49 protein-coding genes (2 of these 49 cut by a window edge) are annotated in these 57671 nt (G+C 45.8%); 7 read left to right on the forward strand and 42 right to left on the reverse strand.

The features are described from left to right. Positions 1-90, forward strand: the 3' end of a protein-coding gene (locus OB236_RS04650; protein WP_262682979.1) for a TetR/AcrR family transcriptional regulator. 492 nt of this gene lie to the left of the window's left edge; 90 of the gene's 582 nt are visible here — the last part of the coding sequence; the start codon falls outside the window, past its left edge; the stop codon is at positions 88-90. 60 nt (positions 91-150) lie between these two features. Here the strand turns inward: OB236_RS04650 and OB236_RS04655 are convergent, their stop codons facing one another. Beyond that, complete coding sequence (locus tag OB236_RS04655; RefSeq protein ID WP_262682980.1) at positions 151-1596, reverse strand: discoidin domain-containing protein; 1446 nt, start codon at positions 1594-1596, stop codon at positions 151-153. A 50-nt stretch (positions 1597-1646) separates the two neighbouring features. Further along, positions 1647-1994: a response regulator transcription factor gene (locus tag OB236_RS04660; protein WP_262682981.1), complete on the reverse strand. Its 348-nt coding sequence runs from the start codon at positions 1992-1994 to the stop codon at positions 1647-1649. Between the two features lie 470 nt (positions 1995-2464). Between OB236_RS04660 and OB236_RS04665 the strand changes: the two genes are divergently transcribed. The 3 genes from OB236_RS04665 (at position 2465) to OB236_RS04675 (ending at position 5501) form a co-directional block, all read left to right on the forward strand. Beyond that, positions 2465-3637 (forward strand): sensor histidine kinase, encoded by a 1173-nt coding sequence (locus OB236_RS04665; protein WP_262682982.1) that lies wholly within the window; start codon positions 2465-2467, stop codon positions 3635-3637. After that, the gene (locus OB236_RS04670) at positions 3630-4319 is read left to right on the forward strand and encodes a response regulator transcription factor (RefSeq protein WP_262682983.1); all 690 of its coding nucleotides are present in this window, start codon (positions 3630-3632) and stop codon (positions 4317-4319) included. Before OB236_RS04665 ends, OB236_RS04670 begins: the two co-directional genes overlap by 8 nt. Before the next feature lie 180 nt (positions 4320-4499). Continuing rightward, positions 4500-5501 carry an ABC transporter substrate-binding protein gene (locus OB236_RS04675; protein ID WP_262682984.1) on the forward strand — a complete coding sequence of 334 codons (1002 nt, stop codon included), beginning with the start codon at positions 4500-4502 and terminating at the stop codon, positions 5499-5501. Between the two features lie 85 nt (positions 5502-5586). Here OB236_RS04675 and OB236_RS04680 read toward each other — a convergent pair whose 3' ends face one another. The 24 genes from OB236_RS04680 to OB236_RS04795 all read right to left on the reverse strand — a co-directional run bounded on the left by OB236_RS04680 (position 5587) and on the right by OB236_RS04795 (position 36674). Continuing rightward, complete coding sequence (locus OB236_RS04680) at positions 5587-6672, reverse strand: Gfo/Idh/MocA family protein (RefSeq protein ID WP_262682985.1); 1086 nt, start codon at positions 6670-6672, stop codon at positions 5587-5589. Positions 6673-6709: 37 nt separating this feature from the next. After that, positions 6710-7837 carry a rhamnogalacturonan acetylesterase gene (locus OB236_RS04685; protein ID WP_262682986.1) on the reverse strand — a complete coding sequence of 376 codons (1128 nt, stop codon included), beginning with the start codon at positions 7835-7837 and terminating at the stop codon, positions 6710-6712. Positions 7838-7843: 6 nt separating this feature from the next. Next, positions 7844-8218, reverse strand: a complete 375-nt coding sequence (locus OB236_RS04690; protein ID WP_076231817.1) for a hypothetical protein — start codon at positions 8216-8218, stop codon at positions 7844-7846. Between the two features lie 2 nt (positions 8219-8220). Next, on the reverse strand, positions 8221-8427 hold the full coding sequence (locus OB236_RS04695) for a sigmaY antisigma factor component (RefSeq protein ID WP_076231815.1): 207 nt from the start codon (positions 8425-8427) through the stop codon (positions 8221-8223). After that, entirely contained in the window at positions 8424-8792 is a 369-nt protein-coding gene (locus tag OB236_RS04700) for a YxlC family protein (RefSeq protein WP_262682987.1), read from the reverse strand. The genes OB236_RS04695 and OB236_RS04700 overlap by 4 nt, the downstream gene beginning before the upstream one ends. Further along, positions 8773-9318, reverse strand: a complete 546-nt coding sequence (sigY, locus tag OB236_RS04705; RefSeq protein WP_076231810.1) for an RNA polymerase sigma factor SigY — start codon at positions 9316-9318, stop codon at positions 8773-8775. The genes OB236_RS04700 and sigY overlap by 20 nt, the downstream gene beginning before the upstream one ends. 605 nt (positions 9319-9923) lie before the next feature. Continuing rightward, complete coding sequence (locus OB236_RS04710; protein WP_076231808.1) at positions 9924-10766, reverse strand: carbohydrate ABC transporter permease; 843 nt, start codon at positions 10764-10766, stop codon at positions 9924-9926. Between the two features lies 1 nt (position 10767). Continuing rightward, on the reverse strand, positions 10768-11667 hold the full coding sequence (locus OB236_RS04715) for a carbohydrate ABC transporter permease (RefSeq protein WP_262682988.1): 900 nt from the start codon (positions 11665-11667) through the stop codon (positions 10768-10770). A gap of 156 nt (positions 11668-11823) precedes the next feature. Then, a complete protein-coding gene (locus OB236_RS04720) occupies positions 11824-12864 on the reverse strand; it encodes a S66 family peptidase (RefSeq protein ID WP_262682989.1) in 1041 nt (346 codons plus the stop codon). A gap of 165 nt (positions 12865-13029) precedes the next feature. Next, positions 13030-14556, reverse strand: a complete 1527-nt coding sequence (locus OB236_RS04725; RefSeq protein ID WP_262682990.1) for a response regulator transcription factor — start codon at positions 14554-14556, stop codon at positions 13030-13032. Then, entirely contained in the window at positions 14553-16286 is a 1734-nt protein-coding gene (locus tag OB236_RS04730) for a cache domain-containing sensor histidine kinase (RefSeq protein ID WP_262682991.1), read from the reverse strand. Before OB236_RS04730 ends, OB236_RS04725 begins: the two co-directional genes overlap by 4 nt. An 81-nt stretch (positions 16287-16367) precedes the next feature. Continuing rightward, positions 16368-17183: a carbohydrate ABC transporter permease gene (locus OB236_RS04735; protein ID WP_076231801.1), complete on the reverse strand. Its 816-nt coding sequence runs from the start codon at positions 17181-17183 to the stop codon at positions 16368-16370. After that, entirely contained in the window at positions 17180-18019 is an 840-nt protein-coding gene (locus OB236_RS04740) for a carbohydrate ABC transporter permease (RefSeq protein ID WP_256711337.1), read from the reverse strand. The genes OB236_RS04735 and OB236_RS04740 overlap by 4 nt, the downstream gene beginning before the upstream one ends. Positions 18020-18209: 190 nt before the next feature. Beyond that, positions 18210-19532, reverse strand: coding sequence for an ABC transporter substrate-binding protein (locus OB236_RS04745; RefSeq protein ID WP_262682992.1), 1323 nt, complete (start codon positions 19530-19532; stop codon positions 18210-18212). Positions 19533-19723: 191 nt separating this feature from the next. Beyond that, positions 19724-21070: an ABC transporter substrate-binding protein gene (locus OB236_RS04750; protein ID WP_076231796.1), complete on the reverse strand. Its 1347-nt coding sequence runs from the start codon at positions 21068-21070 to the stop codon at positions 19724-19726. 246 nt (positions 21071-21316) lie between these two features. Further along, positions 21317-22645: an ABC transporter substrate-binding protein gene (locus OB236_RS04755; RefSeq protein ID WP_262682993.1), complete on the reverse strand. Its 1329-nt coding sequence runs from the start codon at positions 22643-22645 to the stop codon at positions 21317-21319. 109 nt (positions 22646-22754) lie between these two features. Next, the gene (locus tag OB236_RS04760) at positions 22755-24305 is read right to left on the reverse strand and encodes a response regulator transcription factor (RefSeq protein WP_262682994.1); all 1551 of its coding nucleotides are present in this window, start codon (positions 24303-24305) and stop codon (positions 22755-22757) included. Further along, complete coding sequence (locus OB236_RS04765; protein WP_262682995.1) at positions 24298-26085, reverse strand: sensor histidine kinase; 1788 nt, start codon at positions 26083-26085, stop codon at positions 24298-24300. The genes OB236_RS04760 and OB236_RS04765 overlap by 8 nt, the downstream gene beginning before the upstream one ends. Positions 26086-26253: 168 nt before the next feature. Beyond that, positions 26254-27819, reverse strand: coding sequence for an extracellular solute-binding protein (locus tag OB236_RS04770; protein WP_262682996.1), 1566 nt, complete (start codon positions 27817-27819; stop codon positions 26254-26256). Between the two features lie 159 nt (positions 27820-27978). Further along, positions 27979-30321 carry an AraC family transcriptional regulator gene (locus tag OB236_RS04775; RefSeq protein WP_262682997.1) on the reverse strand — a complete coding sequence of 781 codons (2343 nt, stop codon included), beginning with the start codon at positions 30319-30321 and terminating at the stop codon, positions 27979-27981. Between the two features lie 121 nt (positions 30322-30442). After that, the gene (locus OB236_RS04780; RefSeq protein ID WP_076231789.1) at positions 30443-31309 is read right to left on the reverse strand and encodes a carbohydrate ABC transporter permease; all 867 of its coding nucleotides are present in this window, start codon (positions 31307-31309) and stop codon (positions 30443-30445) included. Positions 31310-31407: 98 nt separating this feature from the next. Beyond that, the gene (locus tag OB236_RS04785) at positions 31408-32322 is read right to left on the reverse strand and encodes an ABC transporter permease (protein WP_076231927.1); all 915 of its coding nucleotides are present in this window, start codon (positions 32320-32322) and stop codon (positions 31408-31410) included. Between the two features lie 70 nt (positions 32323-32392). Then, positions 32393-35749: a glycosyl hydrolase gene (locus OB236_RS04790; RefSeq protein WP_262682998.1), complete on the reverse strand. Its 3357-nt coding sequence runs from the start codon at positions 35747-35749 to the stop codon at positions 32393-32395. Positions 35750-35936: 187 nt separating this feature from the next. After that, positions 35937-36674, reverse strand: coding sequence for a DUF429 domain-containing protein (locus OB236_RS04795; protein ID WP_262682999.1), 738 nt, complete (start codon positions 36672-36674; stop codon positions 35937-35939). A 122-nt stretch (positions 36675-36796) separates the two neighbouring features. Between OB236_RS04795 and OB236_RS04800 the strand changes: the two genes are divergently transcribed. Then, positions 36797-37030 carry a hypothetical protein gene (locus tag OB236_RS04800; protein ID WP_262683000.1) on the forward strand — a complete coding sequence of 78 codons (234 nt, stop codon included), beginning with the start codon at positions 36797-36799 and terminating at the stop codon, positions 37028-37030. 45 nt (positions 37031-37075) lie between these two features. Here the strand turns inward: OB236_RS04800 and OB236_RS04805 are convergent, their stop codons facing one another. Next, on the reverse strand, positions 37076-37744 hold the full coding sequence (locus tag OB236_RS04805; RefSeq protein WP_262683001.1) for an HD domain-containing protein: 669 nt from the start codon (positions 37742-37744) through the stop codon (positions 37076-37078). 135 nt (positions 37745-37879) lie between these two features. On the opposite strand from OB236_RS04805, the gene OB236_RS04810 reads away from it, so the two are divergent. Further along, the gene (locus tag OB236_RS04810) at positions 37880-38542 is read left to right on the forward strand and encodes a hypothetical protein (RefSeq protein ID WP_262683002.1); all 663 of its coding nucleotides are present in this window, start codon (positions 37880-37882) and stop codon (positions 38540-38542) included. An 81-nt stretch (positions 38543-38623) separates the two neighbouring features. Here OB236_RS04810 and OB236_RS04815 read toward each other — a convergent pair whose 3' ends face one another. After that, on the reverse strand, positions 38624-39307 hold the full coding sequence (locus OB236_RS04815; RefSeq protein ID WP_262683003.1) for a DUF2238 domain-containing protein: 684 nt from the start codon (positions 39305-39307) through the stop codon (positions 38624-38626). Positions 39308-39444: 137 nt separating this feature from the next. Between OB236_RS04815 and OB236_RS04820 the strand changes: the two genes are divergently transcribed. After that, a complete protein-coding gene (locus OB236_RS04820; RefSeq protein WP_262683004.1) occupies positions 39445-39966 on the forward strand; it encodes an NUDIX hydrolase in 522 nt (173 codons plus the stop codon). 71 nt (positions 39967-40037) lie between these two features. Here the strand turns inward: OB236_RS04820 and OB236_RS04825 are convergent, their stop codons facing one another. The 14 genes from OB236_RS04825 to pdhA form a co-directional block, all read right to left on the reverse strand. After that, entirely contained in the window at positions 40038-41852 is a 1815-nt protein-coding gene (locus OB236_RS04825; protein ID WP_262683005.1) for a hypothetical protein, read from the reverse strand. Continuing rightward, positions 41849-43003: an ABC transporter permease gene (locus tag OB236_RS04830; RefSeq protein ID WP_262683006.1), complete on the reverse strand. Its 1155-nt coding sequence runs from the start codon at positions 43001-43003 to the stop codon at positions 41849-41851. The genes OB236_RS04825 and OB236_RS04830 overlap by 4 nt, the downstream gene beginning before the upstream one ends. Beyond that, a complete protein-coding gene (locus tag OB236_RS04835; RefSeq protein WP_262683007.1) occupies positions 42984-44189 on the reverse strand; it encodes an HlyD family secretion protein in 1206 nt (401 codons plus the stop codon). Before OB236_RS04835 ends, OB236_RS04830 begins: the two co-directional genes overlap by 20 nt. 25 nt (positions 44190-44214) lie before the next feature. Further along, positions 44215-44808, reverse strand: a complete 594-nt coding sequence (locus tag OB236_RS04840) for a TetR/AcrR family transcriptional regulator (protein ID WP_240414267.1) — start codon at positions 44806-44808, stop codon at positions 44215-44217. A gap of 167 nt (positions 44809-44975) precedes the next feature. Beyond that, a complete protein-coding gene (locus OB236_RS39925; RefSeq protein ID WP_332843720.1) occupies positions 44976-45131 on the reverse strand; it encodes a response regulator in 156 nt (51 codons plus the stop codon). Between the two features lie 5 nt (positions 45132-45136). Continuing rightward, the gene (locus tag OB236_RS04845) at positions 45137-46834 is read right to left on the reverse strand and encodes an ATP-binding response regulator (RefSeq protein WP_262683008.1); all 1698 of its coding nucleotides are present in this window, start codon (positions 46832-46834) and stop codon (positions 45137-45139) included. After that, positions 46827-47384, reverse strand: a complete 558-nt coding sequence (locus OB236_RS04850; protein WP_262683009.1) for a heme NO-binding domain-containing protein — start codon at positions 47382-47384, stop codon at positions 46827-46829. The genes OB236_RS04845 and OB236_RS04850 overlap by 8 nt, the downstream gene beginning before the upstream one ends. Beyond that, positions 47385-48446, reverse strand: coding sequence for an HD domain-containing phosphohydrolase (locus tag OB236_RS04855; RefSeq protein ID WP_262683010.1), 1062 nt, complete (start codon positions 48444-48446; stop codon positions 47385-47387). It abuts the gene before it with no gap. Continuing rightward, the gene (locus tag OB236_RS04860) at positions 48440-50911 is read right to left on the reverse strand and encodes a bifunctional diguanylate cyclase/phosphodiesterase (protein WP_262683011.1); all 2472 of its coding nucleotides are present in this window, start codon (positions 50909-50911) and stop codon (positions 48440-48442) included. Before OB236_RS04860 ends, OB236_RS04855 begins: the two co-directional genes overlap by 7 nt. Positions 50912-51056: 145 nt before the next feature. After that, positions 51057-53246, reverse strand: coding sequence for an alpha-galactosidase (locus OB236_RS04865; RefSeq protein WP_262683012.1), 2190 nt, complete (start codon positions 53244-53246; stop codon positions 51057-51059). A gap of 159 nt (positions 53247-53405) precedes the next feature. Further along, positions 53406-54824: a dihydrolipoyl dehydrogenase gene (gene lpdA, locus OB236_RS04870; RefSeq protein ID WP_262683013.1), complete on the reverse strand. Its 1419-nt coding sequence runs from the start codon at positions 54822-54824 to the stop codon at positions 53406-53408. A 3-nt stretch (positions 54825-54827) separates the two neighbouring features. Further along, positions 54828-56243, reverse strand: a complete 1416-nt coding sequence (locus tag OB236_RS04875; protein WP_262683014.1) for a dihydrolipoamide acetyltransferase family protein — start codon at positions 56241-56243, stop codon at positions 54828-54830. 87 nt (positions 56244-56330) lie between these two features. After that, positions 56331-57311 (reverse strand): alpha-ketoacid dehydrogenase subunit beta, encoded by a 981-nt coding sequence (locus OB236_RS04880; protein WP_076231752.1) that lies wholly within the window; start codon positions 57309-57311, stop codon positions 56331-56333. Between the two features lie 19 nt (positions 57312-57330). Next, positions 57331-57671, reverse strand: the final stretch of a protein-coding gene (gene pdhA / locus OB236_RS04885; RefSeq protein WP_076231750.1) for a pyruvate dehydrogenase (acetyl-transferring) E1 component subunit alpha. 733 nt of this gene lie beyond the right edge of the window; the window shows 341 of its 1074 coding nt (coding positions 734-1074); its start codon lies beyond the right edge, outside the window — the gene reads right to left on this strand; its stop codon occupies positions 57331-57333.

The following is a 57671-nucleotide window of genomic DNA, read 5'->3' on the forward strand; positions in this document are numbered from 1 at the left end:
TTAATCGGACTTACTGTGCTCATGAAATCACGTCCCAATCGTTCCTTTATTGACAATTCTGTGGAGTCCATCCTTACTTTGCTCCATTAACCTGTTATAATTGCACAAAACAAAAAACCTCCCAATGGAGGTTTGATGAACTGACTAAAGTTAACGCACCGAAATCTGACTCAATAACATGAATAGATCCTCTCGATTAAAAATCCCATCCTGATTGACGTCGATTTGCATAGCAGGACTGCTCATCATGCGAACGATATCGTCCACACCAATTTGATTATCCAATGTCAGATCAAATGCTTTGAATGTAATGACGGGTCTGGAAGGGATCGCATTATTGAATTCATTATTGCTCGTTTTGAACGCTCCGCTATGTGATGAAAAAGTAACCAAGGTTTCATTCAATAATACAGGCGAGGAAAATGTTAATTGGATTGTTTGATGACTGGGATCTGTCGAATCATAGACGGCATGAGTTACTGGAATTGGAGCTGCATTGACGATAACTTGAAATTTGTCCGCCTGCATGCTGTACGTCACATCCAGGACCGAAGATAATTTTAACTTTATCGTATTTCCCTCTGCGTTGCCAAAAGCAGATAGTACGCCCACGTTCTTCACGCCCGGAATTAAGGCCGTTTCTAACGTTACAATAGCTGCTTCCGCCGCTGTTAATTTACTCAGATTCGTGACCAGATTTTTTTGGCTCACAGTGAGATTAGTATAGGCGGTACGAGCCGCGATGATAGCTGGCTTGTCCGTTAATACAACAGCTCCCTGAATCGGCAATTGTTCAATTTGCGCTATCATTGCAAAGGCTGCAATCTGATCTGCCACGGCTGCTTCCAGTGCGGCTATGGCTGCTTCCGCCGCTGTTAATTTACTCAGATTCGTGACCAGATTTTTTTGGTTTACTGTGAGATTATCGAAGGCGGTACGAGTGGCGACGATAGCCGGTTTGTCCGTTAATAAGACAGCTCCCTGGATCGGCAATTGTTCAATTTGCGCTATCATTGCAGAAGCTGCAATCTGATCGGCGGATTGATGTAAGAATACTTCAAGCTCAACAAGCCCGGTAGCATAACCGCTTGTGTTGGTAAATACAATTCTTAATTTAGTCGATGTCACTGTATCAAAATTCACTATATTTAAAGTGTTCTCCGGTGTTGCCACGTTATCTACAGCGGCGGTAGGTGTTTCTGGGGTCTTTATTTGATTTGCCGCTTCTACCCAACTATTACCATTCCAATATTGGACAAGATAGCTCGCTGGAGGAATCACCCCACCTCCGTCATTATAAAAGTATAATTTAGCCTGATTAAACGTTGTAGGTGACCCAAAATCAATAGCCAACCAATCCGTTTCACTCCCGGTATAATAGCTGGTCCATCTGTCACGCGGTTCATTACCTTTGAAGTAAAAAGTGCCATTAACGGCACTCCATACATTGTCACAGCCACAGGTGTAGGATGCTGTAGCCTCGGGGTAACCTGTCTGACTCGGATTTAAAGCAAGATTTGGTTCACTTGCTGCATTAACGAGGTTTGATGCAAACACAACGGACAGCAAAATGGCCATTATTAAAAATGCAATCATTACTCCTTTATTCACAGCTGAAATATAAATACCTCCATCCATAGGTTTGATCATAATATAGTCGCAACTCGATTGTTATTAGCGGAATCTTGTTCACGAACGTTTAGTACATGATTGAACAGTAGGGAAAGCAGCTTCCGTGTCGAGCGAATGCCCATCCTTTTCATAATATTGGCAAGATGATTTTTGACAGTTTTTTCACTAATTACGCAATACTCGGCAATTTCACGATTGGAAAAACCATATACAGCAATCAGTATGAGAATTTCCGATTCTCGCTGTGTAAACTGATTACAATCTAAAAAATCTTGCATAGCGGGACCTATTCTCTGAATCTGGAGCTCATTCAATATCTCATATTCCATACCGTCGTTTTCATGAGATTTTCCGTTCCTCATATGACGATTTCCTACTGTCAATAGAGAGCTTCACCTGTTCAGGCTTGCCTCCCCTTATTAAACCGATAAGCAGACATAGAGTCGAAATTAGAAGAACGCCGCCTAGTACATTCCATAAAATCAGAAACATGATCCATGCCTCCCTTGAATTTCTATTTTCATCTGTAATTGCTGAACAGGTCCACAGCTATATGACTTTCCACTGACATAAATCCCAGTCCTTTTGACCTACACCTTATATAGGCACTAGCATCTTTGGGCGACAATACCTATTTAAACACCTATATCTAACCTAGTCTATCATACTCTTCTATTATAGATGATTCTAATGGCCTAACCCAGATGAAGAAATTCACTAGAAAAACAGTATTTTGGTCATATCTCGACATTATTTTCTAAATAATATGACTTAAGTCATGTTTATGGTAAAATAAAGTCATTAGATATTTCACTTCATGTGAGGGTATGCCATGGATACGCAATTAAATAGAAATCTAACTTTAATCTTGACTGCAATTGTACTAGTAGCATCCGTCACCTTACTGCTCCATACGACTAATTTTTCTATTGGACTTTGTTTACTAACTTGTACTTTTATCGCAGTCGTCCTGTTTCGGGATTATATCCTGAAGGTCGATCTGCACCGAAGGACTGGCGTTCTATTTTTAGTTTCTCAACAGGCTCTAGCACTTATCATATGGGTAGTTTCAGAGGACTTCTTTGCACAGGTTTATGTTTTGATTCTCATAGGTGAATTTACTTTTCATCACTCCAGAAACCGTTCGCTTATTTTTACTATAGTGAGCTATATCTGCTGTTTGCTGAGCCTTTGGATTTTCAAACAGTTCCCCCCTTACGAACAAATTTTCTTTACTTTTCCTCGAATCATCGAGTACTTCGCCATTTTTGGAATGAGCTTTCTTGCAAAAATCGCTTTTCAGCAAAAAAATCAATTGGCCAGAGATAACGAACAACTGCGAATCGCCTCGATTGAGTTGGAGCGCAAAGCCATATTACAAGAAAGAACACGAATATCCCGTGAAATTCATGACTCGGTTGGGCATACGCTGACATCAGCGTTAACAGGACTGCAAACAGCCGCACATGCTATCGGGAAAAGTCATTATTCGCTTGCTTTGGAAATGATCGATAGAACGAAAGATAATATTCTCAGCGGACTGGACGACGTACGAACCTCAGTACATCTGTTGCGTGAAAACCTCCCGAGCCATCCGTTCATACCTGAGCTTATGGGGTTAATTGAGGAAACGGAAAAGTTGACAAATGTGGAAATTGCATGCGAAATTGATACTACGATTCCAGAATTGTCGCCCATGATCGAGCTAACGATTTATCGTGCACTGCAAGAGGGCATAACGAACGGGATTCGGCATGGTAACAGCACGTTGTTCCAGTTCTCATTAACCTATGACTCTGCGTACATTCGATTTATGTTAGCCGACAATGGCAAACCTCCACTCCAAATCGTTCATGGCTTTGGCCTGAACGCTATGAACGAGAGAGTTGCAGATGTTGGCGGAAAGCTTGCGATTTCAAGCCACAATTTGGCTGGCGGTGTCACGTTGGAAATAACGATCCCATATCAAGCAAAAACGATCGAGCGGAGTGAGCAACTTGTCTAAAACAACCATCCTTATAGCAGACGATCAACCTTTAATCCGTGATGGTTTGGCGGCCATTCTAAGCATGGAGGACAACTATGCCGTAGTAGCCAAGACAGGTGACGGAATAGCCACACTAGCACAGGTACAACTGCATCGTCCTCAACTAGTATTGATGGACATCCATATGCCGAAGCTGGATGGATTGGAGGCAACCAGACAAATCAAATTGCAATTTCCTGAGATTAAGGTGTTGATATTATCAACCTTTGAGGATGAAGATTACATATGGGAAGCGATTCGTCATGGAGCAAGCGGCTTTTTGGTCAAAGGCATTGAGACTGAGAAGATGCTTTCTGCGATTCAGGACTGTATGGGTGGGAGAATCAATTACCCTTACAGCATTCAGCTGAGACTTGCCCGGATGCTCCATGCTTCCGAGCAGCATAAAAACCGATCGTCACAGGACAATATGGCACCAGCTTACCCCGATCAACAACACGATGAAAAGTTGAATGGCTTGTCGATCCAGGAACGCAACATTTTAAGGAATCTAAAACAAGGAAAGTCCAACCAAGCTATCGCTTCAGAATTGTTTCTGACAACTGGTACCGTAAAAAATTATTTGAGTACGATTTACAAAAAGCTGAAGGTTTCCAGCCGGTCTGAGGCCGTCGCCTATCTTCACGAAAATGATCTTTAATTAGTTCATATTCATATTACATAAGTCTCGGATTAAACTGGATTCCTGAGCCAACGCTCCAGAATCTGATTTAGCAATTGACGTGGCCCTTCATATCCCTTATTATTTTAATGATAATGATAACCATTATCATTTTTTGTGTTTGTTAAAGCCATTTACTTTTTCAGAGGAGAGACATTCATGCTATCATTACTGAGATCTACCCGTAGTCCGTTGCTGCTTTTAGTATCGGTTATTCTATTGTTCATAGCAGCAGGCTGCGGAAGCAATCCCCAACAAACGACCCCAGTCGCAGCCACACCAGCTCCATCAGCAGCCGCTTCACCACAAGCTGAAGCCCCACGGGTAATTAAACATGCTATGGGTGAAGAAACCTTAACAGGTACGCCGAAGCGCGTTGTTATTCTGACGAATGAAGGAACAGAAGCGCTGCTTGCAGTCGGCATTAAACCGGTTGGCGCTGTTAAGTCCTGGTACGGTGAGCCTTGGTATGAGCATATTAAAGCAGACATGAAGGACGTCACTGTGCTTGGTGATGAATTACAACCAAATATTGAACTGATCGCCAGTCTTAAGCCCGATTTAATTATTGGCAATAAAGTCAGACAAGCCAAAATTTATGATCAATTGAAGAACATCGCTCCTACCGTATTCTCAGCTGATTTATCAGGGGACTGGAAAACGAATTTTAAGCTGTATACAGAAACGGTGAACAAAAAGGCCGAAGGTGAGAAAGCTATAGCAGCGTTCGAAAAACGTGTTGTGGATGTAAAAGCCAAGCTTGGAGCTAAGGCAGCTACCCAAATATCGCTTGTGCGCTTTTCCGCTGCGGAGGTCCGTATGTATCAAAAGCAAACCTTTGCGGGTCTACTTTTGTCTCAGCTTGGATTTGCCCGCCCTGCCTCCCAGGATAAGGACGCCTCATTTGAAAAAATGACCAAGGAATCGATCCCTAGTATGGATGGTGATGTCCTGTTCTATTTTGTAACTGAAAATACCGGTAAGACAGATGCAGCCAATGTGGCCGATAATTGGTTAAAGGACCCTTTATTCAAAAACTTGAACGTGTCCAAAGCCAACAAAGTCGTAAAAGTTAATGATGTGATCTGGAACTCGGCTGGCGGCATTCAAGCGGCTAACCTGCTTCTGGATGAAATCGTTACCTACTTTGAAGTAAAGTAAGCAGCGTCATATTGTTAATAAGAAATGAAAAACCTCTCCATCCGCCCGATCTTACGATCAGGGGATGTGAGAGGTTTTATTATGGTTAGTCGATTATTGCCCACGGCTGCACGTCGGTAGTGACCACTCCGCCTGAAGCAATCGCCTGCTGAATCATCAAACCGAGATATTGATCCTGCGACGCTTCCCGCAGTCCGTAACTACTTGGACCACCCGCCGCATATTCAGCCATTCTGGCCAAACATGTTGCGATTGCAATTTCATCATCATTCAGACGCGATCCAACAAAAGGATTGTGATACATCCACTGATCACCGGCCATGATCCCTTGCAGGAAATAGCCTTCCAGGTTGCCGTTTTCTCCTTTATTAATCCGTTTAAAATCCAAATACTGCGGTGTCGCATAATCAGCCAGCACGTTAATGCGCTGATCCACAATTTCTCCCCGTTCACCTCTTACACTGACCAAATTGGAACGAACCCACGACCTGTATTGATCATTGCAAAAGTCATAAACGCCAAGCTTGCCATCCTCAAATTCAAGCCATGCCAGTTCCCGTTTAGATTGAATGAGCGTTTCTTCCGTAGGAGGGCCACTTCGTGTCGGTCCACCCATCAGCGGTGTCTCATGCCGCATCGCACGAATCTTGACCTGCCCATAGCCGGCTCCCAGCAGCTTACGCATCAGATTCATTCCATGATAATCATGGGCGGTTGATACATAAGCTTCCGAAATTGTACCCAGTCGCCCCGATTCCACAAAAGCTTGCCTTGCCGCATGGAGTGGCTGATCATGATACTGCTCGGCGACCTGAATCCGGGCTCCGCTCAGCGTAAGCTCATGCAGCCTGAGCAGTCCTTCCACATCCTGGGCAGGTGGCGTTTCCGTCAAAGCTGGTATGCCGCGCTCTGCCAGCTCAAACAGGAAGTCCGGACATACCGTACGCGCTACCGATACGACAACAAAGTCCTGCTGCTCCTTCTCCAGCAGCTCTTCCAGAGTACGATAAGTATGTACGTTCCACTCCTGCTCAATGAATTGTCCCTTGTCCGGGTCTCGAACGACCAGACCGGACACCTCAAAGCGTTCAGGCAATTCTTTGGCAATGCGCAGGAATGCTTGTGTGCGGAAACCACCGCCGATGATACTGAATCTAGCCTTTTTCCCCATTGTTCGTAACCCTCCCTTTATAATTGTAATGCGGTGTTTAGTTCAAAAACAGCATCAGCGGATTAAGCTGGGCTTGCCTGATCCCTTCAGCTGCGAGCTTGGCAACTTCAATCGCACCCCGCTCCTGAAAATGCGTATTATCAGCCGCACCCGACGGGTGGTTCGGAAATTCGCCCGGCACCGACCAAAGAAACAGCCTTTTGGATCGCTCCGCGCCATAAGCCTCATAGAGCTTTCGCGTTTTGTCGGCAAGATCAATAACCGGAACCTCCTCGGCCTCACCCAGCTCCTTAACCGCTTGCAAATACTCTCCGTGCGTGTTGATAATCAGACCATTCTCGTCAAATATACGACGATGAACCGCTGTGATCAATACGGGTAACGCGCCTCGTTCTCGAGCGCCATCGATATATAATTTCAAAAAGTGCTTATAGGTGGTAGCGGGTTCAGTACGCCGCTCCAAGTCCGGTTTTTGATCGTTATGCCCAAATTGGATAAGCAGATAGTCGTTTGGACGAATAAGCTGCAGAATGGCTTCCAATCGTCCTTCATCAATAAAGCTTTTGGAGCTGCGGCCGGATTTGGCATGATTGGCAACAGCGGCTGAAGCATTCAGACAGTGCGGCAGCATCTGTCCCCAGCCCGCATAGGGATAACCCTCGGCCTCCTGATCCGTGACAGTAGAGTCACCAGCCAGAAACACGGTCACAATCTGGGAGGACGCTGTAATCTCCAATGCATTTAGCCGCGGTGCTATGCCTGAGAATGCCAGAATGAGCTGTCCCCCGCTTACATGTACAGCGAAGCTGCGCTTGATGAATTGACCTGCTGCGGTTTGCAGACGATGAAGCAGCAGACGGCCCTCACCCGATTTGACGGTTGTCTCCGTAGCCGTTAAGGTATCGCCGACCATCAAGGTGACATGATAATTGCCGTCAGGGACATCGACGATAAAAGCCGTATTTAAAGGAATACAAAAATCTCTGCGTAGCCCGCCTGCTTCTTCTCTGTCAATGGCATATACCTTATTCACATCTGCAAAGCCATACCCCAATGATACATCATAGGAGGTTTCTGCCCCTATTTTCACATAGCTGTTCTCCGCTGCTCCCAAACCAAAATCAAACTTAAATGCTGCACCCACTGTACGTTTCCTCGCCATCATCTAAATTTACTGCTGCATGCCCCGGTTTTTTATATACTCAAGCCTGTGCTCTGCAATAAGCCGTTCGGTTTCGACCGGATTTTCAATTTGAAAAACGACCTGTTTAAACTCATGATCCCTCAATTCAAGCACAACCACATCATTATGATTTTCATAGGATATAAAGCACCAATGGCCATCAATCAAAAACCGACCTTCCCTCACATCAGCGATCGAAGTACCTACACGAAATTGAAACATGGATAACTTAAAATCGCTGACCGATGCCTGAATGATCTCGGTGTACGGTATTTCAACTCTGCGTCTTAGAGCCCCCACACTCGTTAATCCGGTTAAATGCAAAATCAGCATATCCTTTGTAAATTCGACAGATCTTGACATATTCATGTCCTCCTCTTAAAAATTTTACGTGCAAACAACAAATAAATCAATGTTGGTAAAGGAAATTGAAACAAACCCCATACGCCCCAGAACCACGGGTACAATCCACGCTTACGCGCATCGTAGAACAGCCAAATACTTTGTGACAGCAGGATGGCACCAAGCAAGATCCATGCCCAAATCGGCACCTCCGAAGGCTCCAGCTTCATGCTTCCACCCGCTTTCTGAGCAGCGATACCAGTACAAACGGAACAATTAGAACCGCTATCAGCTGGATGATGAGAAATATAACAGGTGTCCAGAGCGTCAGTGATATAAATAACGACAGTAATATAACAGCAATTATCACAAACAAACCGAGCTCGAGAACCAATCTCTTGCGATTCACCGCTTGTCGCTGTTGGATCTGCTGTTGAAACCAGTCAAGCTCTGGTGTGAATACATGGATGTGCTGATCCAAACCGTCCCAACCTTCACGCAGCGCAGCAGTAATCGCTTCATCCTCTACATCAAGCAGCTTATCAATGTCCGTATTGGACCTCTGGTGGTGATTGTCAGTCTCGGACTTCTTCATGCTCATTAAGCTCCTTTCGCAGATTCCTTAATCCGTTGTGGATCCGGGATTTGACCGTTCCGACAGGCACATCCAGCATATCGGCGATCTCTTCCTGGCTGTATCCATAGTAATGCTTCAAAATAATCGGTACCCGAATATCGCTCGACAGCCTATGCAGGGCATTCAAAACATCAGACCATTCACCCCCGCTTTGCGTTAGCTGCCACTGTAGATTGCGGACAGACTGAAGCTGCTCCTGTTCCTGCCAATTCCGTTCACGTTTCTTCTTTCTGAGCTCATCCATATAAAGTCGTGTAGCAATCGTGATCAACCAGGAGGAGAATTTCGACTTTCCATTGTAAAGATGCAGCTTTTCCATGGAACGCATCAGTGCTTCCTGTGTCAAATCCTCGGCCGTTTGCACATTCATCGTGAGCTTGATCACATACTTTAATATATAGCTGTAATGCTGTTGGAATAGCTTCGACAGCGCAACACTATCGCCTTTTTGCGCTTGGTAAATCAGTTGCTGTTCGTCCGTCATCACGAGCCATTTCCTTTCGACTATGTTCGAAACACCTATTATACGACTGAGATGGCATTAAAGTTCACTGCCCCCAAAAAGAAAAAAGAAGCCGCGGCATGTTCCAGCCTTCAGCCTCTTCATGTAGAATTTCACCAACCCTGACGTGCAAGCAGCGATGACAGGAAAGTCAATGCCAATCCTTATCCCCAACCCTGCAACCGCTTATGCGGCACATTTCTGTAGCTTTCAATATCACGCTCTACAACTTTATCTATCACTGCACGAATTTCGTTAAAAGTCCGGTGAATAAATCTCGCTGCGTGGCCAAATATCCTTCCGATCGCTGTTGAAATCGTGAAATTGGATGAGATTAAGCGGTTTTTTCACGATTTCAAAGGCGAACGCTTACGCTTCTCCAGGATCATTTGGCCGCTGCGCTCGTTCTTCTCCGAACTTTTAAATCCAATACTTCAGTATTGCCCTTTGCACTGGCCCTCTATCCCTAATCTTTAAAGCGAGGTAAGTACGAAGCGGAGTGGTCATAGTGTTCTGGAGAAGCGCAGTGATCGTAAGAACACTATGACCGCGCAGCCACCCGCACACAAACATACCTCCGCTTTACCTTACTTCAATCCACTCGTACTAATACCCTCAACAATGAATTTTTGGAAAATAAAGAATACGATCAGTATCGGCAAGAGAGACAGTGTCGACATGGCGAACATACCACCCCAGTTATTAAGCGAATCGCCATCGAGGAACAGCTTCAGCGCCAGAGAAACCGGATATAAGGTAGGCTTGTTCAAGTACAGCAACGGATTGATAAAATCGTCCCATTTCCAATAGAAGGAGAAGATCGCAGATGTCATCAATGCAGGAACAATCAATGGCACAATAATCCGGAAAAAGATCGTATATTTGTTGCAGCCGTCCATCTTTGCGGCCTCATCCATTTCTGGCGGAATCGTACGGATAAATTGCATGATCAGGAATATGAAGAAAGGCATCCCGAAGAAGCTCGGTACAATAACAGGTTTAAAGGAACCTAACCATTCCAGCTTTGCAAACATAACGTATTGCGGGATAACCGTAACATCGTGCGGCAGCATCATAGTGAACATGACGCAGGCGAACCAGAAGGATCTGGCTTTAAACGGAATTCTAGCAAGTGCATAAGCGACAAGGCCTGAGGAGACAACAGCACCGATTGTCGACAAAATAACGATGATGAACGAATTCTTAAAGAACGTGGTGAACGTGTTGCCGGCAAAACCTTTCCAGCCGGATGTATAGTTGACCCATTGAATACTGCTTGGAATCAGGTTATAGGCTGTTGAGAATACTTCACTACTTGGTTTTAGGGAGCTGGCTGCGAGCCATATGATGGGATACAGCATAATAAGAGCCAATCCGCCAATGAATACATGATAAAGGACTGCTTTTACTTGTCTTGTGCTGGATGTCATGTTATTTGTCTCCCTTCGACTCGTAGTGAACCCAATATACGGATGATTTGAAGATAGCAAGCGCTAGCAAGCCGATCAGAATCAGCATCACCCATGCCATTGCGGATGCATATCCCATTTCAAAAAATACAAAAGCTCTACGGTACAAATACAGCGAATATAAAAGTGTATTATCGAGCGGACCGCCCTCACCTCTTGAAATAATGTACGCCGGGGTAAAGGTCATAAAGGCACCAACGGTTTGCATGATCAGGTTAAACAATACGATCGGGCTGAGCAAAGGCAATGTGATTTTGAAAAAGCGGTGAAACGCATTCGCTCCGTCCACACCCGCCGCTTCATAGTAGGAAATCGGGATATTTTTCAGCCCTGCCAGGAAAATCAGCATCGAGGAACCAAATTGCCAAACTGAAAGCGCTATCAAAGTCCACAAAGCAGTTCCCGGACTTCCGATCCAAGAGGTATCTGTATGAATGCCAATGACGCCAAGCATTGAATTCAAGAGCCCTTTATCGCCAAAAATCTGAATCCACATAATCGAAACCGCGACACTGCCGCCGATCAAGGAAGGCAGGTAGTAAGCAGAACGGTAAGCACCAATACCGCTAATTGCTTTATTAAGCAGTATAGCTACGAATAAAGCAAAGCCCAGTCGCAGCGGAACACTTGCAAATACATAAGTAAAGGTAACCTCCAGGGACTTCCATATTTTATCGTCATCCCACATTTTCTCGTAATTTCCGAGCCCGATCCAAGTTGGTGATTCCATTAAATTGTATTCGGTAAATGAATAATACAAGGAAGATACAATCGGAAATAAAGTGAAAATGAGAAATCCGAGTATAAACGGAGCTGCAAACACGTATCCGACAACATTGTCCTTTTCCCACAGCTTAGTCATGAATTTCAACCCCTATACAAGTAGTATGCAGTATGTGTTGCTTTCCTATATATTCTATTATAAAGATTTTGAGAGGGTTAGGAATTTAAAAAACCGTCCACTTTGTTCAAAATACAGACTCTTGACATCATTCTGCTGCCCTCGAATTAGTAGATATCAAGTATAGGACATGATTATGCTTCCCTTCCCTGCGCTGCTGGATACATGAGCGAAAGCCCCATTTACTAATGTCAGCTGAGGTGGGACATGACCAATATCCACCTCATAAATGACAGGTATATGCAAATTATCAAATACTTGATGCAGCGCATCCTGCAATCCAAAGTCTTGTGTAGGGGAATAGCCTGCTGGTCTACCGATAAGCACTCCATTCGTATTCTCAAACCAACCGCAATGCTTCATTTGCCACAAATGCCGATACAGCTCAGCGGCATTCATCTCACAGCTTTCCAAATACCACACCATTCCGGTTTCATGGCAATACTGCTGTGAGAACTCTTGCACAGGTGCATAACGAGTACCGATCAATATCGATATCGTATCGAGACAGCCACCTATTAATCTTCCAGTCATCTGCTGTTCGTAGGTTGGATCGTCTTCCTTACCAAGAATCTTCCATACTGTGGGTGTATCCAGATTAAAGCCCGGTTTGGGGAAGTCCCAAGATGATTGGTATAAATCTGAAGATACTTGCTCGACAGATTCATTGGCACCAGTCCCCAGCACCTCAGCCCATCGCGAGCTGATAACACTTGGCGTAGCAGAGCGAAGATCGATATAGTTCGTTCCATGTGCTGTCGCAAATCCGGTTAATAATGTATACGCAAACAAAAATGTACTGATGTCCGAATATCCAAGAATCCACTTAGGCGCAGTTGCCTTCAACAGTTCCCAATCCAGCAGCGGAAGAATTTCCATCAAAAATTCACCACCCCAAGGAGGAATGATAGCGCTCACATGTTCATCTAGTAAAAAGCTTTGCAGTTCCTGCGCTCTAACCTTCTTCGAAGCACTGACACATTTATGCTGAGACCAGATTGTGTTTCCTTCCACAACCCTGTAGCCAAGCTCCTCTAACACACATTTAGCTTGTTTAAGTACATCATGCAAAGGTTTGCTAACCCCGCTGGAAGGGGCTGTGATTGCTATTAAATTGCCTTTAGCCAATGCTTTGGGGTAAATAATCGAGTCCGACACAAGCACACCACCCTGGAATTATTTTCTAGATACCACTATGTGTGAATCTTATCGCAAACCACACCGTGCGTCCATATGTTTCCTGAGTGAGAGCTGCTTCAGAATTTGTAGTACACAATCGTTACAAAAAGACTTATACGTCTCTGCGCATAAGTCCGAATTCCATTAATAGGATTTAATTTGCTCTTTCGTCTGCGTCTCTTGCTGCATAAGCTGTTTTCTATAATCGGAAGGATAACAGCCCGTATGTTCTTTAAATAGCTTGGTGAAGTGCCGAGTGCTGAGGTAACCCATTTGCTCGGAAACCTTTTGTACCTGGGCATTGGGCAAGGCGAGCAGTTCCTTGGACTTGAGCATGCGGATATGGGTGACATATTTGATAAAGGTCGTACCTGTTTTTTTGCGAAACAATGTACTCAAATAATTGGGTGTTACATTTAACTCCTGTGCAACCTGAGTAATACTAATATCCTGCATATACTTCTGCTCAATATAGGCGATTGACATATCCACAAGCGAGCAGCCTATCCCTTCCCCACTGCTGAGAAGCTGCTCGCCATGGCGACTCAAGCCATCTTTCCAAAGTGAGAAAGTTTGTGTGTGATCCAGCTTGCAATCCAGACCTACATCGATGAAATCGCAGATTGTAGACTTTAAGGTGCTTAAACAGCTTTCTTCATGCTTATGGGACCAACGCTCCAAATCAATTACCGTTTTGGCATACGTCATGTAATCCTTCTCTTTATAGCATTGATTCAGCCTGAGAAGAATGGCTGCCAGCTCTTCTAGCCCCTCCTTGGAGGATAATTTGGCTAATTCAGCCGCAGAAGAGCAGCAATTAATTCCATTCACGGCGCGCAGCGGGCCCCAAGCCTGCAGCTCGTCAAGCCGCTCCAGCAGCACGTTACAATTCTCACACTCCTCAGAAAAGATCGCGGTAATCGCTATGCGGTTGTTCCCGTCTTGATTAACCGCTTCCTTCAGATTGGTGAGCAGCTGCTGGACCAATGTGTTCGATCTACAGTGATCTGCCTGATTCCATGCCGTAATAAATGCGGCTCCTCCCATAGGCATCAGGATGAAAACTCCATAAACCCCGGAAGCTGAATAGGCATCCATCGAGCGCCGAAGCTTATCTAAGTACGGTGATCGTCCAACCATTTTTCCTACATCGCAATGGCTGCCATCGTTATAAATCATCACAATTTGAAACCGAACGTGCGGAATCATACTGTCATCGGGTAGCATGTGAACATCCGTTAATCCATGAACGAGGGAAACCAACTCATTTTCAAACCGTTTACCCAGCAGCAGCTGTCGTTTCTGCTTTTCCTGCGAGGATTTGATTAAGGCTTCCTCCAGATCCTGAGGACTGACTGGTTTGAGTAGATAATCAACCGCCCCACGTTTCAATGCCTCCTGTACATAGGAGAAATCTGAATAACCAGACACGATAATCCAGTACGTATTCGGCGAAATGATCGAGCCCTTCTCCATTGCCTGTAATCCGTTCAGCAGGGGCATACGAATATCGACAAGTACGATATCGGGCTTTTCCCGCCTAATCAACTCCAACAGCTCCGCACCGTTCGTGGCTTCTCCAGCTAGCTCCCAGGTCCCCTCCATTTCTGCGATCATGCTGGTTAAGCTGATCCTGACCAGGCTTTCATCGTCAGCAATGACAATCCTCATAGTGTTCCCCCCTGAACAGGAATATGAATGGTTATCGTCGTTCCTTCAAGAGGCTTACTGTATATAGATAGTTCCGCATGCTCATAAGCCAAATGAAGTCGCTCTCTGACATTGGCCATACCGATATCCACCTTCTCATTTACCTTATCCTGTAAGAACCCCATTCCATTATCCGCAATCACTATTTCCAGCATTTCACGATCACTTGCACGCAGCCAATGGCTTTCAATTCTAAGCAGACAGGGCCGATCCATCGGCTCGATTCCGTGAATAATCGCATTTTCAACAAGAGGCTGAAGCAGCAGCTTGGGCAGCCGGATCCCATGCACATCTGCGTCGGATTGAATATAAACCGTTAGCTTGTCGGAGAAACGAATTTGCTGAAGCTCGCCGTATTGGCGTAAAAACTGCAGTTCTTCTCCAAGTGTCGTCCAATCGTTATGCTCCAATATGTACCGCAGCATGCTGCTTAGGGAAAAGATCGCTTTTTCCAACAGCTTGCGATCACCCATCCGATTTAATCCAATAAAGCCATTCAACGTGTTGTACAAAAAATGAGGCTGGATTTGCGATTGCAGCGCTCGATATTCGGCATTGCGTTTGCTTAAAACGGCTTTATATTCACTGTCAATCAGATCACCAAGCTGATCGATCATCGTATTGAATGCGGCACCCAGCTCCGAGATTTCATCCCTCCCACGAAAAGAAAATCGGGTTTTCAGATCTCCTCGCTGTACCCGCCGCATAACGAGAATCATTTCCTTGAACGGTTTAATGATTGCACTCGACAAGACAAAGAATACTAATAAGGTCAGTACAATACCGCCTCCAGCAAAAAGAGCACCCGCCGCGTACATCCAGCGCACCTTTTCCTTGAGCTCTGTATTGGATAGCAGCACAACAACCGTCCATTTGGCCGTTGATATTTGCTTGGATACGACTACGTAAGAATCCACGGTTTGACCATTCGGTCCTTCAGGAATCGCCTTCTCCTCCAGCTCTCTGGACAGAGGATGAGTGGAATAAATCAATTTTTCGTTATCATCATAAATAGCGATAATCGAGCTTACATTAAAGCGGATATCACGAACAATTCGCTCCAGCACCACCGTATCCGCATCAGCCATAATCACAGCCAGCGGCTGGCTTGAATCCGGGTCCTTAATGAGTCGTGCTACCGAAAATACTTGGGTAGTAGTGCGGTACTTCAAATAATCCTGCGGATGCACACTAATAAAACTGACCCTTCCATCCGCTTCAAGCGCCTTCTTGTACCAATCCTGCTTCGTAAAAGGGAAGTTCTCCGTGGCTTCATTCGCATTCGTTAATGAAGTTACATAGGCAGAGCCATCAAAAGGCAGAAGAATGGTGCCTAAAATATCTTTTCTCGTGTTTTTCAGGAAAATGGGGAGCGTCCCCGTTAATGATTTTTCTGTTAAGTATTTCGTATAGAGCTCGGTCTCGCTCGTTTCACTTGCCTTTACCTTCAGCGCTTGCATCACTTCGGCGCTCCAGTATGGAGCTACCGTTAATCGCTCCAAATCTTCAAGATACGTTTCCAAATTACCGGAAAGTGTCGTTAAAGTCCCTTCTGTCAAAGCCGTGGTATCCTCCGAAATCAGACTGTGAAAGTAGGATGGCATAGCCCAGATAATGATTAGCACCGGAACAATGATCGATATGATGAAGAGCATCGTCAATTTCATTCGTAAGGAATACGCAAGCCTCATCGATAAATTCCCCTTTGTTGGAAGCGATATCATTTCCAACATTATACGTCATCAGCCACCCCTCCGTATATTCGAAATGCATTACCCCTTAATGGCCCCCGAAGAGAGCCCGTGTATAAAATATTTTTGTAAAAACAAGTACAGAATCGTCATCGGAACAGCACCCATTAATGAACCTGAAGCGACCCACCCGATGTTGCTGTTGTATTGACCAAAAAAGGCTGAGAGAGCAACGGTTAATGTATGCACCTCTGTTTTTTGCAGAAAAAATACAGAAAATGAATAGTCATTCCAGACCGCGACTCCCGTTAAAATAATAACCGAAGCTGTCACCGGCTTGAGCAAAGGCAAAATGATCCTGAAGAAAAGACCCAGATGACTGGAGCCGTCAATCATTGCCGCTTCGTCCAGTTCCCTCGGAATCGTTCCAATGAATCCGCTGTACAGGAAAATCGTGATCGGGAGGTTAAAAGTTACATGCAGCAGTACGATACCCCATAACGTATTCAAGGCATGAAGATCCACGTACAGCTTATATAGGGGGACCAGTATCGTCAGCGGCGGAACAATCAACGCAGAAATAAACAATGTATAGATGAATGAATTCCATTTGGTTTTATAGCGAGCAAGTGGATAAGATGATGCAGCGCCAAGAATAATAACGAGGAGTACACTCACAAAGGTGATGATCATATTATTCATAAAAGCGCTGCCCAAATGGGCCTGCTCCCAAGCTTTGTAGAAATTATCGAGATATAGATAGCCGGGCAATATCCACTTGGAGCTTGGATCATCCACGGCTTTGAAGGATGTTGTGATCAGAACATAAAAGGGAAGGATGTGCAGCAAACAGATCAGAATAGATATATATTTTAAAGGCTTCGATATCGTACTCATGATGTCACTTCCTTTCGACGAAGGAAATACAGCGAACCGATACTGATGATGGATATGATAACAAACATCAGGTTACCCAATGCTGCCGCATAACCCGCATCCTGTCTGGCAAAATAAAGCTGATACATCAATGTCGATAACGATGCGGATGCATAACCCGGACCGCCGCCTGTTAAGGAAACCACCACATCAAACAGCTTAAAGCCGCCTATCAGATTCAAAACAATGTTGATGGTCACAGATGGAGCAAGTAAAGGCCAGGTCACATGGATAAATTGGGAAAACTTCGTTGCACCATCAATTTGGGCGGCTTCGTAATAATCTTTTGGGATGGTTTGTAAGCCTGCCAAAAAAATGACCATCGCGATCCCCAAATACTGATACGTGTTAACGAAGGTAATCAACCATACGTTGATTTTGTCATTGGCAAGCAAGTTGATCGGTTCATTGGCAAATAAAAGAATAATATCATTAAGCGCGCCACCGTTATATTGGAAAAAGAAGTACCAAATATACCCCATAATTAGCGGACTGATGATGACAGGCAAATAAATGATGGTACGCGTCAAGCCGCGCATACGTATGCTTTGATTTAACAGCAGTGCGTACATCAAGCCTACCAGGTTTTGAAAAAACGTGCTGCCTATGCCATAAATAAACGTATTTTTGATTGTATTCCCGATAATCGGATCCTTGAACATCCGTATATAATTATCCACCTGTACCCAACCGTATTCCTGTGAGTAACCATCCCAGTTCGTAAACGAAATTTGAATCCCTTTTATAAAAGGATATAAGATGAACACACTAAACAAGGCTAACGCTGGAATGTACATAAGATTAAGCACGGAGGCCGAACGGCTCCATTTGATCAAACGACTAGTTTGCTGCTCCGTGGTTTTCAGCCTCGAAAGGTTATCCCGGCTTGTTGGATCTGAAGTGGTTCTTGGCATGATGTCCTCCAATCTCTCCTGGAAAGAGCAATGGGGAGCCCGCTAGAGCGAGCCCCCTGTCCATAAGCTCTCCTTATTTTTTACGTAGACGTTCAACTTCCTGCTTCATGTTTTGGGCAAACTGCTGTGGGGTTATCCGATCAGCCAGCAGCTCGGTTCCTTGCTTACACATAACGTCCCACATACCATTGGGCAAATATACGCGGTCAAAGTAAGGGAATACACGAATGTTCTCAAACTCCTTATAAAAAGCGGAAAAATTATGATTGGCTTCGATGCCCTTGAGTCCAGGAGGTAATTTGGTGGAGTTCGCAATTTTGGTCATGTTCTCTTTTTTGGCAAAAAACGCAACCAGCTTCTTCGATTCTTCCATACGTTTGGTATCTTTGAAAATCCCCATCGTATTCCGTTCGCCACCGGAGAAGTTAGGAGTATCTCCAGCTACCATAGAAGGAACCGGAATGTAGCCCATTTTCAGATTGGTATTTACTTTACTCACTTCATCAGCGAATGATGGGCCGGATAGAGCAAAAGCTACCTTACCGTTAGCGAACAGCTTGGGCATATCACTGTATTTGGCAGTCAGCGCGTCCTTATTGAGGTAGCCCTTCTTTTGAAGATCCAACAGCTTTTGCGACAGATCAGCCCACTTGTTCCAGTCAAAGGTATTGTTCATCAGGGCTTCGGCATCATTTTTGGGTGCACTAATGAACGCAGAAGTCGAGAAAATATCCAAATAAGAGCCGATCATCCAGTTATCGATTCCAGAGAAGTAGAACGGTGTGACGTCACCCTTTGACTCGGTTTTAATTTTCTCTGCTGCTGCCATCAATTCATCATACGTTTTCGGTGGTTGGATGCTGTACTGCTTTAGAAGGTCAGCATTGTACACGATTCCGTCCTTCGCTTCACTAATAACGAGAGCGTACACTTTGCCATCTTTATCGGTCACGACATTTTTGATCGTATCCGTCATTTGTGAAGCCCAGGCTTCTCCGCGGAGGTCTGCCAAATATTTACCATAACGAATCTGAGCCCAGCCATGGGTATCAAACACATCGGGTAAATCGTTAGCAGCCATTTTGACCTTTAGTAAATTCTCATACTCCGTTCCTGGGAACTGCAGCTCCACATCTATGTCTGGATTTTCTTTTTTGAACGCTTCACCAATTTCCCTGTAAATCGTTTGAACCGGTGGATCATTTACGGTGCTGTATACAGAAAGCTTGGATTTGGCCCCTCCGGTGCTTGGTGCCGGTTTAGCTGCTTCTGTTTTCGCTGGGGGTTCCGTTTTCGGCGCCTCTCCTCCCGCTTGTCCGGTCCGACTCGAGCAGCCTGCTACAAGAACCGAGCTGACAAGCAATAAAGATAAAGTACCTTGGGTCCATTTCTTCATATCTTCATTTCCTCCCCTAATCAATTTCCTTTAATTGTTATTTCTAATATGTATTGTACCATTACTGTATGCGTTTACATGAGATACTAATCTACGATAAAAGCGCTCATTTTTACTCCAGCTGCTCGGTAACAAAAAAAGATCAGAACGAGAGCTTCAGTAGCTGCTCATGTCCTGATCGGTTTCATTCATTACTTTTTGTTTTTGGCAAGGATGGCATTCGCTTCTTTACGGAACTTGGCAGCTCCGTCCTCTACGGAAATTTTCTTGTAGAGAATTTGCTCGCCTACATCCTGCAGAACCTTCAGAACTTCAACGGAACCTACTGGGTATGGAGGATCGTTCGGACTGCTGTTCTCTGCTGCCCATGCTACATATTCAAATACTTTGGTTTCTTCCGGCTTTAAGAGCGGTTTGAGAGCTTCCTGAATTTTGGAGTTAATTGGTACTCCGCGCTCGCCCTTCATGATTTTGTGAACTTCAAGATCATTGATGAAGAAGTTAACGAATTTGATTGCTTCTTCTTTATTCTTGGAATTTTTGGTAACTGACAAGCCTTGGCTTGATTTTAGGAACAATGCTTTTTTGCCTGTGTTGCCTGGAGGTGCGATGATTTCAGTAGGACGTTTGGCCGCTGCAGTCCATGCGATATATTGGTTGGACCAAGCGAAGGAAGCACCTGCATTGCCCAACACCATTTCGTCATCTTCCGGCGTCAATTTCTTTTGTGCCATCTTGTCCAGAGTCAATACGTAACCAGCATCATACCATCTTTGGTAACGTTTGAAGAAGTCGATAAACGGCTTGTCATCGGTATATCCAAGTGCTGTACCGTCAGCTGTATAGATTCTTTGGTCTACACTGCGCAGGTAGTAAGGGAAGAATGTTTTGTAATCGACACGATCGCTGAACAGCTTGCCGTTTTCCTTGAACTTTTTAGCCAAAGCTTCCATGTCGTCCCAGGTCCAGTCCTTGGCAGGTACAGGAGCGCCGATCTTCTTCAACAGGTCTGCATCCATAACCGGGCCAAGTGCATTCACACCCATTGTTAATTGATATTGCTTGCCGTCATATTCACCGATTTTCAGGTAAGCTGGTGAGATATTGGTTTTATCAATTGTTCCTTTTTCCATATAAGGACGTAGATCCTCAAGCTGCCCGCGACCACCGAATTGACTGATGTAGGCATCATCCATTTGGATAATATCAGGCAAATCATTAGCAGCTGCTTGCGGAGCAAGCTTTTTCCAATAGTCGTCAAATGCTGCATACTCGGCTTCGATCTTGACGTTGGGATTTTTTTGTTGATACAATTCAATAATTTTCAGTGTATAGTCATGTCTTGCTTGACCGCCCCACCAGGAGAAACGCAATTTCACAGGATCTTTGCTTGTTGTTGCTGCTGGAGCTGGAGCAGGTGTGGCTGCATCCGGTTTTTTCGTTGTATCCGCTCCGGCTGATGGTGTAGCGGTAGCTCCACATCCCGAGGCTGTAACTAGCAATGCTGCAGATAAGATTAATGTTAGCGCTTTCTTCATATCTGTATCCTCCCTTTATTTCGAGTTCTACAAGAATTATTATCACTCTTTTTGATCAAAATATGAATTCAAAAAACCGTTATCCTTGTTTAAAAAACAGACATTTCATCCTGCACAGACATTTTGAACGGAATTGCATCCTTTTTTCACCATAAAAAGAAGAATCAGGTCTCAGCTAAAACATGAACTGACCTGATTCTTGACAGGGAATGATCCAAAAGTCGCCTTTTGATCACGAAATACAGATTATTTTTTATTTTTAGCCAGAATCGCGTTGGCTTCTGTACGAAACCGGGGTGCAGCATCTTCAATTGAAATCTTCTTATACAGGATTTGCTCGCTTATATCTTTTAACAGCTTTTCCACTTCAACCGAGCCAATTGGACTGGGGGCATCAGCAGGACTGCTGTTCGCTTCCGCCCAAGCTACATATTCAAATACTTTTAATTCTTCAGGATTAAGCAGTGGCTTCAAGGCTTCCTTAACTTTAGACGATATCGGAACACCACGCTCGCCTTTCATGATTTGGTTGGCTTCGATGTCATTAATAAGGAAGTTGATGAATTTGGCAGCTTCTGCCTTTTGCTTTGAGTTCTTCGTAATCGCAAATCCCATACTTGCTTTGAGGAATAAGCCTTTCTTGCTGTTCGGTCCCGGTGGCGGGAGCAGCTCTGTCGGACGTTTGGCAGCCGCTGACCAAGCTGCATACTGATTGGACCAAGTGAAGGAAGACAGCGCGTTGCCCATCACCATTTCATCATCCTCTGGGGTGAGCTTCTTCAGCGCAAGCTTGTCCAGACTCAGGAAGTAACCGGCGTCATACATTTTTTGATAACGTTTGTAATAATCGATAAATGCCTTATCGTCGGTATAACCGAGAGATGTTCCGTCCGGATCGAACAATTTTTGATCAATTGAACGCAGGTAGTAGGGAAAAAACACTTCGTATCGCATATAATCACCCAGCAGCTTACCGCTTGCCTTCATTTGTTTGCCGAGAACCTCCAGATCATCCCAGGTCCAATCCCTGGGAGGCATTGCGATACCCGCTCTACGAACCAATTCTGGATCAAGCGTGGAGCCAAGCGCGTTGACACCAGCTGTGATTTGATACAGCTTGCCGCCATACTGGCCGCTGCTAAGTGTGTTGGCAGCCACCGCGCTAACATCAATCGTATTGTTGTGGAGGTAGGGAGTTAATTCCTCCAGTTGGCCTCTTCCGGCATATTGGCTCAGATAAGATATATCCAGCGAAATAATATCAGGCAAATCGTTCGCAGCAGCCTGTGGAGCGAGCCTTTTCCAATAATCGTCAAATGCCGCATATTCAGCTTCAATCTTGACGTTGGGATGTTTCTTCTGATACAGCTCAATGATCTTGAATGTATAATCATGACGGGACTGTCCACCCCACCATGCAAAACGAAGTTTGATCGTTTCCTTGCTGGAGCCTGCTGCTCCAGTCACCGGATTAATAGCTGTGTCCTTCGTTGTTGGTACGGCTGTATTTGCCCCACAAGCTGTCGATGTTAGTAGCAATGATACAGAAACCAGAAGCATTAATGTCTTTTTCATCAAGTACAGTCCCCCTTGTCTCTACTCCTGCACAAGGTCTATTATTACGCTTTTTCGTTCAAATATGAACCTAATATACCGTCCTTCTTGTTAAAAAAACAGAGCTTGATCATGTAGCCTTAATATATTCGGAAGGTGTGCAGCCTGCGTATTTCTTAAAGACCTGACTAAAGTATTGCGGATTATCTCCAAAACCGAGCATTTCTGCCAGTTCAAATATTTTGATATCGGACTTCTGCTCGAGCAGTTCAGTCGCTTTGGCGATCCGCACCTTCATGACATAATTGGAAAACTTTTCACCCGTTCTTTTCTTGAACAGCTTGCCCAGGTAATCGGAGTTCATATACAGCATTTGATGAGCTACCCAATTCAGGGAAAGCTCTGTGTTACCCAAATGTCCGTTAATGATATCCAGCACTTTATCGGTAATCGCACAATGCTTGTTTTTCGTATGCTCATAATGGCTGAGTGTAATTTGGCTTGCCACTTCCTTGAAGAAGGTCTGGATCGATTGCAAGGTTTCCAGATCCATCAGCTTGACCAGGTGGTCTCGATAATTCACCATAGCATCTGCATTTCCAAGTCGAATGATTGCCATAAGCAACTGAATCACATAAGATTTGGACGTCGATATATTGGAACGAAGACCTGCAAGCTTTTGGAAAAACAAATCTATCTCCTTATTGGCCTCTTCCCACAGTCCTGCTTTAATTTGCAGCATCAGATTATCCTCGTCATAAGCAAACTCTCTGAGTTCAGGCTGCTCTACCCCCACAATATCTCGCTTCGTTATCAAGCTGCCTTCTCCCAAATAAAATCGGTAATTCAGGCATTCCAGCGTCTGCTTGTACAGGGAACGTGCCCGGATGATTTCATCTGCTTCACTAAGCGCGATGGTCAGATCAATTTTGTAATAACGTAAAAAAGTTTCGCGAATTTGGTGAATGCAATCGTACAGTTCACTGACAGACTCCGCATCCTCAACGACTATTAACACCTGTCCGCCGACTGTGGAGCTTAGAACGTTTTTTTGCAGCAGCTCCTCAGCAATGTTCTTCACGGCAAACATATGCTCAAACTCAAAATGTCCCTCCAATTGAAACAGGATCAGCCTTACCTTGCGATTTTGGAGATCCAGGTCGAACAGCTTCCGGTAATATTCCCAGTCGCAGTTGCCGTAGGTTTTGTTCGTGACGAATTCCTTGAGAAATTGCTCCTTAACGTGCGGCAGCACCTTCTCCAGACCGTACCTCATATTGCGTACGAATTGTTCCCGCTGCTCCTCATGGTTCAACTCATCTACGAGCTCGACCAATGCTTCCAGAATTTTGTTTTCATTACATGGCTTCAACAAATAATGCTTGACCTTGTAGCGCATCGCCTGGCGTGCATATTCAAATTCGCTGAAGCCAGACAGCAGGACCAGCTTGATCTGAGGGTATTCCTCGAACATTTTCGCTGCCAGCTGCAGACCGTCCATCCCAGGCATTTTAATATCGCTGATAATAATATCTGGAGGGTTCTGCTTAACAAATTCGTAGGCTTCGATGCCATTTCGGGCCGTACCAGCAAGCACCGTTCCCGCCGCTTCCCAATTCACCACATTCGATATCCCATCCAAAATAATTCTCTCATCATCAACCAATAATACTTTATACATGCCGCTCACTCATTTCATCTGGTATGGTAATCGAAATCCGGGTTCCCTTCTCGACTTCACTTTCAATGGACACGCCATAACCTTCGCCAAAAGCCAGGACAATTCGTTCCTCAATATTGGAGAGCCCTATCCCGCTTCCGCGAGTAGGTGCTTCACCTCTCCGAACCTGCTCCAGAAGGCTTGCTTCCATGCCCGGACCATTATCCTCCACTACAATGATCAGCTTTCCAGGCTCTCTCTTCGTCCAGATCCGGATATGGCACGGTTCCAGCATCGATTCCAGTGCATAGTGGATCGAATTCTCAACCAGCGGCTGCAAGGTCATCTTCGGAAGCAGCAGCGATCTGGTGTCTTCAGCGACATCCAGTTCAAATACAAGCCTCTCTTCGAACCGGAATCTTTGAATCGTAATATAATTCATCACGATATCCAGCTCCTCGCCCACCGTAATCAAGGTTTCTTTCAGGCTGATCGAGCTTCTCAGTAAAAATCCGAGCGATTCGACCATTTTTGAAATTTGCGGCTGTCCATTCGATTTGGCTAACCAGTTGATAGATTCCAGGGTGTTGTATAAAAAATGCGGATTGATTTGTGCCTGCAGAGCTTTAAATTGGGTTTCCTTGATCGTAATCTGCTTGGAATAGTTCTCCGTAATCAGCTCGTTGATTTGTTGAATCATCATTCGGAACGTCCGCCTTAACTGACCCACCTCGTCCATTTGGATAGAGGTCCAATCCGAGTTTTCCATACCTGCGAGGCTGAAATCCCCCTTCTGAACCTGCCTCATCCGTCCAATCAATTCCTCAATCGGCTTGGTCATCGTTCTGGCAAATTTGATCGCCACTGCCATTAACAGAAGTAAAATAACGACAAAGCTAACGAACAAGATGTTTTTCATCAAAATAATTTTTGTGAAAATTTTATCAAACGGTGTCAGACTGAGATAAGTCCATCCCAAATATTCCGAGCGAACCTGGGAAATAAAATACTGCTGCCCGTTGTAGGGCTTGATGGCATAGTCTTGACGGTCCATATAGGTTTCCACGGGAATCGGCGTCAGCTTCTCTGGTCCTTTACTGATCGGATAGATCACATAGTTGTTGGAGGTAACCTGTAAATCGCCATTTTTTAATTCAGTGCCTTCTAACACATTTTCGGCAATTCTATCAAAATAAATTCTAACCGTTAAGGTGCCCAGACGATCAAGGTCAAAATTGGTGCCATTATAGGAGCGTATTTCCCTGGCTGCTATTAAATAGGAATCCTCTGCATCAGGTACAATCCAACGGGTTCCTCCTTCGCCTTTGGCCGATTCGTTCAGGATCATTTGTTTTTTGGCGGATGAGGATCTGGAGGCTTGGCCGGCTACAGCTTCACCACTCAGCACATCCGTCACTTCTATGGAATAAATATATTTTTCATTACCGGCATATTGGACAAGTCGATCCGTAACATAAGAACGAATTTTGTATTTTTCAAATTCTGGTGTAAATTCATTCAACGATAGCAGCAGTTCCTGAACCCTCAAATCCGTGACAATATTATAGGAGATACGATCCAGCTTCTTAAGCTCATTTTCGATACCGCTGGAAGACAAATTCAGCAGCTGTGACGATTTGGAGTACAACTGCTCGTCATAAATTGAATATACATATTGCAGAGACAAATAAGTACCCAAAAAGCAAATACCCATGACCAGCGATATGATTGAAAACACCTTATGTTTTATTTTTAAATTCGCATAGTAGGAAGGCTTGATTGCAAACATAAATGGTCTCACTATAATACGACTCCCCTCTGCAGCTATGTCGGATTCCCCTCTATGTTACAATATTGCAAGCAATCTAGCCAATAGCTCAGATGCAAAGAACCCTCAAAACCACTTGATTCGTGGCTTTGAAGGTTCTGATATGCTGCGAGAAAAGGCTGCTCCCCGCGTTTTGTCTTATTATTTGCCGCCGCTGCGCTTTTGATAGGCTTCGGTCATTTCCTGACTCATCTTGACCATATCCGCGTCGGCTTTCATTTTAGTTACAAATTCATCCCAGGCAGTAATCGGTTCTCTGCCCAAAATGATTTTTGTTTTCAAATCCTGAACTTTCTTTTCGTATTCAGGCAATGCCTTTTGCACGGTTGGCGAGAACAGTCCTGTACTGATATCCGCTACACTGTTCTTGGCGCGTTCATCCTGAATTTTGGTATACAAAGCATTCACTTCCTTAGGGAAGAATACTTTGGTTGAGCTTGCATAAGGATCGGCTACATAGGCAATCTGATTAAAATCGGCTCCGTTGTCTGCGGCCAGCTTCTCGGTATTAATCACCTTGACGCCGTCTTTCACCGTGTGATGCGTGCCTTCAAAGCCATATTGCTGAATCGCGAAGACATCATCGCTCATCCATGTATCCATCAATTTGAGAATACGCTTCATCTTCGCTTCAGGTACGGACTTCGGAATCGACATCATACCGGAGAAGCCTGGACCCTTCGGATTATAGCCATTAATACTTGTAATCGGGTAAAAATTTTCCTGCTTGAAATCAGGCTGTACAACTTTCAGCTTATCGTAATAGTCGACCATCGTACCTGCTTTATCAGAAATAATACCTGCTTTGCCTGCTTTAAACAGGTCCCCGGTTTGCGTCAGCTTCAACGCTGCAAAATCTTCCGGAATCAGCTTCTCCTTATAAGCCTTCGTCAAATACTCCAGCGATTTACGCGTCTCAGGAAGAAAGCTTGTATGCACAAACTTGCCGTCGAGCAGCTTCCATCTTCCGTTTACACCCGTGAAACTGTTTTCAATCTGTCCTAAGGCACCCATATCCGTCGGATTGACATTGGCAGCAAAAGGTACGGTATCGTTCTTGCCATTCTTGTCGGGATCTTTTTCCGCGAACGCTTTCATAACGTCGTATAGCTCATCGGTTGTTGTCGGAACCTTCAAACCCAGATTGTCCAGCCAATCTTTACGAACAATGAAGAAGTTATCTGCTTCGGATGGACGCGGCCGAGGAATCCCATAGTTTTTACCATCCTGCATTTTTGTCAAATCCCAGGCAGTTTTGGAAATTTTGCTGCTCAAATTCGGATAATCCTTAATAAAAGGAGCTACGTCCCAGAATGCACCTTGTGTCACGGAATTACGGAATACCGAGGTAAACGGATCGTTGATCAGAATCAGCTCTGGAATATCACCGGAAGCAAGTGTTACATTCAGCTTGTCAGCGTAATTGTTGCCGGATACCCATTGAATCTTCATCTTGGAATTCGTTGCTTTTTCAATTGCTTTTTTAATCGGATTATCATCTGCAGCTGGTGAAGGTGTAAGCAGAATCGTCATGATACTGACCTCAAGCGGCGCTTCGGTTTTGGCTTCCATCTTTCCATCTGCTGCTTTCCCTGCTGCCGGGGCGCTTTCTTTAGCTCCTCCAGAACAGCCTGCCAATACGGCCGAGAGTGCCAGAATTGCAGCTATGGAAGCTGCTGCTGTTTTCGTGTTTCGTCTTGCATTCATTGGTGATCCTCCCTTTAGTTCTATATTTCGATGGCTCACCATTGACGTTAATCGATTGAGAGTTTGCCAACAATCATACTCTTTTGTAAGCCGCGATTTACATGGTTTGGACTTTGTTGCAGCTATTGCACAGGCTGATGTGACAAGCTTTTATCCCTATCAGGAGCGATTGAGCTCGCGGAACTGGCTTGGAGTAATCCCCTCGTATTTTTTGAATATACGATTGAAGTATGTATGCTGATAACCGACACGTTCAGCAACTTCATTGATTTTGATTTCTGTCTCACGCAGAAGTCCCTTGGCATTATCAATCCGAATATCGGTCAAATAGTCAATGAAATTAACTCCGGATATATGCTTGAAGGCTCGACTTAAGGTATAGGGACTGGTCCCGTACAGCTCTGCACAAGAATCCAGCGACAGCATCGTCATGTAATTTTCACGTAAATGAAGAATTACTTTCTCTACCATTTGCTTAAGATGAAAATCCTGCCGGCTGATCAGCTCCTGCACGAATACAGCTACCAGCTTGTACTGGAACCATTTGAGCATTTCTTCCGGTTCCTTAAGCTGTGCCAGCTGCTCGAACAGGTTAACGCCACCGAACAATTGAACGGGATTCATACCGGATTGCAGAACGGCATATCGTATGCTTCCCAGCAGTTGCAGCATCCCCTGCTGCACGGCCAGCTCTGTCGAACCGCTTGCTGACAATTCCTTCATGAATTGTTCGATCAGCTCTACAGCCTCATTCTCCAAGCCATTGCGGATGGCATGCACGATTTCTTTTTCCAATGTAAAAGGGAAAGTGCTTTCCATCAGTGTGCTTGATTTGGACAGCAGCTCCGTCTTGATGATTTGATTGTCGTCAAGCAGATCGCGGTATACCAACGCCTGTCTCGCCTCCTCAAACAAATGCGGAATTTGCTTCACCTGATACGTCGATTTGCTGATCGAAACCGTCACCTGCATTTTCAGAATACGATTGATCGTTTGGGTCGCTTCCTGGCAAAAGGCGCTGATATCATCCTCCAGCCAGCGTGCGGGATGATCGTGCGGAAATGACAACAGCAAGCCTACGGAAAAATTGTGAAAATTGATAACCTCGACCTGCTCATATTGGGTTCCTGTCAGCTCCTCAATTATATTAGCTGCCGTGAACGTAACCAAATCCTCGTCTCCTGAGGAAAACCGGCCTTGCAAATTGGAAAAACCCGTTAATTGGAACATTAATGCCACAAACTGCCGATTATCCGTTTTCCAGCCGTGATGCTTCATTCGCTCCCGCAGATCATTTTCCTGAAGTGAGTAAAAATAACCCTGCACCAATTGCAGGAAAAATCCCTCACGCAGCAGCGGCAGCTGCTCGGTCAGCTTGGATCGCATCGTTTCACTCTCTTTGGACAGATGATTCCACTGCTTTTCAAACAGATCAAATTCATCGCTCAGCTCCGTCCCCTTATCACCGGACAGCAGCCGGACCAGCCGCTCGACAGGCGAATACATCCGATGTGAAACGAACCATGACATCAGCAGCGCGAGCAGCAGGCCTGACAGACTGATGAACAAGATCCATTTGGATACAAGTACAACCGGCGCGGTTATGGAAGTTAGCGGGGCGGCCGAAATATAGACCCAGGTTGTGCCCAGCCGTGAGAATTGTCCGTAAGAGACCGAATACGTTGTCTTATTGTGTTCAAACAGGAAGGACTCCGATTTGGAGCTGTGCTTCAAATATTCCTGCTGTAAGGCTATATCGATATCTGTAAACTTACCAATGCCACCGCTTGATAGCTTCCAGCTGCCATCTCCGGTCAGGAGAATCGTCTCCCCTTCATTGTAAGGCGTCAGCGTCTTTAGCATTTTTATAAGATTTTCCTGATTAATCGTTGCTACGATGGCACCGAATGGCTCTGTACTGCCACCGGGAATTTTGTTGACCAAGGATAAGGAGTTGGGCACAGAATCCTTGGTTGGCGCCTCAGGGTAAGCGTTCGTCCAAAAAACAGATCGCTCCTTCTTGAGCAGCGATTCATAAGGCTGCAGGCTTGCAGGCTCGGTAATGTACGTATACTGCAGCTTGTTGAAGATCAGCGGCCGCGGCTTATCGAGAAACAACTCAACCCGCTCCAGCAGCGGGTGTGCGCCTTCCATCACGAGCAGTGTCCGATACAAATCCTGAACCTGTTCGAAATTATAGGCAATATCCAATGTTTTCAGTTTTTCATCGAATTTGGAATCAAACGCCCAATGCGAGAAGGTCAGCTCCAAATAAGCCAGCTGATCGTCAATATTTTCCGCACGCTGCTTGATCTGATTTTGATGCAGTCGCTGCAGCTCACCCTCCATATTGTCCGAAGCCAACCAGTAAATACTGACACCGATGATCAGTCCGGGAATGCTCGCGACCAGCAGCATCATTACCAGGCTTTTACGAAAAAATCGGCTGTTATATTTGTATTTTGAGGCAATCCCAAACCATCGCTTCCAAATTCGATCCAATATCGCTCACCTTCCAACCTTTTGTGGGAGTCTACGCAGTTATGACACACTATTCAGCTATGTTCGACAACAAGCCGCTGCTATCCTGCCTGCGTACCTCCCGGATCTCTTGTTCAATCGATCAGCCCTTCACAGATCCGACCATGGCACCCTTCGCAAAATGCTTCTGCAGGAATGGATACACGAGCAATATTGGCACCGTTGCCACGATAACCGCGGCCATTTTTAAGGTTTCTGCCGGAGGGGCAACCGTAAGCACGTCGGCCTGCAGATCGGTATTATTCGCATTGAGCAGCATATTTTGCAGCATAACCTGAATCGGCCATTTGGAGGCATCCGTAATATAAATCAGTGCATTGAAAAATTGGTTCCAGTATCCAACCGCATAAAATAATCCGAACGCCGCCAGGGAAGGAAGCGATAAGGGCAAAATGATTTTAAACCAAATCGACAAATCGTTACAGCCATCGATCTGCGCAGATTCCTCCAGCTCAACCGGTACACTGTCGAAGAAACCTTTCATCAATATAACATTCCAGCCGCTCGCGAGCGCCGGTATTATGAGTGACCATAAGCTGTTGATCAGTCCAAATTGGCGGACAACCATATAGTTCGGAATGATTCCCGGACTGAACAGGATGGTCAATAAGATCAGCAGCAGAATCAGCTGTCGGCCGCGCAATCTTTTACGGGAAAGCGTATAGGACAGCGCCGCTGTAACAATCAAGCTTAAAGCTGTGCCGACGACAGCCAAATAAGCGCTGACACCGAGAGAATTCGGAAAAGCCTTGGTGGATAGCAAATATTTATAGGAGTCCAAAGACCATTTCTCCGGGAACAAAATAAAGCTTTTCTGCAAATATTCCACCGGATCCGTGAACGAAACAATGAACACATAATAAAGCGGGAAAAATGTCACAATCGTGACCAAGGCCAGAAATAAGATATTGATGATGTTAAACATGCGATCGCCTAAGCTGGATTTCATGAGGAACCTCCTTAAAAGTACGTTGAATACGTATGGCTGTGTTGTTATCTTCTTCTGATCGCTGTTGGTTTCAAGATCAAGGCGAGAACGATTGTAAGCTAGTATACGCCTTCTTCGCCCATCCTTTTGGCGATCCAGTTGGCCATCACGACCATGAGTAGACCAACAACCGACTTGAATAATCCAGCCGCCGTACTGTAGCTGAATTGCGCCTGCTGAATACCGACGCGATAGACATACGTATCGAATACCTCAGCTACCTCGGAAACAGCTCCGTTATACATCAGAAATACCTGCTCGAAGCCGACATCCATCATATGGCCCAAGCGCAGAATGAGCAAAATAATCACGACATTACGGATTCCCGGTAACGTAATATGCCACATTTGGTGCAATCGGTTGGCACCATCGATTTTGGCTGCCTCATACACCTGTGGATCAATCCCGGCCATAGCTGCGAGGAACAGGATGGTTCCCCATCCGCATTCCTTCCAGATGGATTGCAGCGTAAGCATGAGCCAGAACGTATCTGGATTGGTCAACACATCCATCCGGCTAGCGCCGAGTGATTCCAATATTTTATTGACCAAGCCCTCACCCTTCGCAAACAACAGAAAGGTGAGTCCGGCGATAATAACCCATGATAAGAAGTGCGGCATGTACACAATTGATTGCACCAGCCGTTTATAAAGCACACTTCGTAATTCGTTCAGCAGCAAGGAAAGCAGAATTGGTAAAGGGAAAAACAGAACCAAATTCATAATGTTAATCGCCATCGTATTGCGAAACAGCAGCATAAATTCGGGATTGGAAAAGAATCGTTGAAAATGCTCCAAACCGACCCACTCGCTGCCCGTAATCCCTGCGAATGGCGAATAATTTTGAAAGGAGATCACGATGCCTCCCATCGGTATATATTTAAATAATAAGAAGAACAGCAAGCCCGGCAGCGCCAGCAAATATAAGTATTTATCCCTGCGTAGATCGAGGCCAAGACGGCGTAGACGTGTCATCCGTCTTGCACCGGTAGGTACCGTGTTCGTACCGGGGGCAATTCGTGGGTGTTGTGCAGCAGACATGGCTTTACCCCTTTCTTTGCGAAATCAATTTAACAGCATGTTCCTCATAATCGAAGTATTTGCCTTCTAGCAGACCGATTAATGTATTCGTCACTTTGACTTCTACATGGTTACCCGCCTCTCGCAGCAGTGTGGCAGGTCCTTCCCATAAGTAAGGCGACCAGGTGCAGACACCGAGTGATGTGCCATTCACTAGTACTTCAGCACAATCATGGAAATGGGGGTCCCAGCCTTCAAAGGTAAGCTCAAAGCTTGCCGCATCCGTGGAAGGTGTCACTTCTACATGTTGTGTAAACGAGAAAACACCAGCATAATACGGATAGCCGTCATACGGCCCTGCCTGTAAAGGCAGCTTGTGTACCTCTGGACCCGACAGCACTGCCCGATTAGTTTCATCAAAATCGACTTCGAATGGACCTGTCACATACAAGGCATCTACAATGCCATCGCTATCCTGTCCTATCTCTATATCTACGGTAAGCAGATTAATTCCCTCTTGCAGAAGGCTTGTGATCTCCTGGGACCTATTCATATGGTCATAGACAAAGACCGCTTTGAAATTATGAATATCCAGTACATGCCCATTGATTCGAATGACTGCCGAGCCTGCAATGGCACTATCATCCATCAGCATTTCCACCTGTTCAGGCAGCTGCTTCACCACGAATTCCACTGAATAACGTGCTTGAAGCGGGTAGGCTAGTGAGACTTCCATCGGCGTCCCGAAGGTTTGCTGCATCATGACAGGCAGCGCCGAGGTTTCAGCCAAATCAGCACATTGGTCTATGAACGTTTTCACGCCCACGTCAGCACCAACGGCAGAAAAGCCGTCTGCGGATGCAGCTGCATCACTAAGTGTTAACCGGAAAGTATCCAGACGCAGCACATTCGCTTGCTGTGCACGCATATTCCAATCAGCTGACGCATCCAATGTCCACGCCCATGGCTTGCCTGGATCGGATTGCTGTTGGGACAGATTGGCATTGCCGTGGGAAGTACGGACGACCTCAATCAGTCTTGATGCAAATGGCGCTATCGACAGGGGCAGTCCCCACGAGGTGCCTACTTGTGCATATTTGCCTTGCAGATCGACAGCCTCGCCTGTATCCAAGGAGAGCTCACGGAATTCGAGCGAGTAGGATTCAGCAGTAATTGTCTGCTCACCCCACAGATGAGGTTCGATCTGCAATTCAACCTGGCGTTGTATGGATTCCTGATTGCTAATAAATACAAGTGCCTTATTTTCCTCAACAAGACGTGTTTGCAGCATCAAGCCCCATTCACCGCAAGCAGGCTGAAGTCGCACCACCATCGGTTCCAGCTTATCCAGCAGCTCTGTAAAAGGCTTCAACACTTGCTGCTCATCAGCTGACGCTTTAAAAGGAAGGTGGTAAGCGTTATGCTCTCCTTTATACCAATCCTGAAGTTCACCATCGATGGAGTCGTGCTCTTGATATGAGCTTGCGTCAGACTCCGAACTACCCTTTGAGTTCAGTTCCCAAAAGCTTGCCTTTACGCCTCCAGTTAATCCGAACGCTGCTGTAATCTCGGACAAATCCGATGTTAACGAATCAATGGCTTCATAAGGCAGCTGCCCCATACTGATCACCTTGCCACCTTGCTGCAAAAACGTCTGTATGCTTTTCCAGGCTCCGCTTTCCAGATTCGTAAGCGGCGGCAGAACCAATGTCGAGTAGCGCGCGTTACCCAGCTTGATCGTACCGTTGCTGACTTCCGCAGTTGCCAGCAGTTCCGGGTCCAAATGATCAAAGTCTCTGCCCTCAAGACTCAGCTGGTACAAGATACGCACCCACCATGCTCTTAAGCTGCTCAGCCGCTGTTCTTCTACTGTATCGGTGCCGCCATGTGAAAAACCATGGAACGGATTGCCCATACGAGCCCATAACGACGTTATCGGCTCCAGAACTGCAGTCGAAATTACAGCTTCTCCACTGCTCATCACATAGCTGATCCGTCCCGTATAGTCGCCCAGCTTTCGGAAATGCGCCCAATACGGATTTTGCAAAAACTGCGAAGGCGGCGCATCATGCTGGGTCAAGCCGTCAACTGTATAGAAAAAGGCGTGAAAGTTAAAAAAATTCGTTCCCTGAGCAGCCATCCTGTCGATCATCCATCGTGCATCCTGAAGCGTCATCGACCAGCCCACGCTGTGGAAGCATTCGATCAGATTACGTTCCCGTCCTAACTGACGTGCCAGAGAACTGACCATCTTCGCACTGCTCCGGAATTCAAACGCCCTATGATTAAGTATCCACTCCAGCGATCGCCCGAGCTTCTCATGTGCAGTATCACCGGCAGGCACATGACTGAACAATTGGGTCGTGTGTCTTACCGAAGGTACCTCTGCGACATATTCCAGACCGTGCTGCTCGCACCAATCATGAACCTGCTTATGGTACGATTCTCTCAATAGCAGGTGGACTGCCTGATAATAATCGTAACGTATCTTGGCCGCACCCTCTGCCTCGGGGTCCAACAGTGCATGCAGATGCTCCAGTAAATCATAGCCATTGCGCTCAAGGAAAAATCCAGCCAGCTGTGGTGACCATGGAATACTGCCGAGCAGACCGATTTCATCAGTGAACATTCCCTTGATTGTCGTGCCAAAAAACTCTCCCAGATATTTCGCGTATTTCTCATGCGTCAGTCGAATAAACGTTGCCATGGCTTCCCGGTTGCAAGGGTCAACGAACGTACCGTAATATTTAAAATCTTCTATTTCTTTTTCCTGAGCGATAACTACTTCCCACTCACCATCAGGAGCAGTCCAATCCAGCTTTTGAATCGTACGGTAAGTAAAAAAACGTTTTTGATTATAGGCAGTCAGACCGGTTTTTTGAAAAATCGAATCGGCTTGAAAGTTACCTATGGAATCACGGATCGGTATGGCTTCATTCCAATTCCTGCGGCCATCCGCAGTAATGGGGACTGCTTTGGCATAAACAATACGTGCCCAAGGCAGCTCTAACGATAGGTGTTCTCCACCCAGTGCTCTTTGTGTAGTATGTGTGAGCGTGTAGTGCTTGGCCTCCGGATGCTCCAGTGTAACCTCCCCGCCGGCAATACCGCTCGGATAGGGATATTCGTCATACAGCCAGACGTTTAATCCGCGCTTCTCTGCTGCTTCAACCGCAACACGCACCTTTTGAAACCAGGCTTCCGATAAATAAGGAATTTTCAAGCCTTGTCTGGCGCAGATGAATACACCGCCCAAACCTTTATCTGCCATTTCATCGATTTGATACTGAATTTGGCCATCTTCCATTTCACCATTCCAAAACCAGAACGGATGAATACGATCTGCCGCCGCTGGCTGTTTAAACCTCTGCATATCAAACATGATTGAGCTGCCTCCCTGATCTATAATGAGTTCTTGTAGGTTTACTATAAAATACATCCGTTCGATCAACAATCATACTCTTTTGTATCCTTTCCCCACTGCGTGAGATAGCACTTAGACATTTTTGCACGGCTTCAACATCCTTGCAGTACCCATGTCAATCAAGGGCTTGAATAGCAAAAAAACCTTATTCATCAAGGCTTTTTGGAGGATACGTTATTTGCATGGGAAGTCCTGTTTCATCCATCTCCGTGACCCTGGGGAATGCCTGTATATGGCCTCTACTCAGCAGCCCGGAAATAGCTAGCACCAGCGCATCCACAATATCATCCCTTGCCACAGCCTTCCGTGGATAAGCTGCCAATGTGTGTTGGACGATCGTTCGGGCTTGGGGGTACAACATCTCTAGAAGCTTTATGCGTTCTTCATAACCTGCTTCGGTCTGCTTGTTATGCAGCATCGGTGCGCCTGACAATGTGGTGAAGCATAGCTCCGGATGCGACTCTCGCAGCTTCTTAGGAGCTATTGGATTGATCTGCAGCAGCTGGTCGAGCTCCCGGATTTTGGGAATGATAAACCAGGCTTGCTTGGATAACCCACGGGATGTCAGTTGTTTACTAAGCGCATTGGCATCACTATACGAAGACAGATCAAGCAGCTCACGAATTGGTGCCGAAAAAATACTTGAAGCCCTCTTAGGCCGCAGCAGCTGGCGGGCTTCTCGATCACATAACCTCACTCCATTCTCACGGGAAGGCAGTCCTATCGGCATATCGATCAGCAGCAGCTCAGCATCGCCATAGTCACTCCACAGCTCATTCAACTCCGTATATACCTTCGCCGTCCAATTCCCCTCTATTGAAAGTATAACGGCCATCCAGCCTGCTTTACACCCATCAATGCCTACAAAACTTTGTATGGTCATCTCTATTAACCTCTTTATCCTTTTATCTTTGAAATTATCAAGATACGGCAATGTTTGTCCGTTTCCTAAATCTCATATCTAGCATTAACTATAGCAGATTACCAATAAAGGAGGTGAATCTGATGGCAGTTCACACTGACTTGGTTACCATACGCTTTCGCCATAACACCTCACGTGTACCGATTATTACGGGATTTTGCGTGATAGGCAGCGCATCGCCCTGTCGCAATCTGCTAGTCATCAACGGCTCGGTACGACGAGTCAGCAGATGCTTGCGACGCAACGGCTTTGTCCTGCTCAGCAGTCATCGTAACAGCTTGTTGTTTCGGCGTACTCGTCACACACCATCCTGTTAACAGACCAAAAAACCGGTCTCCTTTATTTGAAGGAGAGCCGGTTTTTCAATGTGATGTGTCCCTATCCAACTCCAAGCCATGCCATTCTTGATGAAATTGCTCCAGAAACTGCTCCATCACACGATGTCTATCCTCCGCAATCTGTTTGGCGGTATCGGTATTCATCAAATTTTTCAATTTCAGCAGCTTCTCATCAAAATGCGCAATCGCTGTAGATTTGCCGCTGCGATAAGCTTCTGCTGTCATCTCCTTACGCGGAGACAGCTCTGGATCATGAATAAGCTGCCCTTTCCAGCCTGAATAGGCAAATGTCCGTGCTATGCCAATAGCTCCAATCGCATCCAGACGATCGGCATCCTGCACTATCTGTGCCTCTATCGATACGACTGGAGGATTATGCCCGCCTTTATATGAAATACTTCCTATAATATCCATAACCTGATGAACTACTGCAGGCTCGAGCTCCTGTGCAGCCAGCCAATCGCTAACCTTGGCCATCCCGGCCGCCAGTGATGGATTCAGCTTCTCATCGGCTACGTCATGAAGTAAAGCGGCTAACTCACAGATGAACACATCTGCGCCTTCTTTGCTGGCAAGAAGGACTGCCATTCGGGTTACCCGATCAATGTGCCACCAATCATGACCACTGGAATCATCCCCAAGCTGTTCCCTCGCAAATCGTCTTGCTTCGTCTATTACATGCTGCTGTTCCATAGTTATCCCCTTTTCATCCTATTAATGAACTTTCCCGGTACAACCATCCAAACGAACAAATACGCAAGCGCATATGGTAAAGAAGTATAAATTACCGTATCCGTGCAACTAGGATCGACAGGGAGTGAGCGTATCGTGGCAAGTGGCGTCGTAGACATTCAGGTCTCCAAAGAATTGGCTGAGAACACAATTGTTATTATTTATAATTGCGAAGGCGGGTTGCCCAACGATCTTCACCTCATTCGCGACGGATATGAGGTCACTCTACAGCGAGCCGATCTCGAAGGCAAAGTAAGAGTCGTTCATGAACAAGGAAGCGACTGCTCGTTTAACTATATCGAAGTTGATCCACTGACTGCAAGAAAATTCCGTATGCGTCACGGCAGCCGATTTACACTGGTCTACGATCCGAACGTTAACCGACTTCGTATACGCAGAATCACGACCAGCCATGCTCATGGTTTTCTTGTATCGGAACCGCGCAAACATCGGGATGGCAGTATCATTATCGGCTATACGTTATTGAGCTGGCTCGGTATCCCTAGCACACCAAATATGGTCATTACCGTAGCTAATGGGTCCATCAGCAAGAAGCTGAAGGTTGTAATCCCGGAAAACGAGCTGGAAACCGATTTTCGCCTTACCGCCATCAATATGCGAAGGTTCGGACTGAAACCCGGCAAAAAATGGGGGCTGGTTTACAATCAGTTGACCCAAACCATGAAGGTTATGCCTGTGGCCGCAACGGCATCCCGCCGAATAAGGCCCAGGCTTACCAAACCCACACGCCGTCGATAGTTCGAATCGCAGGCAACCTTTCCGTACCAAACCTTTTCGCTCAATATGGGATTACTGGCATTCATCATGAATATTGTACCGTTAAAGAGCTTCAGTCCGTCGCTGTTCCTTTGGTTGTCGAGCCACGACGGGCTTATTTGTCATGACCTTGACAACCGCCGTTACAATCATCGCGATGATCGAACCGTACAAGGCAACTGCCATATCATGCTGCGCATCCCAAGGATCGCCCTGCGTACCAAGAAATAAAGTACCAATGTCGGGTGCCACGATAAAAGCCGTCCACATTTCGATCAGCTCATAGAACGCTCCACTCCCAAGCACCAACGCCGGAGTCAAATAATACACCCATGAGCCGCTTGGCTTCATCAGCCTTATGATCAGCTCACGAATCGGATAGGCCATCAATAAGCCATAGCAAAAATGAACCACCCGATCGTACTCATCTCTTGGAAATTCAAACAGTGAATGGATCAGCTTATCCACCGGATTCGTGTTATATGAATAATGAGCACCGAACGTATGCAGCGCAAGAAACAGCACAATCTGCAAATAAGACAAATTGGTAAAATGAAACCAGCGATACGTCAACAGAAGTGTCACACCAGCAGCGAAAATCAGCAGGTTTTCCAGCCACCAGCCAAAGCTGTTGTAAGGTTCGATCGACATCCATACCCAGAATATCACATAACTAATGATAAGTCCCTGCAGCAGCCCATTGCGCCTGAACGGGATTTGATCATTGATAAACAACTGATGAAGCATTGTTGATTCCCCCTCTATCTCTCACACATCTACTATTTTCTGTTTCTTCATTATACATAACCTATCCATGATATGGTATTCAGGAACGAGCCTCTATGGTATCCTTAGGAAAATCGGATTTATGAGGAAGAGATCAGATGAAATCAAGACTGAAATACAACATTTGCTTCATTAAACAAGGTGATCGCATTCTATTGTTAAATAGAGAAAAGCCCAGTTGGATGGGCTGCTGGAACGGTGTCGGTGGTAAGCTGGAGCCGGAGGAATCTCCCACACAATCGATGATTCGTGAGATCAGCGAGGAAGTGAATTTGACAGCAGCTGATTATGAGCTTTTCTATAAAGGGATTGTGACCTGGACGGTGGATGGTCAAGATTTGGGCGGTATGTACTTGTATGCAGCTGAATTGCCGACACAATTCCCCTATTTCACCCCGATCAAAACGACAGAGGGTATTTTAGACTGGAAGCAGATTGATTGGATCCTGAATCCTCGAAACCAGGGAGTGGCTTCGAATATTCCTGTATTTTTAAATGCTCTGATTTACGATCCTGCTTGTTATGAACATCATTGTGTCTATAGCGACGGAAGACTGATTCGCCATAATTCAACCCCCATCGAGTTGGTCGCAGAACAGGTAGAAGCTTTCAAGCACTAACAGACAGACAAACAGACAGCTCTCGCTGTCTGTCCAGTTTATCTATGTGAGTGAAACAAATTGGCTTTGCATTAGCGCTCCTGCAGCACGGTCATAAGTCGTTTAACTTCACCGTTCGGGGTTGCAATTGTTTCGTAGACGTTGATACTGAGCGGATATTCCTGTTCGTCAGTGCGCAGGTTATCAAAGGTAATAAACTGCATACCGCTCACCAATCGGTTAACACCGGTAAAATTCAAGGTTTTGACCGATAACAGCTTGCCTGTTGGATCTATGAGCTCCAGCGACATTTTGGAAAAGTCTTTATCCACGATCATCTTCTCCTCACGCTCAATGTCCAGGCTAAGCTTAAGTCTGTACGTATAAGTAATCGGTGATGTAGCAGAGGGCGCGCTCGTGCGGGCCATCAGGGACCAGTCGTTGAGCTTCACTTGGAATGGATAAAAGGATAATTTCTCCGCATCCATAACATCCTGCTGCAAAGCTACAGAATAGGCACCGATAGTGTTCGTCACTGGAGCTGCTGAAGATGCCGTTGTGGAACCATTCGCATCAAGTATTTTCAATACAAATGTACGATCCTTCATATCTATCGGCATCCGATAGGAATAGCTCAATATATAAGCCGTTCCCGGCATAATATCCTGTGCGGTTGTCGTTTGTCGGCTACCGCTGTATGCAGCACCAGATTCGGTCTCCAGCTTCGTTTGAAAAACAGGCAAGGGCAGCGGTTGATCTCCGTTATTGCTTAGCTTGAATTTACCGATCACCGTATTGTAGCCTTCTCCCTCATTCTCATGCATGTGCATCTCAACCAACGAAACGGACATATGAGGGTCTATCGTATCCGACAAGCTGTCAAAAGAGAAGTCAGTGCCATACTGATAAGCCAAGCTTTGTACGGGAAGATCAGCCTGACCGCCTTGCGGCAGCGCAATATTCAATCTACCAATCGAATAACCTACTTGTGTAACTGTTCCTTTGGCATCCATCTGTCTGAAGTTTTCTGAACTTAGCACATTCAAGCTGCTTAATATCGTATCTTTGTCCGTTGAAATCTGGAAATACAGATAGCGCTTTTCTCCCGGCTCCAACGTTATCGCGCCCTGTTCGGCATTTGCCCCGTTGAATAAAGTTGTGTTTACTCCAGCAGCACCGACTCTGCCATCCATACTAAGTGACGGTAACATTTCTTTTTTCGTAGAACGATTCTCCACCAGCAGCTTTACCGTATGGATGGTGCCTTTTGAAGTGCTTTCTTTATGGATCGCTGCCGGCTTATAAATCAACGGTGAATCGATATTCGGAATTTGGAAGGATTCATCCCATGTCTTCTTGGCGGATGGGTCTTGTATGGAGGATAACGCGCCATTCCAGCTGCGTCCCGATACAGGGATGATCAACAGCTCTGTTTCCGTCTTCGGATATGTATACCAATCCACAGATAGCCACACAAGCTCCTTCAATTCGAACGTATCCTTGCGATCAACCACGGCCATGTAGCTCAGCTCTTCATTGGTCTGAGGGCGGATGGCATGAGCATTGAACACACTGGCTTGAAGCATATACTCGGAGCCATCAGCCGCTCTCACCCTCAGCTCCATATCCGGTATGCTTACCACTTTGGAAGCCGTGCTTTTCGCACGAACCACAACGGCAATTCGTTGTCCTTCCGAGGTCGTTTCGTTCAGCACACTTTTAATCTCTACCTTTAAAGTATCATTTAATAGATAGGAGCTCGGCTTGGATATTGAAATCCCTTCAGCGTCTATCGGTAGAATTGTCGCTGCTGGTTCTGCAGCTTCAGCCACAACCGGAGGAATAAAGTGAAACAAGGAAAGAGTAAAACCGACTGCGACCGCTGCTAATTTCATTTTTCTGCTCATGCTGTAATCTCCTTCATCTTGTTATTCAAACTCAGCTTACGGTTTTCTTTCATGATCATCAGACCGACACCTAAGGACAGCACACCCAGCATGAGAACAAGCACGCCGATTTCACTGGCATAATAAGTCAAACTTCCACCACGATAACCGATGCCACGGATAAATTTGAATAGCCATGTAAGAGGAAGCAGACTGCCCAGCATTTGTGCCGAGTGAGGCAGCATTATTGAGGCTACCTGAAACCCTGATAGCATAAAGGATGGATATACGATAGGATACGTTCGCAAGGTAACCTTGGCAGGGTCAGCCGCCGTCCAACCGACGAGCATTCCGATAACGGTCACTACGAGTGTATATAGAATCAACGGTAAGAGAAACGCCAGCGGACTGCCGGCAAACCGTAAGCCTCCAAGCTGCTTCAACACCCCGAATACAAGAAGCAAGCTGATGGTTGAGCTCATCGCATAAGGCAGCACTCTCAGCCATAAGCCGATCGGATGCGTGAGCTCCTCTTGTAGTTTACCCTCAAGGCGTAATCGCGGTACGATCGCGGCTGCTCCGCCAATTGTAATTCCAAGCGCCGTTACATTCACGAATCCGATAACCATGAATGCGATAAAATCGGATGTCGGATTGTACAGCAGCCTTTGCTGCATCGAAAGAGGGGCAATAATCGCACCCGCAGCTTCATCCGATACGCCCATCGCTTTCAACTTGCCCATCGAAGTTGTCGTGTTCTCTACGGTGAACAGCTCCTGAACTCCATTACGGATATTGCTAACAGCAGCAGGCATCGAATTGTCGATCAAAACCCCCACATTCACCTGCTTGCCCTGGAGTCGAAGCTGCTCCATTCCCCGAGGCAAATAAATGACTGCCATATAAGCTTCATTCGCCATCAATGTATCCGGTGTTACTGCATAGTGAAACACATCGACGACATTCATATATTGAGAAGCATTGATTTTATCTGTAAATTGTCTGCTGTACAAGCTGTTATCTTCATCTACCACAGCAATCGGAGCCTCATTGATCTGGCTGTTTTGAAACAAGTAACCAAATAGTGCCGATACGAGCAGTGGAACGATTAAAATAATAAGTACAAACTTGCCTTGCAGCACAAATTTCCATTCATCGAGCAGAGATTTCATCTATATGCACCTCCGCCGTCATCCCGGGGAGTAATTTATCGATCCGATCTACCTCAATGCGAGCCTGAAACATCGTAAGATCAGCTGTTCCTTTCTCCCGACTCATCCTTAAACCGGCAAACTGCGGAGCAGCTGTAACAAATTGAATTCGTCCAGTCAATTGATCCGGAAGTGCTGCAAAACGTACAGGAACCGTGCCTTCAGGCTGCAGCTTCGTCACCTGGCGCTCATCTACATACATATCAAAATACAATTTCCCGGTTTCCAGCACGATTAATGGAGTCCCCGATCCGACATTTTCTCCTGCTTTGGGAATAATTCTGGCCACTTTGCCATCAACAGGGGCTTTCAATACCATTCTTTCCTTTTGCACCTGCAGGGATTGTAAAAGAATGTTTTGCTGCTCCTGCTGCTTGATCAGTGCATCCAAACCTATTCGTTGATTCGTAATGTCCTGCCCCGTCAGCATATTCTGCTCCAATATCGCATTGGCTTTATCTGTCAATAACGATGCCTGCTGCTTATCCTGCTGAGAAGCACCATTAAGCATTTTGTTCAATGCCTGCTGCTGCTGGTCCCGCGCGTTTTCCAAGGTGGACAGCTGGCTGCGTGCATTTTCCAACGCATCACGATGGTCCTTGTAGGCGTATGGATTGTTATCATATGTATCTTCAATATTGAGCAATTGATTGTACAGCTTCAACGCGTGGGTATGTGCTTCGGTTGCTGCAGCTACCGCGAGCTTCTGACGTTCGATATCCTCCGATCGCGCGCCTTCAAGCACCTGCTCCTGTGAGGTCCTGGCCTGCTCCACCCCAATTTGCGCCTGCTTCAGGGCATTGCCCCGCTTATCCTGTGCGACATTCAACGCATCTTCACTTTGTTTTACCTTGATGGCTGTTACCTCTATGTCCGCCTGCGCCTTTTGCAGCTGTAAATCGATATCCGTTGGGTCAAGCGTCATCAGTACATCGCCTTTGCTTACCTTCATTTCTTCTTTTGCCGCCAAATCAATGATTTTACCACCCACGCCTTGAAACGACACATTAACCTGTTCCGCCGTCAAAAGACTCCCCTTATGTTTTGCTGCCAGAGACACTGCATCTTTTCCCTCAGCAGCGAGCAGGTATCCTCCGCCCCCTAGTGCTGCGCCCAATACCAGCAATAGTATCAAATTCCGTTTCATACGATTCCTTCTCCCCTCATGATGTCTAGTGTGCAGCCTGCAATCCCTTGAAAATAAATCGGAGCGTATGCTCGACTACTTCTTCCAACTCATCCTTGTCCTTGATATCATCCTGCACAAACACAGGATCGAAAAAAGAGTGGACACGCGAAAAAATTAACGTACCTACAATAAAATTCAGCGTATGCCTCAATGATTCATACTCAAATTGTCCCTGCTCTTTCCCCGATATCAATATTTCTCTCAAAGGCATCCATAAGGCAAACACACATTTCTGCAGCTTTTCCGCTCTCGGACTTTGCATCATAATTTCCTGCTGTAATATGTTGATCAGCTCCGGCTCCTCCCTACGAAATCGTACGAATTCTGTAATGAACCTCCGTAAATCCTGTTCAGGATCAGACAATACGAAAGGCTCCTGCAAAAATTGCGGCGCAAATGTATCATACAAAGCCAACAATACGTTCTCCTTGCCACCAAAATGATACGATACCAACGCCAATGCAACACCTGCTTGATCACATATTTGACGAACCGTTGTCCCCTCAAAGCCTTTTTGAGCAAACAGCACCTTCGCTCCATCCAAAATTTTCAGTTTTACATCCTTGCTATCCTGCATCATTTCAGCCTCCTTTGATCTATCAAATATCATTGTTTATGAGTTGAACGTTTGTTTTGAACAATTGTTTTGAACGTTTGTTCAAATTGCTTATAATTGGATAATACACCCGTTGATGCCCCTTGTCAATCTATAAATCAGCATAAAAAAGAAGCACTCCATAGCTTTCATGGTAGGTGCTTCTGCTTGGTCAATGCCGCGGATATCATCTCTAGCAATCGGTTCAGGTCAATCGGCTTCGTGTCAAAATCATCACAGCCAGCTGCGTATGCCTTTTCCTGATCTGATATCATCGCATGGGCAGTTAAAGCAATGACTGGTATATCTCTTAGCTTGGATCCTGTGGGGGTCCGGGAATCAGTCCGCGAATCTCTGCCATTAGTGAATCCCTATCGAACGTTCCTTTTTGCAAAATATCCTTCACATAACCATTCAGCTTCAAACGGTCCTCTGCAGTAACTGCTTTCGCAGTTACTACAACAATGGGAATGTGACACCACTTCTCGTGCTCACGCAGCTCAGAGAGAAATTGAAAACCGTCCATATCCGGCATCATCAGGTCCAAGAGAATCAAATCCGGGATTTTGTGCTCCATGCCATTTAACGCAGTCCGTCCGTTATTAGCCTGGCTTACGTCATAGCCTTCTTTGGTTAACATTTTGGTCATCATTTCACTTGAAACCACATCGTCTTCAATGACCAATACGGAGTGATCCTGATGATTCGAAACAAATTTGTCCAATACCTTGATCATCTGCTCCCGATTCACCGGCTTGTTCAAAAACTCGGATGCACCCAATGAATAGGCCAAATGCTTGTCATTCGTTAATGAGAGGATAATAACAGGTATATTTTGCAAATCAGGATCATTCTTGAGTAAGGAAAGTACAGTCCATCCGTCCATACTTGGCATCAAAATATCCAGACAGATTACCTTCGGACGGATTTTTCTCGCAAGACTCAAACCTTCCTGCCCACTTTCAGCAAACGCTAATGTCCAGCCTTCCTTGGCCAAATAGCGCCGCATCAGCTGCTGGTTGGCAGGCTCATCGTCAATGAGAAGGATGCTCGCTTGCTCAAGCTCCATTGGCAGCTTATTCAGGAATGCCGGTGATACAGAATCAGCCTGCGCAGAAGCCTGGAGGGGAAGCCAGCAAGTGAAGGCACTTCCCTGACCGAGCTCACTGCGAACGGAAATCGTTCCTCCCATTAATTCGCAGAACCGTTGGCTGATCGCTAAACCGAGTCCAGTCCCACCATATTTACGGGTTGTCGACGAATCCGCTTGTGTGAATGGTTGAAACAGCTTGTCTATCTGTTCAGGTGTCATACCGATTCCCGTATCTCTGACGCTAAAAGAGCAGCCTGGACGATCATCACGGGTTTCATAGCTAACCTCGATATACACAGTGCCTTCTTTAGTAAACTTGGCAGCATTACTTAATAAATTAAATAAAATTTGTCTCAGCTTCGTTACATCACTTATAATCTCGCCTTCAACATTATGAATCTCCACACGATTTCCATTCGCTTCCACCAGTGGCTTCACCGTAGTCATAACATCATGAATCAAGCTTGTCAGATCACAGGACTCAAAGTACATATCCATCTTACCAGCTTCAATTTTCGAAATATCGAGTATATCATTAATCAGCTCAAGCAGATGTTTGCCCGACTTGTTGATTCTCCCCAGATCCTCCACGAAGACCAATTCGCCGATTTCCTCCGCTTCTTCCATCAGCATTTCACTATAACCGATTATCGCATTGAGAGGTGTCCTCAGCTCATGGCTCATGTTTGCAAGAAATTGACTCTTGATCATATTCGCTTGAATAGCTTCATCATGGGCTCTTCCCAGCTCCGCTGTGCGCTCGGCCACGAGGTCTTCCAGATTGTCATTCAACCGTCGCAGCTCCTGATTGATGTAATAAATTTCACGAGTTTTTTGCTCCGTTATTTTTTCGGCTTCCTTACGGGCGGCTTTTTCTCGTTCGAGCTGTCTGCGAAGCATCGCAATTTCATCCATGATATCCTCCCCGCTTTGTTAGAGTAAATCGGGCAGTATTCACTGGGCCATTTGATAAATCCTCCCGTTGGATGTCCACAGCTTCCCCATAATGCTGGATGGAACCAAGAATTAAACCCTCAGCAAGATCAGCGAAGGGACGAGATGAACGATAGATCATCACCAATACGTCGGGACCGCTAGTTTCATATTCGAACCCGGGCAGCTCGGCATCCGGATACAGCTTCAACACCTCAACATGAATATAGCTGTCAATCTTTAACAAGAACTCGAACAAGGTCCGGTTCGTATCTACAAATTGCGGATACATTTCAACCAATTGAACGAACAAATATTCACCAAATACTTTAACCAAATCAGCAACAGGTATGCCCGATTGCTCGCTGAGCATAACAACAAGCTGAATCATTTCGCTGTGATCATATGTACCTAAAGTTGTATAGCTTCCTCCGGAAGGCAATTGAGCATTGGTGATGATCGTATCGAGAATTTTCAAAGAAAACTTTTGCTCTACCATTTCGATAAATACCGTGAACACAATCCCCTTCATTTATACAACCTCCTCGTTACAAAAGTTAACAGCGCTATCATGAAATAAGTCAATGAATACATCCACAATCTGTGGGTCAAAATGTTTCCCGCGCTGATTTTCCACTTCAGTGATCGCTTCCTGAGGCGTCCACGTTTTTTTGTAAGGACGTTCATGCGTCAATGCATCATAGAAATCAGCAAGCGCGACAATTCGTGCTTCTATTGGAATAGTCTCACCGCTTAATCCTTGTGGATAACCTGTCCCGTCCCATTTTTCATGATGAGAGCCGGCAATAATTTCTGCCATTTTCAAAACCGCAAAGTAGCTTCCTTCCAAAATACTGGCGCCGATGGTCGTATGCAGCTTCATCCGTTCGAACTCCTCAGGCTCAAAGCGACCCGGCTTTAACAGCAGTTCATCGGGAATACCGATTTTACCGATATCATGAAGCGGCGCTGCCATTCGGATCATCTCCACCTGCCGAGCAGGAAGTCCCAATCGATCAGCAATCAAGCCCGACAGCCGCCCAACTCGTTGTGTATGCTGACCGGTCATATCGTCACGATACTCTGAAGCGCGACCAAGCAATTGCAAAATTTCTGCTTTCGCTTGCCGCAGCTCTTTCATTCGCTCTTGTACGCGTTCCTCAAGCAGCTCATTTTGCTGCTGAAGCTGCAGATGGAGATATCTCGTTCTTAACAAATTATGAATGCGAAGAACAACCTCGGTTCGATCAAACGGCTTTGTCAGAAAATCGTTAGCGCCTGCTTGCAGTGCCATTTTTTTGGCTTCTGGCGTTATATCAGCCGTAAGCACAAGAACCGGTAAATAGCTGTCTTTATTGGTATGTTCACGGATCAAGCGCAGTACCTCGAACCCATCCATTTCCGGCATGTGCAAGTCAAGCAGCACAATATCCGGGTCCAGCTGTTCAATTAAAGGCATAGTCTGACGAGGGTTCGTGCTGCTGTTCAGGTTCTTGTATCCTGCGCGGTCCAGAATCCGTTCCAGGAGACTCAGATTATATTCCTGGTCATCAACAATCAATATTTTTGCCAGCTTAAGGCTTTCCTCTACCATACTTTCGCTCCATTCGGTTGTTCACTAGCCTGTAGACTCTGTATCCTCATGGGTACAAAAAAGGCTTGCTCTACATCACCAGCAGATAAGGGTTTACTGTAATAAAAGCCTTGTATTTCCTGACACTCATTATCCAGCAATATATCAAGCTGATCCTTAGTCTCAATCCCTTCTGCAATGACTTCCATATTCAAATGCTTCGCCATCGATATGATTGTTGCGACAATCGCTCTGTCGTTGTCATCGCTGGTTATATCGGTAATAAAAGAACGATCGATTTTGAGCTTATGAATCGGATATAGCTTTAAATAACTTAACGAGCTGTAGCCTGTCCCAAAATCATCGAGGCTGATCCGAATGCCGCTATCACTTAATTCATTCAAAATCTCCGAAGATATCGAAGCATCCATCATCATGCTTTCCGTAATTTCCAGCTCCAGAAATTGGGGCTCAAGGCGTGTTTCTTCGAGAATTTTCTTAATCTGAGTCACCAGATTTGTCTGATGGAACTGCTGAGAGGACAAGTTAACAGAAACAGGAATCAATGGCCCTCCAGCATCATGCCAGGCCCGCATTTGTGCACAAGCCTCACGTAGCACCCATGTTCCGAGTTCATAGATCATTCCTGTCTCCTCGGCTATGGAGATAAACATTCCTGGCGGCAGCATACCTTTGGTTGGATGCATCCATCGTACCAAGGCTTCAACGCCAATCATACAATTATCACTCGGGCGAATTTGCGGCTGGTAATAAAGTAGAAACTCATTACGCTCGATAGCTTTTCGCAAATCACTTTCCAGCTCTATTTTTTCCTGAAGCTCGTAATCCAGCTTGCTTGTGAACAGGAGATAGCCGTTTTTTCCGTTTTTCTTGACCTCGTACATCGCCGTATCTGCATGTTTGAGCAGCTGCACATCATCGGCTCCATGCTGAGGATAAATAGCAATCCCGATACTGGCTGTAATGTAGAAATCATTGTCCTTAAGTCGGTATGGCAGCTGTACAGCCTCGATAATTCGTTCTGCAATTTCAACTGCTTTACTTTCATCATAACTGTTGTCGCATACGAGAGTAAATTCATCACCGCCGATTCGAGCCAGCGTCACTTTATAGTTTTCTACGCTTGTCCGAATGCGCTCACACATTTCTTGCAGAAAAATATCTCCGTAGGTATGTCCCAACGAATCATTAATGATCTTGAATCGATCAATATCCAGCACCATAACCGCAAAAGTCAAGTCCGTTCCCTGGGCTGCCTCGATGGCTTCCGTAAGCACTTGATTAAACCTTCTCCGGTTTGGTAGTCCTGTCAGCTCATCATGATAAGCAAGATGCTGTGCCATTTCCTTCGACTGTTTCTCTTCTGTAATGTCCTTGGCGATAATATGATTGCCGACAAGTCTCCCCTTAATCTCTACAGGCACGTTTATAATACTCAAATCGAACCGTTTTCCATTAGCTATTAATGCGGTCTCATAGCTTTGCGGATGCTTCTTGAACGATTCGTAATAAAATTTTTTTGTATTTTCTCGTTCCTCTTCCGTTATTTGCAACCCGATATGGGAAATATGTTTATTAATGAAGTCTGCTTCCTCTAGCCCTGTTATTTGGGTCACAGCACGGTTAAAGCCCATAATATTACCATGAATATCGACCGATACAATGCCATTAGAGTTATTCTCATACAGGGAATGGTACCATCTTTCGTGTTCCAAAATCGTTGAATCTTTATGAGATAATCGTTTATTTATGTAAATACCGAACAATGTGAATCCAATGGTAATCAGTGTCCCTGCTGCAATGATATAAGCCAGGATCCCCTGTTCGATCTGCATGCCAGATGCAATCACAGTCTTTTCCCCATGATAGAACTCAGCCGCTGCCATTCCGATATAATGCATGCCAGCTATTGCCGCTCCCATCACGAGTCCGCTTATCAACTTATAAAAAACGATATAGCGGGACTGGTTCTCGCGAAAATAAAATAGCAGCCAAAGTGCCGCGCTAGAGGCTACGGCAGCTACCAGTATAGAAATACCAACCAACCAGAAATTGTATGTAATATCAACCATCATTGCAGCCATCCCGATATAATGCATGCCACAAATACCTGCAGCCATACAAACACCGGCAGTGACCAATTGACGGACTCTCTGTTCATTATTACTAACGATGTACAAGGCAATATACGAAGCTGCTATAGCCAGGACAACGGATAACACCACAAGCTCGATATGGTAGGTAACCTCCATCTGTAAAGAAAATGCCAGCATTCCGACAAAATGCATAGACCAGATACCCAATCCCATTAAACTGGCTCCACAAATTAGCCAGAGAGCCCGTGCTTTTCCCTTAGTGAAACTAATAGTTCCAGCCAAATCCAATGCAGAATAAGAGGCTGCTCCTGCTATTATATAAGAAATAATAACGATAAGCGGGTTGTAAGTACCATGAAGATGTTCCATTCTGTTCCCCTTTCAAAAAAAGCACATACTAAAATCCATTATACACGATGAATCTAAAAAATTTCTGAAAATTTAACTTAAATTTTAGAAAAAAAAGACTGCTCCATAGTCTCATAGACTCTTGGAACAGCCTTGCAATTTGTATTTATACTCTTTTCAGACGTACAAGGAAACTTTGGTAATCCCCCTGCAGTGCTGGCAAGACAAAACCTCCATACATCAGTTCATCGCCACCATATACTTCATCGGTCCCCAACCAGATATATTGGGAGTCTGCATCAAGACCTTTAAGCTTGATGCGCTCTGTCGGCTCATTAGGCTCACATAAAATTTGGAAATAGCATACCAAGCAATCCTGCCCATCCGTGGATACAAACATCCAGGCAGCAGTATTCCCTTCAAAGGGGCTTAGCAGCCGATAAAAAGAACCAAATTGAACGAATTGACGCAGTTCTTTATACATGGCTACCTGATGCTTCGCAAGCTCTCGTTCATCAGACGTAAATTTCGTTAGATCCAGTTCATAGCCAAAATTTCCTGACATCGCGACATCCCCCCGCATTTGCAGTGAGGTGTTGCGATGCACCTGATGGTTAGGAATTGCTGACACATGGGCTCCCATCGAGCTGATCGGATAGACGATACTCGTCCCATACTGGATTTTCAAGCGGGTCACCGCATCGGTATTGTCACTTGTCCAGGTTTGGGGCATATAATGCAAAATTCCTGGATCGAATCGTCCTCCGCCACCGGAGCAGCTCTCGAACAAAATATGAGGGAAAGCGGATGTAATACGCTCCATCACTGAATATAGACCAAGCATGTAGCGGTGAGCCGTTTCTCTTTGGCGCTCGGGAGGTAATGAAGCTGAGCCGATTTCGGTCATAGATCGGTTCATATCCCATTTGACATAAGTGATTGGGGCACTGTTAAGTACTCCCGACACTGTATTCACGATATAATCACAAACCTCGGAACGCGATAAATCGAGAATCAGCTGATTTCTACCCTCGGACCTCGTTCGATTCGGTACATGCAAGCACCAGTCTGGATGCGCCCGATACAGCTCACTTTCGACAGAAACCATTTCAGGCTCGAACCATAAACCGAACTGCATGTCCAGCTTGGTGATCCGCTCAGCCAGGTTCCCTAATCCTTCGGGGAGCTTCTCCAGATTAACAAACCAATCGCCTAAAGAGGTTTTATCATCGTTGCGCTTTCCGAACCAACCGTCATCGAGCACAAACAGCTCAATCCCGAGCTCTTTGCCGGCTTTTGCGATTTGCTCGATCTGATCCGCCGTAAAGTCAAAATACGTCGCTTCCCAGTTATTGATCAATACAGGTCGTGACTGGTCACGGAAATTTCCCCTGCACAGTCGCGTGCGATATAACTCATGATACGTCTGTGACATCCCGCCAAGCCCGTTTGCAGAGTGAACCATCACCACTTCCGGCGCTTGAAAAGACTGCCCGGGCTCCAGCAACCAGCTGAAATCAAATGGATTAATACCCATGCCTACACGTGTCGTATTAAATTGGTCTACTTCCACGGAGGCGAGAAAACTACCGCTGTACACAAGGCTGAATCCATACACGTCACCATGATCCTCTGTGGAGCCCTTCGCCAGCAAAGCAATGAATGGGTTCTGCTGATGACTGCTGCCACCGCGGCGGCTTTCAATGGATTGAGTGCCAGGGACGAGCGCTCTCTTCTCTACATACCGCTCTCGTGCCCAAGCTCCTGATAGCTGCAGCAGGTCATAGCCGCTATCGGCCATATCGATACTCATGCTGAGCACACGCAGCACCTTGAGCGTTTGTAGTCCTTCGTTGATCAAACGAACTGAACGCGTAAGCACATTATGATTTTCATAAACTGTATAAGTTAATACCGCCTTGAGCCCAGTCAACCCATCTATCAAAGTGATCTCAAGTGTCTGTGCTTCAGCTGCATGCTCAATATAGGTAGATGGAAGTCCGTCCAGAGTTGGCTTACCAGCTATAATACGGTGTGATTCGTACTTGAAATCCGTTATTGTGGAGCCATTCTCCAGCTGAATCTGAATCGCAGGTTGACGGTAATCAGAATTCCCATAGGCCGGGTACTCCTGCGGCAGCCAGTCAAGCGAATAATCTCGATCAGCAGGATCCGGATTTGGAGAAAAGGACCGGTCTCTCCCGAGTTGAAGCCAATGTGAAGCTTTTAGATGATTTATTTTCCGGCCCCAATACAAGTGGACCAAGTAACCTGATTCCAATACTTGAAGGCCATAGCTCGTATCAGCAGCCTGAAGATGAAACAACTGCTGCTCTGCGTCAAATTGAATCCCCATGTGAACACACACCTTTTTATAAAAAATGATCTACAAGGAGTATCCTACAATGTTCGATCGCATCTGTTAATGGATAATTGCAATGTCGTATGGACAAATGTAGGATTATCAACAAAAAAAGCCCGGAGCAGCGAGGCCCCAGGCTTGTGTACATCGATCTTATTTTTTACCCAATACATGAATCGGGTGTCCCAATAATACTTCAGCTGCATCCATCGTAATTTCACCCAATGAAGGATGTGCATGAATCGTAAGCGCGATATCCTCAACAGTAGCACCCAATTCGATGGCCAAAGCCAATTCGGCAATCATGTTAGAGGCTTGCTTACCGACAACCTGTCCGCCCAAGAGCAGACCTGAATCCTTGTCACCGATCAGCTTTACAAAACCGTCAGAGGTATTCATCGTCAATGCACGGCCATTTACACCAAATGGGAACTTGCCCACAGTTGTATTTTTGCCTTGTGCCTTGGCTTCTGTTTCACTCAAGCCTACACTTGCAATTTCTGGATCAGAGAATACTACAGCTGGAATACATTTATAATCAATTACACTTGGTTGTCCAGCAATTACTTCAGCCGCCACCTTACCTTCGTAAGAAGCCTTATGCGCCAAAGCAGGACCTGCGACAATATCACCAATTGCATAAATATGCGGAACATTAGTTTGGCATTTTTCATTGATTTTGATCAAACCACGTTCACCCACTTCAACGCCTGCCAATTCAAGCGACAGATCGCCATCGGTGTTCGGGCGACGTCCAACTGTTACCAGCACGTATTGTGCAGTAACCTTTTTCTCCTCGCCTTTGACTGTGAAGGTAACGGTAACGTCTTTATCCGTTTGCTCGCAGCCTTGAGCCAAAGCTTCTGTGAATACCTCAACATTGCCTTTTTTCAAGCCACGGCCAACCAGATTGGATAGTTCCTTTTCAAAGCCTGGCAATATGGAGTCAGAGCCTTCCAGAACTGTAACCTTTGTACCCAGTCTCGAATAGGTTTGTCCAAGCTCGATACCGATGTAGCCGCCGCCGATGACGATCATGCTTTCCGGAACCTCTTTCAGATCAAGCACTTCGGTGGAGGAAAGGATACGACCGCCATAAGGGAATGCCTTTAATTCAATAGGGCGCGAGCCTGTTGCAATGATGCAATCGCTGAAGCGGAAACGAGCTGTTTCATTATCATTGAAGCAGCGAGCTTCATTTTCATTAATGAACAAGGCTTCGCCATTGAATACCTGAATATTGTTACCTTTGAGCAGTTGGCCTACGCCACCTGTCATCTTTTTCACAATACCGGATTTCCATTCCTGTACCTTTGTAAAATCAATCTTGACGCCTTCGGAAACAATTCCGATAGATGAGTTATGGCTTGCTGCCTCGAACTCTTCTGCAGCATGAATTAAAGCTTTGGATGGAATGCAGCCACGGTTTAAGCATACACCTCCGACTTCCGACTTATCTACGATCAGAACACTTTTACCCAGTTGAGCGGCACGAATAGCAGCCACATACCCACCGGGACCTGCACCGATGACCAACACGTCGATTTCTACAGATGCATCGCCAACTACCATTTGTTACACCTCCATGATTAATAGCTCAGGATCAGCCAGCAATTGCTTGATATAGTTCAAAAAGTTTTGAGCGGTTGCACCATCGATAATCCGATGATCGAAGCTTAAGGAAAGAGCCATTACCGGAGCGATGACGATCTCACCATTCTTCACAACCGGCTTCTCTGTAATACGTCCAGTACCCAGGATTGCCACTTCAGGGAAATTGATAACAGGTGTGAAGAACATGCCGCCAGCCGAACCAATATTCGTGATCGACAGCGTGCCGCCTTTCATTTCCGCTGCTGACAACTTGCCATCACGACCGCGTGCTGCCAAATCCTTGATAGCTTCAGCGATTGTCCAAATATTTTTACGATCCGCATCCTGAATAACAGGCACGATCAAGCCATTATCCGTATCGGTTGCGATACCAATGTTATAGTACTTTTTGTAGACAATTTCGTTCTTTTCTTCGTCGATCATCGCGTTCAAAGCCGGGAATTGACGCGCCGCTGCAACCAGAACCTTTACAATGAAAGGGAGGTAAGTCAGCTTAACGCCTTTTTTCTCAGCAATTGGTTTGGACTTCGCACGAAGGGCAACCAGTTGAGTTACGTCTACTTCATCCATCAAGGTTACATGTGGAGCTGTATAAACGGATTTAACCATCGCGTTCGAGATCGCTTTGCGAATACCTTTGAATGGAACGCGTTCTTCGATGCGTTCACCGCTAACTGCTGCCGCTGCGCTTGAAGCGACTGCCGGCTTGCTCGGCGCTGCTGCTGCGTTCGAAGTTGCTTCCGCACCATCCGCTGGAGCTTCGCTTCCAGCGGATGGTGCTGCCGCGGCTGTGCCTCCGCCTGCGGCAAATGCGAGAACATCTTCCTTGGTCACGCGGCCGTTAGGGCCGCTTGCTGTGACCAGCCCGATGTTCAAGCCTTTCTCGCGAGCGAGCTTGCGCACGCTTGGCGTAGCCAGTGCTTTACCGCCGGCTGCTGCATCGGCTTGAGCTGCGCCTTCAGCCGGTGCTCCGCCTGCCAGCGGCGTATCCAGCTTCGAGTTCGCGACATTAGCCGCGACCGCTCCGCCAACTGCACACTCGGCAGCTTGATCATCGCTCTTCGCTGCTGGAGCAGCCTCAGCTGGAGCTGCCGGAGCCGCACTCTCACCGTGACCTGCTTGCTGTGGAACCTCTCCAGAAACCTCGATCGTAGCGATCAGATCGCCAATCGTACAAACTGTGCCTTCGGCAACTTTGATTTCGACGATCTTGCCTTCAACAGGAGAAGGTACTTCTACTGTTGATTTATCGTTTTGGACTTCCATAATGATGGTCTCATCGTTGACGACATCGCCTGGCTTTACAAGCCATTTGACGATTTCACCTTCGTGAATGCCTTCACCAAGCTCCGGGAATTTATATTCAAATACCGCCATATTGTAACCTCCTAAAAGTTTTCGTAGAAAACTTACTTCGTAAGCATTCCCTATAGAGTTTTGCGTAGCAAAACTTACTTCGTAATCCTAAAAATCCAATACTTTGTTCAGTCCAGCAATAATACGGGCCGGATTAGGAAGCCATTGGTCTTCAACCTGTGAGAATGCATATACGGTATCCGGAGGTGTTACACGAAGTACAGGAGCCTCAAGGTGCAGAATCGCTTTTTCGTTAATTTGTGCAATTACTTCAGCAGCAATACCGGACGATTTTTGTGCTTCCTGTACAACGATAGCGCGGTTCGTTTTCTTGATCGATTCCACGATTGTATCGATATCAAGCGGCATCAAAGTACGAAGATCAATGACTTCTACCTTGGTTCCACGAGTTTTTTCGATTTCTTCAGCTGCCTTCAAAGAAGTATGCACCATAGCGCCGTAGGTAATAATGGTAACATCAGAACCTTCGCGAACTACTTTGGCTTTACCAATTTCCACTGTGTAATCGCCTTCCGGCACTTCAGCACGGAAAGAACGGTACAAGTTCAGATGCTCCATGAAAAACACAGGATCATTGTCGCGGATAGCCGCAATCAGCAGGCCCTTGGCATCATAAGGATTGGAAGGAACCACTACTTTAATTCCCGGTGTTTGAGTTAACAAACCTTCCAGCGGATCTGTGTGCAGCTCAGCTGCTTTAACGCCGCCACCAAAAGGAGTACGGAATGTAATTGGCGCATTGTAACGACCGCCTGAGCGATAACGCATCCGTGCTGCCTGAACACAAATCTGGTCTAATGCTTCATAAATAAAACCGACAAATTGGATTTCAGCAACCGGGCGAAATCCTTGAATCCCCATACCCACTGCCAAACCACCGATTGCGGATTCAGCCAAAGGCGTATCGAATACACGTTCCTCGCCAAATTCAGCCTGTAGACCTTCCGTTGCACGGAATACACCGCCGACTTTACCAACATCTTCACCGAATATGACTACGTTCGGATCGCGTTCCAACTCAACACGCATTGCATCCTTGATCGCTTGAATCATTGTCATTTGTGCCATGGCTTACTCTTCCTCCCTTTTACTTTGAATAATCTGCTTTTTGCTCTTCCAGATGGGACGGTGTTACTTCAAACATGCTATCGATCAAGCCGGGAATCGTCATTTTCTCCACAGCTTCTGCTTTTTTAATGGCGTCAGCAACTGCTTGCTTCGCTTCTTCTACAACCTTGGCTTCTTCGTCTTCCGACCACAAGCCCTTGGCTGTAACGTATAAACGGAAACGGTTCAAAGGATCTTTGGTTTGTTCCCACTCCGTGCTTTCTTCTTTTGTACGGTACTTGGACGGATCGTCACCGGACATGGAATGCGGCAAGAAACGGTATGTGATCGCTTCGATCAATGTCGCGCCTTCTCCATTGC

The sequence above is a fragment of the Paenibacillus baimaensis genome, assembly GCF_025567575.1.

Excerpts from the sequence above, each read along its gene's own strand:
- OB236_RS04655 (WP_262682980.1), bottom strand. The coding sequence starts at position 1,596 with ATGATTGCATTTTTAATAATGGCCATTTTGCTGTCCGTTGTGTTTGCA.
- OB236_RS04660 (WP_262682981.1), bottom strand. The coding sequence starts at position 1,994 with ATGAGGAACGGAAAATCTCATGAAAACGACGGTATGGAATATGAGATA.
- OB236_RS04665 (WP_262682982.1), top strand. The coding sequence starts at position 2,465 with ATGGATACGCAATTAAATAGAAATCTAACTTTAATCTTGACTGCAATT.
- OB236_RS04675 (WP_262682984.1), top strand. The coding sequence starts at position 4,500 with ATGCTATCATTACTGAGATCTACCCGTAGTCCGTTGCTGCTTTTAGTA.
- OB236_RS04680 (WP_262682985.1), bottom strand. The coding sequence starts at position 6,672 with ATGGGGAAAAAGGCTAGATTCAGTATCATCGGCGGTGGTTTCCGCACA.
- OB236_RS04685 (WP_262682986.1), bottom strand. The coding sequence starts at position 7,837 with ATGATGGCGAGGAAACGTACAGTGGGTGCAGCATTTAAGTTTGATTTT.
- OB236_RS04690 (WP_076231817.1), bottom strand. The coding sequence starts at position 8,218 with ATGTCAAGATCTGTCGAATTTACAAAGGATATGCTGATTTTGCATTTA.
- OB236_RS04695 (WP_076231815.1), bottom strand. The coding sequence starts at position 8,427 with ATGAAGCTGGAGCCTTCGGAGGTGCCGATTTGGGCATGGATCTTGCTT.
- OB236_RS04700 (WP_262682987.1), bottom strand. The coding sequence starts at position 8,792 with ATGAAGAAGTCCGAGACTGACAATCACCACCAGAGGTCCAATACGGAC.
- sigY (WP_076231810.1), bottom strand. The coding sequence starts at position 9,318 with ATGACGGACGAACAGCAACTGATTTACCAAGCGCAAAAAGGCGATAGT.
- OB236_RS04710 (WP_076231808.1), bottom strand. The coding sequence starts at position 10,766 with ATGACATCCAGCACAAGACAAGTAAAAGCAGTCCTTTATCATGTATTC.
- OB236_RS04715 (WP_262682988.1), bottom strand. The coding sequence starts at position 11,667 with ATGACTAAGCTGTGGGAAAAGGACAATGTTGTCGGATACGTGTTTGCA.
- OB236_RS04725 (WP_262682990.1), bottom strand. The coding sequence starts at position 14,556 with ATGAGGATTGTCATTGCTGACGATGAAAGCCTGGTCAGGATCAGCTTA.
- OB236_RS04730 (WP_262682991.1), bottom strand. The coding sequence starts at position 16,286 with ATGAGGCTTGCGTATTCCTTACGAATGAAATTGACGATGCTCTTCATC.
- OB236_RS04735 (WP_076231801.1), bottom strand. The coding sequence starts at position 17,183 with ATGAGTACGATATCGAAGCCTTTAAAATATATATCTATTCTGATCTGT.
- OB236_RS04740 (WP_256711337.1), bottom strand. The coding sequence starts at position 18,019 with ATGTACATTCCAGCGTTAGCCTTGTTTAGTGTGTTCATCTTATATCCT.
- OB236_RS04745 (WP_262682992.1), bottom strand. The coding sequence starts at position 19,532 with ATGAAGAAATGGACCCAAGGTACTTTATCTTTATTGCTTGTCAGCTCG.
- OB236_RS04750 (WP_076231796.1), bottom strand. The coding sequence starts at position 21,070 with ATGAAGAAAGCGCTAACATTAATCTTATCTGCAGCATTGCTAGTTACA.
- OB236_RS04755 (WP_262682993.1), bottom strand. The coding sequence starts at position 22,645 with ATGAAAAAGACATTAATGCTTCTGGTTTCTGTATCATTGCTACTAACA.
- OB236_RS04760 (WP_262682994.1), bottom strand. The coding sequence starts at position 24,305 with ATGTATAAAGTATTATTGGTTGATGATGAGAGAATTATTTTGGATGGG.
- OB236_RS04770 (WP_262682996.1), bottom strand. The coding sequence starts at position 27,819 with ATGAATGCAAGACGAAACACGAAAACAGCAGCAGCTTCCATAGCTGCA.
- OB236_RS04780 (WP_076231789.1), bottom strand. The coding sequence starts at position 31,309 with ATGAAATCCAGCTTAGGCGATCGCATGTTTAACATCATCAATATCTTA.
- OB236_RS04785 (WP_076231927.1), bottom strand. The coding sequence starts at position 32,322 with ATGACACGTCTACGCCGTCTTGGCCTCGATCTACGCAGGGATAAATAC.
- OB236_RS04790 (WP_262682998.1), bottom strand. The coding sequence starts at position 35,749 with ATGTTTGATATGCAGAGGTTTAAACAGCCAGCGGCGGCAGATCGTATT.
- OB236_RS04795 (WP_262682999.1), bottom strand. The coding sequence starts at position 36,674 with ATGACCATACAAAGTTTTGTAGGCATTGATGGGTGTAAAGCAGGCTGG.
- OB236_RS04800 (WP_262683000.1), top strand. The coding sequence starts at position 36,797 with ATGGCAGTTCACACTGACTTGGTTACCATACGCTTTCGCCATAACACC.
- OB236_RS04805 (WP_262683001.1), bottom strand. The coding sequence starts at position 37,744 with ATGGAACAGCAGCATGTAATAGACGAAGCAAGACGATTTGCGAGGGAA.
- OB236_RS04815 (WP_262683003.1), bottom strand. The coding sequence starts at position 39,307 with ATGCTTCATCAGTTGTTTATCAATGATCAAATCCCGTTCAGGCGCAAT.
- OB236_RS04820 (WP_262683004.1), top strand. The coding sequence starts at position 39,445 with ATGAAATCAAGACTGAAATACAACATTTGCTTCATTAAACAAGGTGAT.
- OB236_RS04825 (WP_262683005.1), bottom strand. The coding sequence starts at position 41,852 with ATGAGCAGAAAAATGAAATTAGCAGCGGTCGCAGTCGGTTTTACTCTT.
- OB236_RS04830 (WP_262683006.1), bottom strand. The coding sequence starts at position 43,003 with ATGAAATCTCTGCTCGATGAATGGAAATTTGTGCTGCAAGGCAAGTTT.
- OB236_RS04835 (WP_262683007.1), bottom strand. The coding sequence starts at position 44,189 with ATGAAACGGAATTTGATACTATTGCTGGTATTGGGCGCAGCACTAGGG.
- OB236_RS04840 (WP_240414267.1), bottom strand. The coding sequence starts at position 44,808 with ATGCAGGATAGCAAGGATGTAAAACTGAAAATTTTGGATGGAGCGAAG.
- OB236_RS04845 (WP_262683008.1), bottom strand. The coding sequence starts at position 46,834 with ATGGATGAAATTGCGATGCTTCGCAGACAGCTCGAACGAGAAAAAGCC.
- OB236_RS04850 (WP_262683009.1), bottom strand. The coding sequence starts at position 47,384 with ATGAAGGGGATTGTGTTCACGGTATTTATCGAAATGGTAGAGCAAAAG.
- OB236_RS04855 (WP_262683010.1), bottom strand. The coding sequence starts at position 48,446 with ATGGTAGAGGAAAGCCTTAAGCTGGCAAAAATATTGATTGTTGATGAC.
- OB236_RS04860 (WP_262683011.1), bottom strand. The coding sequence starts at position 50,911 with ATGGAACATCTTCATGGTACTTACAACCCGCTTATCGTTATTATTTCT.
- OB236_RS04865 (WP_262683012.1), bottom strand. The coding sequence starts at position 53,246 with ATGGGGATTCAATTTGACGCAGAGCAGCAGTTGTTTCATCTTCAGGCT.
- lpdA (WP_262683013.1), bottom strand. The coding sequence starts at position 54,824 with ATGGTAGTTGGCGATGCATCTGTAGAAATCGACGTGTTGGTCATCGGT.
- OB236_RS04875 (WP_262683014.1), bottom strand. The coding sequence starts at position 56,243 with ATGGCGGTATTTGAATATAAATTCCCGGAGCTTGGTGAAGGCATTCAC.
- OB236_RS04880 (WP_076231752.1), bottom strand. The coding sequence starts at position 57,311 with ATGGCACAAATGACAATGATTCAAGCGATCAAGGATGCAATGCGTGTT.